Annotated in this window: 53 protein-coding genes and 1 other annotated feature (2 of these 54 only partly in view); of the genes, 27 read left to right on the forward strand and 26 right to left on the reverse strand. The window is 57.7% G+C overall.

The window, feature by feature from the left end; translation table 11 throughout:
- Both D5269_RS00555 and D5269_RS00560 read left to right on the forward strand, forming a co-directional pair.
- On the forward strand, positions 1 to 1333 hold the 3' portion of the coding sequence (locus D5269_RS00555) for a WG repeat-containing protein (RefSeq protein WP_120481578.1). It extends 392 nt beyond the left edge of the window; 1333 of the gene's 1725 nt are visible here — the last part of the coding sequence; its start codon lies off the left edge, out of view; it ends in the stop codon at positions 1331 to 1333.
- Between the two features lie 30 nt (positions 1334 to 1363).
- Positions 1364 to 1876, forward strand: coding sequence for a kinase (locus D5269_RS00560; RefSeq protein ID WP_120481581.1), 513 nt, complete (start codon positions 1364 to 1366; stop codon positions 1874 to 1876).
- A gap of 321 nt (positions 1877 to 2197) precedes the next feature.
- Here the strand turns inward: D5269_RS00560 and sdaAA are convergent, their stop codons facing one another.
- On the reverse strand, positions 2198 to 3076 hold the full coding sequence (sdaAA, locus tag D5269_RS00565; RefSeq protein ID WP_016316480.1) for an L-serine ammonia-lyase, iron-sulfur-dependent, subunit alpha: 879 nt from the start codon (positions 3074 to 3076) through the stop codon (positions 2198 to 2200).
- 15 nt (positions 3077 to 3091) lie between these two features.
- Positions 3092 to 3748 carry an L-serine ammonia-lyase, iron-sulfur-dependent subunit beta gene (gene sdaAB / locus D5269_RS00570; protein ID WP_016316479.1) on the reverse strand — a complete coding sequence of 219 codons (657 nt, stop codon included), beginning with the start codon at positions 3746 to 3748 and terminating at the stop codon, positions 3092 to 3094.
- Between the two features lie 304 nt (positions 3749 to 4052).
- Positions 4053 to 4293 (forward strand) — a binding site (T-box leader).
- Between the two features lie 61 nt (positions 4294 to 4354).
- Here sdaAB and D5269_RS00575 point away from each other — a divergent pair.
- The 3 genes from D5269_RS00575 to D5269_RS00585 all read left to right on the forward strand — a co-directional run bounded on the left by D5269_RS00575 (position 4355) and on the right by D5269_RS00585 (position 6727).
- A complete protein-coding gene (locus D5269_RS00575; RefSeq protein ID WP_016316478.1) occupies positions 4355 to 5104 on the forward strand; it encodes an ATP-binding cassette domain-containing protein in 750 nt (249 codons plus the stop codon).
- Positions 5097 to 5765, forward strand: a complete 669-nt coding sequence (locus D5269_RS00580; RefSeq protein ID WP_016316477.1) for a methionine ABC transporter permease — start codon at positions 5097 to 5099, stop codon at positions 5763 to 5765. The genes D5269_RS00575 and D5269_RS00580 overlap by 8 nt, the downstream gene beginning before the upstream one ends.
- A 68-nt stretch (positions 5766 to 5833) precedes the next feature.
- Positions 5834 to 6727 (forward strand): MetQ/NlpA family ABC transporter substrate-binding protein, encoded by an 894-nt coding sequence (locus D5269_RS00585; protein WP_120481583.1) that lies wholly within the window; start codon positions 5834 to 5836, stop codon positions 6725 to 6727.
- 123 nt (positions 6728 to 6850) lie between these two features.
- Here D5269_RS00585 and spoVAE read toward each other — a convergent pair whose 3' ends face one another.
- Genes spoVAE through spoVAC form a run of 3 tightly spaced genes read right to left on the reverse strand, consistent with a single transcriptional unit; the run spans position 6851 to position 8705 of the window.
- The gene (gene spoVAE / locus D5269_RS00590; protein WP_016316475.1) at positions 6851 to 7219 is read right to left on the reverse strand and encodes a stage V sporulation protein AE; all 369 of its coding nucleotides are present in this window, start codon (positions 7217 to 7219) and stop codon (positions 6851 to 6853) included.
- Between the two features lies 1 nt (position 7220).
- On the reverse strand, positions 7221 to 8249 hold the full coding sequence (spoVAD, locus tag D5269_RS00595; protein ID WP_016316474.1) for a stage V sporulation protein AD: 1029 nt from the start codon (positions 8247 to 8249) through the stop codon (positions 7221 to 7223).
- Positions 8250 to 8261: 12 nt separating this feature from the next.
- Entirely contained in the window at positions 8262 to 8705 is a 444-nt protein-coding gene (gene spoVAC / locus D5269_RS00600) for a stage V sporulation protein AC (RefSeq protein ID WP_120481585.1), read from the reverse strand.
- A gap of 208 nt (positions 8706 to 8913) precedes the next feature.
- Here spoVAC and D5269_RS00605 point away from each other — a divergent pair, with 208 nt between their 5' ends.
- Positions 8914 to 10188: an adenylosuccinate synthase gene (locus tag D5269_RS00605; protein WP_016316472.1), complete on the forward strand. Its 1275-nt coding sequence runs from the start codon at positions 8914 to 8916 to the stop codon at positions 10186 to 10188.
- Between the two features lie 165 nt (positions 10189 to 10353).
- Here D5269_RS00605 and D5269_RS00610 read toward each other — a convergent pair whose 3' ends face one another.
- Both D5269_RS00610 and D5269_RS00615 read right to left on the reverse strand, forming a co-directional pair.
- Positions 10354 to 11124, reverse strand: a complete 771-nt coding sequence (locus D5269_RS00610; RefSeq protein ID WP_120481587.1) for an SDR family oxidoreductase — start codon at positions 11122 to 11124, stop codon at positions 10354 to 10356.
- Positions 11125 to 11173: 49 nt separating this feature from the next.
- A complete protein-coding gene (locus tag D5269_RS00615; RefSeq protein ID WP_243126524.1) occupies positions 11174 to 12256 on the reverse strand; it encodes a mannonate dehydratase in 1083 nt (360 codons plus the stop codon).
- A 146-nt stretch (positions 12257 to 12402) separates the two neighbouring features.
- Here D5269_RS00615 and D5269_RS00620 point away from each other — a divergent pair, with 146 nt between their 5' ends.
- The 14 genes from D5269_RS00620 (at position 12403) to D5269_RS00685 (ending at position 26247) form a co-directional block, all read left to right on the forward strand.
- Positions 12403 to 13278: an AraC family transcriptional regulator gene (locus tag D5269_RS00620; protein ID WP_120481589.1), complete on the forward strand. Its 876-nt coding sequence runs from the start codon at positions 12403 to 12405 to the stop codon at positions 13276 to 13278.
- 123 nt (positions 13279 to 13401) lie between these two features.
- Positions 13402 to 14370, forward strand: coding sequence for an ABC transporter ATP-binding protein (locus D5269_RS00625; RefSeq protein WP_243126527.1), 969 nt, complete (start codon positions 13402 to 13404; stop codon positions 14368 to 14370).
- Positions 14367 to 15071, forward strand: coding sequence for a hypothetical protein (locus tag D5269_RS00630; protein ID WP_158604794.1), 705 nt, complete (start codon positions 14367 to 14369; stop codon positions 15069 to 15071). Before D5269_RS00625 ends, D5269_RS00630 begins: the two co-directional genes overlap by 4 nt.
- Positions 15072 to 15084: 13 nt before the next feature.
- Positions 15085 to 16458 carry a GldG family protein gene (locus D5269_RS00635; RefSeq protein WP_016316466.1) on the forward strand — a complete coding sequence of 458 codons (1374 nt, stop codon included), beginning with the start codon at positions 15085 to 15087 and terminating at the stop codon, positions 16456 to 16458.
- A gap of 19 nt (positions 16459 to 16477) precedes the next feature.
- Positions 16478 to 17818: a DUF4340 domain-containing protein gene (locus D5269_RS00640; RefSeq protein WP_158604795.1), complete on the forward strand. Its 1341-nt coding sequence runs from the start codon at positions 16478 to 16480 to the stop codon at positions 17816 to 17818.
- Between the two features lie 227 nt (positions 17819 to 18045).
- Positions 18046 to 18747, forward strand: coding sequence for a GntR family transcriptional regulator (locus D5269_RS00645; protein ID WP_016316464.1), 702 nt, complete (start codon positions 18046 to 18048; stop codon positions 18745 to 18747).
- Between the two features lie 193 nt (positions 18748 to 18940).
- Positions 18941 to 20005, forward strand: coding sequence for a C4-dicarboxylate TRAP transporter substrate-binding protein (locus D5269_RS00650; RefSeq protein WP_016316463.1), 1065 nt, complete (start codon positions 18941 to 18943; stop codon positions 20003 to 20005).
- Between the two features lie 129 nt (positions 20006 to 20134).
- The gene (locus D5269_RS00655) at positions 20135 to 20647 is read left to right on the forward strand and encodes a TRAP transporter small permease (protein WP_016316462.1); all 513 of its coding nucleotides are present in this window, start codon (positions 20135 to 20137) and stop codon (positions 20645 to 20647) included.
- A complete protein-coding gene (locus D5269_RS00660; RefSeq protein ID WP_016316461.1) occupies positions 20644 to 21939 on the forward strand; it encodes a TRAP transporter large permease in 1296 nt (431 codons plus the stop codon). The genes D5269_RS00655 and D5269_RS00660 overlap by 4 nt, the downstream gene beginning before the upstream one ends.
- 48 nt (positions 21940 to 21987) lie before the next feature.
- Positions 21988 to 22635, forward strand: coding sequence for an SGNH/GDSL hydrolase family protein (locus D5269_RS00665; protein WP_120481597.1), 648 nt, complete (start codon positions 21988 to 21990; stop codon positions 22633 to 22635).
- On the forward strand, positions 22632 to 24032 hold the full coding sequence (gene uxaC / locus D5269_RS00670; protein WP_120481599.1) for a glucuronate isomerase: 1401 nt from the start codon (positions 22632 to 22634) through the stop codon (positions 24030 to 24032). The genes D5269_RS00665 and uxaC overlap by 4 nt, the downstream gene beginning before the upstream one ends.
- 154 nt (positions 24033 to 24186) lie before the next feature.
- The gene (locus D5269_RS00675) at positions 24187 to 24852 is read left to right on the forward strand and encodes an RraA family protein (protein WP_016316458.1); all 666 of its coding nucleotides are present in this window, start codon (positions 24187 to 24189) and stop codon (positions 24850 to 24852) included.
- A 169-nt stretch (positions 24853 to 25021) separates the two neighbouring features.
- Positions 25022 to 25558: a GNAT family N-acetyltransferase gene (locus D5269_RS00680; RefSeq protein ID WP_207709083.1), complete on the forward strand. Its 537-nt coding sequence runs from the start codon at positions 25022 to 25024 to the stop codon at positions 25556 to 25558.
- Entirely contained in the window at positions 25555 to 26247 is a 693-nt protein-coding gene (locus D5269_RS00685; RefSeq protein ID WP_120481603.1) for a hypothetical protein, read from the forward strand. Before D5269_RS00680 ends, D5269_RS00685 begins: the two co-directional genes overlap by 4 nt.
- A 76-nt stretch (positions 26248 to 26323) precedes the next feature.
- Here D5269_RS00685 and D5269_RS00690 read toward each other — a convergent pair whose 3' ends face one another.
- Complete coding sequence (locus D5269_RS00690; RefSeq protein ID WP_016316455.1) at positions 26324 to 28300, reverse strand: fructose-bisphosphatase class III; 1977 nt, start codon at positions 28298 to 28300, stop codon at positions 26324 to 26326.
- A gap of 221 nt (positions 28301 to 28521) precedes the next feature.
- Between D5269_RS00690 and mscL the strand changes: the two genes are divergently transcribed.
- Complete coding sequence (mscL, locus tag D5269_RS00695; RefSeq protein WP_016316454.1) at positions 28522 to 28947, forward strand: large-conductance mechanosensitive channel protein MscL; 426 nt, start codon at positions 28522 to 28524, stop codon at positions 28945 to 28947.
- A 252-nt stretch (positions 28948 to 29199) separates the two neighbouring features.
- Here mscL and feoB read toward each other — a convergent pair whose 3' ends face one another.
- From feoB to mtaB, 5 genes are all read right to left on the reverse strand, one after another.
- Positions 29200 to 31203 (reverse strand): ferrous iron transport protein B, encoded by a 2004-nt coding sequence (gene feoB, locus D5269_RS00700; protein WP_120481605.1) that lies wholly within the window; start codon positions 31201 to 31203, stop codon positions 29200 to 29202.
- Entirely contained in the window at positions 31200 to 31439 is a 240-nt protein-coding gene (locus D5269_RS00705) for a FeoA family protein (RefSeq protein WP_016316452.1), read from the reverse strand. Before D5269_RS00705 ends, feoB begins: the two co-directional genes overlap by 4 nt.
- A gap of 106 nt (positions 31440 to 31545) precedes the next feature.
- Positions 31546 to 32241, reverse strand: coding sequence for a VTT domain-containing protein (locus D5269_RS00710; protein WP_016316451.1), 696 nt, complete (start codon positions 32239 to 32241; stop codon positions 31546 to 31548).
- Between the two features lie 443 nt (positions 32242 to 32684).
- A complete protein-coding gene (locus tag D5269_RS00715; protein ID WP_120481607.1) occupies positions 32685 to 36401 on the reverse strand; it encodes a phosphoribosylformylglycinamidine synthase in 3717 nt (1238 codons plus the stop codon).
- 243 nt (positions 36402 to 36644) lie between these two features.
- Positions 36645 to 37937 carry a tRNA (N(6)-L-threonylcarbamoyladenosine(37)-C(2))-methylthiotransferase MtaB gene (gene mtaB / locus D5269_RS00720; protein ID WP_120481610.1) on the reverse strand — a complete coding sequence of 431 codons (1293 nt, stop codon included), beginning with the start codon at positions 37935 to 37937 and terminating at the stop codon, positions 36645 to 36647.
- Positions 37938 to 38144: 207 nt separating this feature from the next.
- Here mtaB and D5269_RS00725 point away from each other — a divergent pair, with 207 nt between their 5' ends.
- The 3 genes from D5269_RS00725 to D5269_RS00735 all read left to right on the forward strand — a co-directional run bounded on the left by D5269_RS00725 (position 38145) and on the right by D5269_RS00735 (position 39175).
- Positions 38145 to 38378 carry an HPr family phosphocarrier protein gene (locus D5269_RS00725; protein WP_016316448.1) on the forward strand — a complete coding sequence of 78 codons (234 nt, stop codon included), beginning with the start codon at positions 38145 to 38147 and terminating at the stop codon, positions 38376 to 38378.
- A 225-nt stretch (positions 38379 to 38603) separates the two neighbouring features.
- Positions 38604 to 38849 carry a 30S ribosomal protein S20 gene (gene rpsT, locus D5269_RS00730; RefSeq protein ID WP_016316447.1) on the forward strand — a complete coding sequence of 82 codons (246 nt, stop codon included), beginning with the start codon at positions 38604 to 38606 and terminating at the stop codon, positions 38847 to 38849.
- A gap of 161 nt (positions 38850 to 39010) precedes the next feature.
- On the forward strand, positions 39011 to 39175 hold the full coding sequence (locus D5269_RS00735; protein ID WP_016316446.1) for a hypothetical protein: 165 nt from the start codon (positions 39011 to 39013) through the stop codon (positions 39173 to 39175).
- A 529-nt stretch (positions 39176 to 39704) separates the two neighbouring features.
- On the opposite strand, the gene D5269_RS00745 is transcribed toward D5269_RS00735, so the two are convergent.
- The 9 genes from D5269_RS00745 to D5269_RS00785 all read right to left on the reverse strand — a co-directional run bounded on the left by D5269_RS00745 (position 39705) and on the right by D5269_RS00785 (position 48722).
- Positions 39705 to 40397: a FadR/GntR family transcriptional regulator gene (locus D5269_RS00745; protein ID WP_120481612.1), complete on the reverse strand. Its 693-nt coding sequence runs from the start codon at positions 40395 to 40397 to the stop codon at positions 39705 to 39707.
- Between the two features lie 3 nt (positions 40398 to 40400).
- Positions 40401 to 41153 carry an FCD domain-containing protein gene (locus D5269_RS00750; RefSeq protein WP_016316443.1) on the reverse strand — a complete coding sequence of 251 codons (753 nt, stop codon included), beginning with the start codon at positions 41151 to 41153 and terminating at the stop codon, positions 40401 to 40403.
- 350 nt (positions 41154 to 41503) lie between these two features.
- On the reverse strand, positions 41504 to 41959 hold the full coding sequence (locus D5269_RS00755) for a YhcH/YjgK/YiaL family protein (RefSeq protein ID WP_031219797.1): 456 nt from the start codon (positions 41957 to 41959) through the stop codon (positions 41504 to 41506).
- Between the two features lie 358 nt (positions 41960 to 42317).
- Entirely contained in the window at positions 42318 to 43439 is a 1122-nt protein-coding gene (gene ugpC, locus D5269_RS00760; protein WP_120481614.1) for a sn-glycerol-3-phosphate ABC transporter ATP-binding protein UgpC, read from the reverse strand.
- Between the two features lie 197 nt (positions 43440 to 43636).
- Positions 43637 to 44377, reverse strand: a complete 741-nt coding sequence (gene nagB, locus D5269_RS00765; protein ID WP_016316440.1) for a glucosamine-6-phosphate deaminase — start codon at positions 44375 to 44377, stop codon at positions 43637 to 43639.
- 15 nt (positions 44378 to 44392) lie between these two features.
- A complete protein-coding gene (locus D5269_RS00770; protein WP_120481616.1) occupies positions 44393 to 45310 on the reverse strand; it encodes a dihydrodipicolinate synthase family protein in 918 nt (305 codons plus the stop codon).
- A 151-nt stretch (positions 45311 to 45461) separates the two neighbouring features.
- The gene (locus D5269_RS00775) at positions 45462 to 46283 is read right to left on the reverse strand and encodes a carbohydrate ABC transporter permease (protein ID WP_016316438.1); all 822 of its coding nucleotides are present in this window, start codon (positions 46281 to 46283) and stop codon (positions 45462 to 45464) included.
- 15 nt (positions 46284 to 46298) lie between these two features.
- A complete protein-coding gene (locus tag D5269_RS00780; protein ID WP_016316437.1) occupies positions 46299 to 47234 on the reverse strand; it encodes a sugar ABC transporter permease in 936 nt (311 codons plus the stop codon).
- Positions 47235 to 47339: 105 nt separating this feature from the next.
- Positions 47340 to 48722: an extracellular solute-binding protein gene (locus D5269_RS00785; RefSeq protein ID WP_120481618.1), complete on the reverse strand. Its 1383-nt coding sequence runs from the start codon at positions 48720 to 48722 to the stop codon at positions 47340 to 47342.
- Positions 48723 to 48944: 222 nt separating this feature from the next.
- Here D5269_RS00785 and D5269_RS00790 point away from each other — a divergent pair, with 222 nt between their 5' ends.
- Positions 48945 to 49601: a GDSL-type esterase/lipase family protein gene (locus D5269_RS00790; protein WP_120481620.1), complete on the forward strand. Its 657-nt coding sequence runs from the start codon at positions 48945 to 48947 to the stop codon at positions 49599 to 49601.
- Between the two features lie 643 nt (positions 49602 to 50244).
- Here D5269_RS00790 and D5269_RS00795 read toward each other — a convergent pair.
- From D5269_RS00795 to D5269_RS00810, 4 genes are all read right to left on the reverse strand, one after another.
- Entirely contained in the window at positions 50245 to 51063 is an 819-nt protein-coding gene (locus D5269_RS00795) for a purine-nucleoside phosphorylase (protein WP_120481622.1), read from the reverse strand.
- A complete protein-coding gene (locus D5269_RS00800; protein ID WP_120481624.1) occupies positions 51060 to 52370 on the reverse strand; it encodes an amidohydrolase in 1311 nt (436 codons plus the stop codon). Before D5269_RS00800 ends, D5269_RS00795 begins: the two co-directional genes overlap by 4 nt.
- 72 nt (positions 52371 to 52442) lie before the next feature.
- The gene (gene nagA, locus D5269_RS00805) at positions 52443 to 53555 is read right to left on the reverse strand and encodes an N-acetylglucosamine-6-phosphate deacetylase (protein ID WP_120481626.1); all 1113 of its coding nucleotides are present in this window, start codon (positions 53553 to 53555) and stop codon (positions 52443 to 52445) included.
- Positions 53556 to 53870: 315 nt separating this feature from the next.
- A complete protein-coding gene (locus D5269_RS00810; RefSeq protein ID WP_016316431.1) occupies positions 53871 to 55244 on the reverse strand; it encodes an ROK family protein in 1374 nt (457 codons plus the stop codon).
- A gap of 217 nt (positions 55245 to 55461) precedes the next feature.
- On the opposite strand from D5269_RS00810, the gene D5269_RS00815 reads away from it, so the two are divergent.
- Positions 55462 to 56682 carry an AGE family epimerase/isomerase gene (locus tag D5269_RS00815; protein ID WP_120481628.1) on the forward strand — a complete coding sequence of 407 codons (1221 nt, stop codon included), beginning with the start codon at positions 55462 to 55464 and terminating at the stop codon, positions 56680 to 56682.
- A gap of 84 nt (positions 56683 to 56766) precedes the next feature.
- On the forward strand, positions 56767 to 57001 hold the beginning of the coding sequence (locus D5269_RS00820) for a hypothetical protein (protein ID WP_120481630.1). Its footprint extends 347 nt past the window's final position; only the first 235 of its 582 coding nucleotides appear in the window; its start codon is at positions 56767 to 56769; its stop codon lies beyond the right edge, outside the window.

Below are 57001 nucleotides of genomic sequence, written 5' to 3' on the forward strand. Positions count from 1 at the left end.
CGGTGGGCCGCGCGGATTCTGGACCGGGGACTTTTTCCTCCTGCAACAGGGCGGAAAGTCGGCGGTTGCCAACGCCAACGGCGCGCTACTGACCGGCTTTGATCTGGACTACAACGACCCGCGCTGGCTCTCAAAGGATGGGATGGCTGAAATTTTCCGGAATGGGAAAGCGGGGATCATTGACGTCCGGGACGGCAGCATGGTGATCCCCTGTGCATATCAGGCGGTCCGGCCCCGCGGACACGGCCTGTTTGAAGCGACGGTCGATCCCGACCTGACGCTGCTGCTCGATCGGGAGGGAAACACCGTTTTTGAGATGGAGCGTTCGGATTCCTGCTATCTGATTCCGGGCGACAACATCCTCGCGCTCCAGCAGGAGGGGATGCTCCGCCTCTACCGGATGGATGATTACACACCGGTCAACAACTGTTCCTGTGAAAAACTCACCCTGCTGCGCGAAAGCCGCGAGGGCGAAAGAGCGCTGCTCGGCATCTATACCACCGGCGCCTGGGGCATCTGCGACAGCGAGGGAAACGAGATTGTCGAGCCGCTTTATGATGACATCGGCTATTTCCAGGGGGACTACGCCGACTTCACCCTCAACGGAAAGATGGGGGTGATCCGCTATGACGGTGAAGTTGTGGTCAAACCCGAGTGGGAGGACCTGATCGTCTACGAGGACTGCGCGAGCGTCTGTAAGCAGGGGCGTTGGGGGATGATTACCGATCTGGACAACAGCGAACTGGGCATCGAGCTGGCATATGATTTTGTGGGCGCATACGGCAAGGGGGATTACGCGGTATTCGAGCGCAACAACAAGTTCGGCCTGCTCGACCGCGCGGGAAACGAGATCATCCCACCGCATTACGACAATATGATCTATCAAAGCGACCGGCTCGCAACCGGCTATTATCTGGTACAGGGGAACCGGCCGTTCTCCTATGGGATCGTCCACGATGGAAAGGTCGTGCTGACCGACAACCACGACCTTGTCCTTTCGCCGCTGAACGGCGCCGCCGCAGAGGAGGAGCCATATCTGCTCGTCTGCAACCCGCGCGAACAGTGGGGCTACCTCGACAAGACCGGCAAATTCGTGATCGACACCCGGTTTGACCGGGCGGACGAATTCATCGCGGGCCGGGATGTGGCGTTCGTCAGCCTGGACGGGGAAATCTGCCTGATCGACCGGGACGGACATCTGGTGCTCGAGACGGTGTTCACCGACCTGATCTGCTACCACCCGGAAACGATGGTCGGGATGTTCGCTTATCCCAATCCGGCGGACCCGGAGGAACAGAAGGTTTGCCTTGCGCGGGTGATCTTCCCGGAATGAACCCGCCAGACAGAAAGGGAGATGATCGGGATGTCCAAGCTGATTCTGCTCCGGGGGAATTCGGGAAGCGGAAAAACGACGGTCGCCAGAGCGTTGCAGCGGAAATTTGGCCGCAACACCCTGCTGCTCTCACAGGATACAGTCCGTCGGGAGATGCTCTGGGCCGAGGACGGTCCGGATACCCAGGCACTGCCGCTGCTGCGGGAACTGCTTGTTTATGGAAAACAGCATTGCGAGACTGTGCTGCTGGAAGGAATCCTGCGGGCCGACTGGTACCGTCCGCTGTTCACCGCTGCGGTGCAGGCATTCGGAAGCCGGATTTTTGCCTATTACTACGATCTGCCGTTTGAGGAAACGGTCAGGCGGCATCAGACAAGGCCCCAGAAGGAGGCGTTTGGGGCGCAGGAGATGCGGCTTTGGTGGAACGAACAGGACTGGATCGGTTTTATCCCGGAAACCCGTCTGGACCAGACGCTGACCCCTGACCAGGCCGTGGAGCGGATTTTCCAGGAGGTTACATCGGCGGACAACGACGGTACCTAACGATTTCGCTGCCGCCGCACCGCTGCAAACATCCCGGAATGGATTCTGAAAGAAATACAAAACGCCCCCTCCCTTTTACGCAGAGTGGATTTCCAGCGTAACGGGGAGGGGGCGTTTCTGCTTAGAACCTGTATTCATAATCAGAGGATGCCGGATGGGCGAGGGATTTTGCTGCCCTGCAAGGCGAAAAAACGCAGACAATACTTTGTGTATTGCAAGATTTTTCAACGCGGCAGGCCGGCAAAAGACCCGCTCAGACGGTGTCGAATGGTTGTGAATACGGGTTCTTAGTTCGCGGCAGCCGTGAATGGCACTGCGCAGTCAGGTCCCGAATACCTGCTTGAACAGGCGGCGTCCGGTCGGGGTCATCGCCAGCCCCCCTTCGGCGGTTTCGCGCAGGGCGGCAGGCATCGTATCGCCCACCCGTTTCATCGTGAGGATCACCTCGTCCGCCGGGATGGCGCTCGTGATCCCGGCGAGTGCAAGCTCGGCCGCACAGAGCGCGTTCGCCACGCCCGACGCGTTCCGCTTGATACAGGGGATTTCGACCAGACCGGCTACCGGGTCGCAGACCAGCCCGAGGATATTTTTGATTGCGATTGCGACCGCATTCGCCACCATATCGGGGGCGCCGCCTGCCAGCTCCACCAGAGCGGCAGCGGCCATCGCAGACGCGGAACCGCACTCGGCCTGGCATCCCCCCTGCGCCCCCGCGAGGCAGGCGTTGTTGGCGATCACCATACCGACCGCCGAAGCGGTGAACAGCGACATCACGCATGTCCGTTCGTCCAGCCCGCGCGCGTCCCGGATGGTCAGCACCGCAGCCGGCAGGATGCCGCAGGAGCCCGCGGTGGGGGATGCGACGATCCGTCCCATTGAGGCGTTCAGCTCGCTGACTGCGAGCGCGCGGGTCAGTGCCCCACCGAACACCTCTCCACAAATGGTGCGGCCCTCCCGCACCGCCTGCTGCATCCGGTAAGCGGCGCCGCCGGTCAGCCCGCTGGTCGAGCGCAGATCCGGGTCGATCCCGGATGCGACCGACTCCTCCATCACCCGAAAGGTCCGGCGCATCTCCTCATAGAGATCACCCTCCGTACGTTCGGTCTGTTCGGCCTGCTGTGCCAATACCAGCTCGGAAATTGGTTTTCCCGCCTGTTCGGCCTGCTCCACCAGGCCCGCTATCGTGTTATAATTCAGCATCGTTGTTCCCCCTCGTCAGATCGGTTTGAGCATGGTCGAGCCAAGTACATTTTCCAGTGCGGCGACCTGCCGGTTCAGTTCTTTGCCCGCGTCCCCGTCAATTTCGATCGTCATAACCGCGGTTCCGCCCTTCTGTTCCCGCGCCAGACGGAAATTCGCGATATTGATGCCGTTGCTGCCGAGCAGCTCGGTCACATGTGCGATCGTACCCGGCGCATCCCGATGCAGGACAATCAGCGTTGTGAACTGCCCGCTGATCTCCACCGCCATCCCGTTGATCCGGTTGATCAGGATATTCCCGCCGCCCACCGATGCCCCCTGCACGCTTACCTGGCTGTCCTCGCCGTAAAGGGTGATCTGTGCGGTGTTGGGGTGCGCGTCCTCCAGATGACCTGTTGTGATCTCGAACGAAAGGCCGGCCTGCTCCGCCAGCTCGAAGCTGCTGCGCAGACGTGCATCGTCCGGCTTCATCCCCATAATCCCCGCAATCAGTGCCTTGTCGGTACCATGGCCCTTATAGGTTTTGGCGAACGAGCCATGCAGCAGGATTTCCGCCCGTTTGGCAGGCTGCCCGAGCAGCATGTATGCAATCCGCCCGATCCGCGCCGCCCCTGCCGTATGCGACGAAGACGGCCCGATCATCACCGGGCCGATGATGTCAAATACATTCATTGGCTAATCTCCTCTTTCCACAAGTTGTTCCGCCGCGCGCACGCGCGGTGGAGGGAGCTGCCCCCCGGCCCCGCCTCCTTTGGCTGCCGCGGCTCCCGGACCAGAGCAAAGGCGGACGAAGCTTTGGAAGCTGGGGCGTTTGGGAGCATCCTCTCAAAGTTATAGCATATTGCGGAAGGGTTTACAACAATCCGCACAGAATTTTACTGGGCATCCCGGCGGTTTCCCGTTATTTTGTCGGAATCGGCAGGGGCGGGAAAAATTGCACTTGACGGATTTTCAAACTGTGTTATAATGTAACAACAGAAAGGCAATGAAGAGAAGAGTAGGCTGCGGAACTTTCCACAGAGAGCCTTTGCGTGGTGGAAAAAGGCGAAGGGGAACCGGCTGAAGATGGTCTCGGAGCCGCGCGGGCGAAATCTTTTAGTTCGCGACGGGTTCACCCGTTACAGTGACAGGCATTTGAGCGCCAGATGCCGGTTGAGGCCCTTTTTACAGGGTGAAGCAAGGTGGTACCACGAAGCTGTTATGCTCTCGTCCTTGATGCGGTGTGCATCCGGACGGGGGTTTTTTGCATCCTACCCAAATGCAACAGGAGGTTATGACGTGATCGAAATCAGCCATCTGACCAAAAAATTCAATGACAAGTCGGGCGAAGTGACCGCGCTGCACGATGTCAACCTTTCCATCGGACGCGGGGATGTATTCGGCATCATCGGGATGAGCGGCGCCGGGAAATCGACGCTGCTGCGGTGCCTCTCAACCCTCGAAGCCCCGACTTCCGGGACGGTGACTCTCGATGGCGTCAACCTGCATACCCTCTCGGGCAGCGACCTGATCCGGATGCGCCGGCGTATGGGGGTGGTGTTCCAGGGATACAACCTTCTGATGCAGCGCACTGTGCGGCAGAACGTCGCCTTCCCGCTCTCCCTGGCAGGCGGGGACCCCGCCGAGACCGCCCGCAGGACCAGCGAACTGCTCGAGCTGGTCGGGCTTTCGGCTAAGGCGGACAGCTACCCCTCCCAGCTCTCGGGCGGGCAGAAGCAGAGGGTCGCGATCGCACGCGCGCTCTCGACCAGCCCGGAGGTGCTGCTCTGTGACGAGCCGACCTCGGCTCTCGACTCGCTCACCACAAAAAGCGTGCTGGAACTGCTCCGGGACATCAACCGGAAGCTGAATGTCACCATCGTGATTATTACCCACGAAATCGCGGTGGTCAAGGCGATCTGCAACAAGGTCGCGGTGATCGACGCCTCCGAGTTTGTCGAGTGGGGCGACACTCAGGAGATTTTCGCGGCCCCCAAAAGCCGCATGACCCGTCAGCTGCTTGGATACGAGGTGATGAACGATGATTGAGACGATTCAGAAATTTGCACCGCTCCTCTGGGAAAATACCCTGGTCACCCTCGGGATGGTCGGCGCTTCCACCCTGTTCGCCTACCTGCTTGGCCTGCCGATGGGGGTGCTGCTCCGGGTGACCGACCGGGGCGGGATCATGGAGAACCACGCGTTCAATTCCGTGTTTGGCTGGGTGGTCAATATCCTGCGTTCGCTGCCGTTCATCATCCTGATGATCTCGATCTCCCCGTTTACCCGGCTGCTGGTCGGCAAGGCGATCGGCCCGGTGGCAGCCTGTGTGCCGCTCGTGATCGGCGCTGCGCCGTTTGTGGCGCGGCTGGTCGAAACCTCGCTCGCCGAGATCGACACCGGGATGATCGAAGCCGCCAAATGTATGGGCGCGACCAACTGGCAGATCATCTCCAAGGTGATGGTGCGTGAGTCGGTCCCCTCCCTCATCCGTGGGCTTTCGATCTCGACCATCACCATCCTCGGCTATTCCGCCATGGCGGGCGCGATCGGCGGCGGCGGCCTGGGGGATGTGGCAATCCGCTACGGGCAGCACCGGTTTGAGCCCAAGGTCATGCTGCTCACGATCATCCTGCTGGTCATCATCGTCTGCGTCATCCAGATTGTGTTCGACCGTCTCTCGACCCGTCTGGACAAGCGCAACCGCTGACCGCTGGTCTCCGCCGGTTCCGGCGGCTTTCCATAGATGAAATCTTACTTAGAAAAGAGGTATTCCAAATGAAACATATCGCAAAACTGTTTGCCCCGGCACTCGCCCTGACCCTTTCGCTCTCGCTCGCGGCCTGCGGCGGTACTTCCCCCGCATCCTCCGCAGCACCTGCCTCCTCGGAAGCTCCGGCATCCTCTTCGGAGGCGGCATCGTCCGAAGCGCCCGCTGCACCCGAGGCGGTCACCCTGAAGGTCGGCGCATCCCCTGCCCCGCACGCCGAGATCCTCGAAAACATCAAACCCCTGCTCGAAAAGGATGGCATCACCCTCGAGATCGTCGAGTTTACCGATTATGTGATCCCAAACCAGGCGCTTGATGCGGGTGATATTGACGCCAACTATTTCCAGCATCTTCCCTACCTCGAAGATTTTAACGCCAAAAACGGCACCAACCTTTCTTCTGCCGGTGCGATACACTTTGAACCGCTCGGGCTTTATCCGGGAAAGACCGCTTCACTGGACGACCTTGAGGAAGGTGCAACGGTTGCGGTCCCGAACGACACCACCAATGAGGCACGCGCCCTGCTCCTGCTCCAGAAGCTCGAACTGATTACGCTGAAGGAAGGCGTCGGACTCGAAGCCACCCCGCTCGACATCGTTGACAACCCGAAGGACCTCAAGTTCAACGAGATGGAAGCCGCACTGCTGCCGAGTGTCCTGCCGGATGTCGATCTCGCGGTCATCAACGGCAACTATGCGGTTGGCGCCGGCATCGAGAACACCGTCCTCACCACCGAGGACAAGGAGTCGGAAGCGGCGAAGGAGTTCGCAAACGTTGTCGCAGTCCGCACCGGCGATGAGGGCAAAGCACCGATTCAGAAGCTGCTCGCCGCGCTCCAGAGCGAGGAAAACGCCAAGTTCATCGACGAAAAATATAACGGCACCGTTATCCCGGTATTCTAAGAATGGAAACAAAACCGGGCGTTCTACAACTGGTAAAATAGCCCTTCTGAGGGCAAGACAAATTGTAAATTACAAAGCGATTTGGGAGCTTCCCAAATCGCTTTGTTCTTGATACGGCAGAAATCAGCCCTTTTCTTTGGGTTTGAAGATCAGTGCGGCCAGCAGGGAGAAGAAGAGTGCCGCAGCGATGCCTGCTGCCGCTGCGGTGAACCCGCCGGTCAGCACGCCGATCAGGCCGTCGGTCTGGATCGCCTCCCGCACCCCCTTGGCCAGTGTGTTGCCGAAGCCAAGCAGCGGTACGCTCGCGCCCGCGCCCGCAAACTCAACCAGACGCGGGTAAAGCCCGATCCCGCCCAGCACCACGCCGAGCACCACGTAACAGGTGAGGATGCGCGCGGGGGTCAGCTTGGTATAGTCGATGAAGATTTGCCCGATCGCGCAGAGAGCCCCGCCGACCAGAAATGCCTTGAGCATCATCCAGAATGTTTCCATGTCAGAACACACCTCCTGATTTTTGAGTGGACAGGCAGACCAGATGGGCGATCGACGCAATACTCTCCCCCTGCTGTACCACAGTTGGGCTCATCAGGGCGCCGGTCGCGATAAACAGGATATTGTGCAGCTTCCCCTCCCGCATCTGTGGGAGCAGATGCCCGCAAAGCACCGAGGCGGAACAGCCGCAGCCGCTCCCGCCCGCGTGGACATCCTGCTTTTCGAGGTCGTAGAGCAGCAGCCCGCAGTCGGACTGCCGGTCCCCCAGGTCGATCCCATCCCGGCGGAGCAGGTCAGCGAGCAGAGAACTGCCCACCTTCCCGAGGTCACCGGTAATAATCAGGTCAAATTCCTCCGGCTTTTTGCCGGTGTCCTCAAAGAAATGCTTGATGGTCATGGCCGCGGCGGGCGCCATGGCGGCCCCCATGTTGTTGGCGTCGGTGACGCCGAGGTCCTCGATCGTCCCTACCGTGATCGCCCGCACAAACGGTGGGACATCGCCATTTTGAAGCACTGCCGCCCCGGATGCGGTCGCGGTCCATTGGGCAGTGGGGGTGCGCTGGCCACCATATTCGAGCGGGAAACGGAACTGCCGTTCCGCGGTGCAGAAGTGGGACGAAGTACAGGCGACCACCTTTTGCGCCACGCCCCCTTCGATAAAGGTGGAGGCCACACAAAGGCTCTCCGCCATGGTGGAGCAGGCGCCGAACAGCCCGACATAGGGGATTCCCAGCTCACGCAGGCCGTATGTCGAGCCGATGCACTGGTTGAGCAGGTCCCCCGCAAAGATGAAGTCGATGTCGGTGTTTTGCAGCCCGGCCTTTTCGAGCGCCTTGGAAACAGCGAGCGACTGCATCTGGCTTTCCGCCTTCTCCCAGCTTGCCTGCCCGAAATAACTGTCCTTGTTGATGATGTCGAACATCCCGCCCAGCGGCCCCTCCGACTCCTTTTTGCAGCCTACTGTGGCAGCGGCCCGGATACTGGGCGGGTTGTCCAGCACCACCGTATACCTTCCTCTTCTCTGTGCCATCTGCGATCCCCCTTAGTAAAGCCCGAACAGGTAGACGATCAGCCCGTAGATGATGCTTGCGCTCACCCCATAGACGATGACCGGCCCTGCGATAATGAACATTTTCGCACCAAGCCCAAGGATAAATCCTTCGCTTTTGAACTCGAGCGCTGGCGCGGCGACCGAGTTTGCAAAACCGGTGATCGGCACAAGCGTGCCCGCGCCCGCCACTTTGGCGATGTTGTCATAGGAGTTCAATCCAGTGAGCAGCACCGAGAGAAAGACCAGCGTAATGCTTGCCGCGCCGGCGGCAAGTTCGGAATCCATCCCCGCATTCTGATAGGCAAAGATCAGCACCTGCCCGACCGCGCAGATCAGCCCGCCGATCAGGAACGCCATCGTGATGTTCTTCACCGCCGGAGAGGGGGGCGAAGCCTTTTTTGTCATCTCGTTATATTCCTCTTGTGTGAGGTTCATCTTGATCCCACCTTTTTCTCAACATTCGTGAATCTTCACAGTTTCAGCTCTAGTTTTTGCGTCAAAATAAAAAATATACCACGGTTGCGCGTGGGCAAAAATTTTGATATACTGGTTGATGGTGTTTTGGGACCCGGTTCCCAGAATCCAAACCAGCATTTTTTACGGATTGTATTTTTTTGACCAAAATCGACAGGAGGTTTTTTACATGCCTGCTAAAGTAGTTGTCGGGGTTCAGTGGGGCGATGAGGGAAAAGGCAAGATCATTGATATCCTTGCCTCCCGCGCCGAGGTGGTTGTGCGTTCTCAAGGTGGGAACAATGCCGGCCACACGGTTGAAAGCAATGGTCAGGTCTATAAGCTCCAGCTCATCCCCTCGGGCATCCTCTATCCCAATACCCTCTGCCTGCTCGGAAGCGGGGTCGTCATCAATCCCGAAGGGATTCTCGGCGAGATCGACGGGTTGGAGTCCCGCGGGATTTCCTGCGATATGCTCCGGATCGACCCGCGCGCCCATGTCATTATGCCGTGGCACCTGGTGCTGGACGGCCTGAGCGAAAAGATGCGCGGCAAATCCGAGATCGGCACCACCAAAAAGGGGATCGGCCCCTGCTACATGGACAAGGCGGAGCGCTCGGGCCTTCGGATGTACGACTTGGTGCACCCGGAACTGTTCCGGGAGAAGGTGCTCACCTACGGCACGATCAAAAACCGCCTGCTGACCGATTTTTACCACGAGCCCGCGCTCGACCTCGAGGAGATCATCGAGCGGTACACCGCTTGCGGCAAGCGGCTGGAACGGTATCTCGCGGATGTTTCGGTGCTCGCCTATGACGCATTGAAAGCCGGGAAAGAGGTCCTGTTTGAGGGGGCGCAGGGCACCCTGTTAGATATCGACTACGGGACCTATCCGTTTGTAACCAGTTCCCATCCGGTTTCGGGGGGCGTCTGCATTGGCAGCGGCATCGGCCCGACGCTGATCGACGAGGTGATCGGTGCGGCAAAATCCTATACCACCCGTGTGGGCGCAGGCCCGTTCCCAACCGAGCTGTTCGACGAGACGGGCGACACGATCCGCAACCTCGGGCATGAATTCGGAACAGTGACCGGGCGTCCGCGCCGGTGCGGCTGGTTTGATTCGGTTATTATGCGGCATTCGGTGCGTGTCAACGGCCTGACTGCTCTCGCGATCAACAAGATTGATACGTTGAGCAACCTCGGGAAGCTGAAAATCTGCGTGGCCTATCAGAAGCCGGACGGCTCGGTGATCCGCGATTTCCCGCCGACGATCGAGGAGCTGGCCGAGTGCCAGCCGGTTTATGAGGAGGTCGAAGGGTTCGAGGGGGATCTGAGCGGCTGCCGGTCGTATGAGGAACTGCCCGAATCCTGCAAACGGTACATCGAGAAGCTGGAAGAGGTCTGCGGCTGTCCGATCAAGATGGTCGGCGTCGGCCCCTCCCGCGACCAGAACCTCGAACGGTAAAACATTTCTGAAAAAGCGAATCCATGCGTCCGGGCAGGACGCATGGATTTTTTGATTTATGGTGCGAAAAATCCGCACTGCCCGCAGGATGCGCAGCAGTACGGAATGCACCGGACGCCCCCATCCGGATCAATAACAGGGATGACCCCAGTACGACCGCCGCGCTCAGAACCCAATCGCGCAGCCACCGTCCACAGTCAGGGACGTGCCGTTGACAAAGCTGGCCGCATTGGAACAAAGGTAGACCGCGGCCCAGCCAATATCCTCCGGCCTGCCGTAACTTCCCATCGGGGTGTGCCCCAGAATCTTCTGCTGGCGGGGAAGGTCGGAATCCACCGCCTGATGGAACATGGGGGTATCAATAAATCCGGGGATAATCGCGTTGACCCGGATGCCGTCAGCGGAAACATCTCCGGCCATGCAGCGGGTCAAGCCCATCAGTGCGGATTTCGCAGACCCGTAAACACAGACCCGGGTCATCCCGAGCAGCGCGGACATCGACGAAATGAAGAGGATGCTGCCGCGCTTCTTGGCGCGCATGTAGGGAATCACCGCCTGCGACAAAGCAAACGAGCCATACAGGTGGACATCCATCACATCCCGGAAATCCTGCATCGTGATCTCCTCCACCGGCTTTTTGCAGTGGCGTCCCGCATTGTTGACCAGAATATCACAGCCGCCCTGCTCATCCACTACCCGCGCGATGAACGTGGGCGCCGCGTCGGTATCGGTGACATCATGGACATAATAACAAACACGGTCGCCCAGCTCCTGGCACGCCTTTGCCAGAACCTCCTCCCGGCGGCCGGTGATGACCACCTTTGCACCGGCCGCAGCCAGACATTTGGCGGTGGCGTAGCCAAGCCCGCTTCCACCGCCTGTCACAAGGGCAACCTGCCCGGAAAGATCAAATGCCTGCTCAAAAAAAGCATCCATCGTTTTCAACTCCTTTGTCTGTTGCTGTTTAAAAGATTTTTTCAGGGGTTCACAGCATTCCCCGCTCGATCATCTGGAAAGCGGCGCGCATATACCCCAATGCGAACGCCATACCCGCATGCCAGGATGCCGCACAGGTCATCATCGGGGTGTGGTCGGGGATCAAAACACCGCTGAATCCGCTGTCCTTGAGCTGCCTAAGCACCCGAAACATGTCGATATCCCCTTCATCCACAAAGACCTCGTCGTAACAGGGCACCTTGCCTCTCACATTCCGGAAATGCACATAGCTGACCTTGCCCTGCCGCAGATACTGATCCAGATAGTCATAGATGGGCTTTTCAGCCTGCATCTCCTGCAAGCTGCCCAGGCACAGCTCCAGTTTGTTCGACCTGCTGGGCACCAGGTCGATCAGCTTCTGATAAAGCTCGGGCCGGTAGACCATACGCGGGGTGCCGCGCAGCTCCGGCATGGGCGGGTCGTCCGGATGCAGCGCCAGTTCCACGCCCGCCTCTTCCGCCACCGGGAGCATCTGTTCCAGAAAGGATTGCAGACGCCCCCATAGTTCCTCCGAAGTCACAGCAGGCATAAAACCGCCATCACCGGGAGCATAGGTCATATTCCACACCTGCCCGTTTGGAATGGGGGCGTTCAGGTCGAGCAGGGAGGCGTCAAAACAGGTGCTTTCTGCGCCGCCCCGCGCAGCATGTTTTTTCTGGTGCCCCCACACGCCCGCCAGGCTGAAATTATAACCAAATGCCGGGATGCCCGCTTTTCCCACACGGGTGATAACCTGTTTGAGCCTTTCTATCTGCTCCTGCCGCTTCGGGCCATCCAGCAGGACGTCATACCAATCCGCAGGATTGAAATTTTCGATCCCGTAGAGTTCCAGACCATATTCCCCGGCCTGCTGTTTGATCCTGAGCAGGCTGTCCAGCTCCCATATGGGATCCCCTGCCTGGGAATATCCATAATTGATCTTGTCATCCGTAGCAGTCACAACGTTGGTATCGCTGGTGTAGTAGTTTGCCAGATGGATGATCAGGTGGGTGCAGCCACACTGCCTGGCAAACTGGTAATACTCGGGTTTCAACATATGGCGGTATAAACCAATACCGAGCTTCATTCCCATAGACAAACCTCCTTTGTTTTGCCCCATTGGGGGACGCTGTTTTGTTTGTTCCCACTATATCCGAAAGTCTGGACAAATACTTCTTGCTTTTTTCAAAAAAGTGCTGTATATTGATCTCTGATCAAAAAAAGAGGGGAGGGCTGGCCATGCTGCACAGGATCAATGCCGAGGGGACGATTGACCCGGACAGTGAGATGCACTACCGCTTTCACCATAAAATCGACCCCGCTATCTATCCACAGGTGCACGATTTCTATGAGCTGACACTGGTCACCAGCGGATGCATGTGCATCACCGTGAACGGGCAGCCGCAGGAGCTTTCCGCAGGTACGCTGATGCTGATCCGGCCCGGTGACGTCCACGCCAGACAGGCGATGGGCGAATGCCACCACATCAATGTGGCCTTTCCTGCCCGGGTGGTCACAGGCATGTTTCAGTATCTGGAGGAACCCGGGATGCTGGCGCGGATTCTGGAGGGGGACCGTCCGCCCACACTGCTCCTGACCGCCGGGAACCGCCTGCTTCTCCAGACACAGCTGGAAACGCTGAACCTGCTGCCTGTCAGCCAGCCGCGCGCAGTCTGCACAGCGCTGCGCAGACTGATGCTGGATGTGATGCTGGAATACATCCTCCCGACCCTTTCCGGGCCGCAGGCAATGGCCTGCCCCGACTGGTTCCGACTCCTGCTGGAACAGCTCGATTCCCCCGAATGCTTTTCCTGGAACCTGTCCGATCTGGAGCGGTTCAGCGGGCGCACCCGGGAGCATCTCTGCCGCAGCTTTCAAAAATACCTGGGCGTCTCCCCCATCGCCTGCCTGAGCGCAAAACGGCTCAACTACGCGGCAAACCTGCTGCTGCATTCGGACCAGAAGGTCATTGATGTGGCCTATGCCGCTGGGTTCCAGAGTTTGAGCCGGTTTTATCATCTGTTCAAGCGGGAGTTCGGCGTCTCCCCCATGCAGTACAGACGCGGCGAAAAGCCCGTTCAGCCGGCATCCAACAGCCGTAAATACAGGCCCTAAGCGAAGCCGGTTTCCCCTTTCCGTTCCAGCGCGGGGAACTTTCCCTTGCACCATCCCCGGTGATATGCTAGAATAGGGTCGGAACAATTTATCCGGAAATGGAGGAAAGACAGGTTGCTCGAGGTGAAGGGGATCAGCAGATTTTACGGGGATCAGGCCGCAATCGAGGGGATCAGCTTCTGCGCCGAACCCGGTCAGGTGGTCGGGCTGGTGGGGCACAACGGGTCCGGAAAGACCACCACAATGAATATTATCACCAACTGTCTGGCTCCTTCAAGCGGGGAAGTTTCCATCGAAGGGATTTCGGTCCAGGGCAATCCCCTTGCCGCCAGAAAACGGATCGGCTATCTGCCGGAGATCCCCCCTGTTTACCCGGATATGACGGTGGAGGAGCAGCTGACCTTTGCCTGCGGCCTGCGCGGCCTGTCCCGACGGGAATATAAGGCCCAGATTGCCGGCGTTTGTGACAGCCTGAACCTTTCGGGGGTGCGCAAACGGCTGATCCGGAACCTTTCCAAAGGCTACTGCCAGCGGGTTGGGTTTGCCCAGGCCCTGATCGGGCATCCCCGGCTTCTGGTTTTGGACGAGCCTACAGTGGGGCTTGACCCGCAGCAGATCATCGAGCTGCGGGAACTGATCGGCCGGCTCAAACAGGATCACACCATCCTGCTCAGCTCCCATATCCTTTCGGAGATCGCCGCGACCTGTGACCGCATTGTCGTGTTGAGCAACGGGCGGCTTGCAGCGGATGACACGCTGGACGGGCTGCTTTTGCGTGCCCGGGCACAGGAGGGCCTGCTGCTTCAGGCGGATGGCCCGGAAGCGCAGATTTCCGCGATCATCCGCTCGCTTGACGCGGTAGCCGATTGTACGATGCAGCCCAGCGGTGCGGACGGGCATCCAACCTGGCATATCCGCACCCATGGTTCTGCGGACATCCACCGGGAACTGTTTTCCGCACTGGCTGCGGCGGGCTGTCCAATCCGTATGCTGCGGCCGGTGCAGGTCGGGCTGGAGGATGTGTTCTTACAGCTTACACAGGACCGGCGCTATGCGCAGCACAGTTCGCAGGAGGTGCAGCCACAGGGATGAAAGCAGTTTTTCAAAAAGAGCTGGGCCAGCTCTTCCATTCGGTCATCGGTTATATCTATCTGGCGGTCTTCCTGCTGATCGGCGGCTGTTATTTTCTGGTCTATAACCTGCTTCAGGCCAACGGGGACATCCGGAATTTCTTTTCCCCTATGATGTCCACAGTGATTTTTTTGCTGCCTGTGCTCACCATGCGTTCCTATGCGGAGGAACGCAGAATGCACACCGACCGCCTCCTTTTGAGCGCACCGGTCAGTTCCCTTTCGGTGGCACTGGGGAAGTTTTTCGCGATTCTCACCATCTTTTCAATCGGTCTGGCCTTTACGCTGTTCTACCTGCTGGTACTCGCTGTCCTGGGCCGGTTTGACCCGCTGGTCGCGCTGGGCTGCTATGTGGGGATGCTGGCCGCGGCTGCGGCTTTCATCTCGATCGGGCTGCTGATCAGCGCCCTGACCGAAAACCAGATCATCGCCTGCATCGTCACCTATGCGGTACTGCTCGGGCTCTGGCTGGTCGGGTTTGCCCGGAGCTATCTGCCGGGAGAGCTGCTCCGGACGCTGGCGGGGTACCTTTCGGCAGCCGACCGGTTCGCGGAGTTTTCCATGGGGATTTTCGATCTTTCTACCGTTGTGTACTATCTGGGGATTTCCGCATTTTTCCTGTTTGCCGTCACGCTGGTTTCCGAAGGGCGCAGACAGGCATAGGAGAAAGGGAGCTATGAAGTTTATGAAGAAAAAAACAGGTTCCCGGCCGGGCATCTGCCTGCTGCTTGCAATGGGCGCTGTCCTGCTGGTCTGTGTGAATATCTGTGCCTCCCGGCTGACCAGCCTGCTTGGCCTGCGTCTGGATATGACCGGGAACCGGCTGTACGACCTTTCCGCCGAATCGGTACAGATTCTGGAGGAACTGGCGTCCCCTGTGGAAATCCGGGTATTTTCCACACAGGAGGACTTTCTCCCTCTGGTAGCGGAGGTGCTGAAACGGTATGAGCGCGCCGGACAAGGCCGGGTGGCGCTCCAATACGTCGATCCCTACGCCAACCCCACGTTGGTAGACACCTACCTGCAACGGGGATTTCAGGTCCAGCTCAACAGCATTGTGGTGGAGGGCGCCCACTATGCGCGGGCGCTTCAGCTCGAAGAGATGTTCGAACTGGATCAAAGCGGAAACGCGGTGGAACAGCTCAACTGCGAACAGAAACTGACCAGTGCGATCCTCTACGCCGCAGGCACTGAAAGCCCGTCGGTGCAGTTTACGGCAGGCCACAACGAGCATGTTTCCGACAGCCTGATGCGGCTGTTTGAGCAGAGCAACTACCAGACCGGCCGCGTGACCCTCTCGCTGTCCGCCCTCCCGGACGGGACCGACCTCGTGGTAATCGCTTCCCCTACCAGCGATTTTTCCCGGGAGGAGATTGCCAGCCTGGACCGCTTCATGGCCCAAGGCGGGCGCATGGCGGTGTTCGTCGAGCCTTCCTCCGCCGCGCTGCCCAACCTTCAGGAGTTCCTGCGCGAATGGGGGGTCGGCCTGACCGATACGGTGGTCGCCGAACCGCTGCAATATACCGATGCCAACCCGTTGAGCATCGTCCCGCTCTACTCTGCCCACCCCATCAACCAGTATTTTTCGGGCAACCAGCTCTATCTGGTGATGCCTTCCACGCGGGCGCTGGAGCAGCTCTTTGTCTCTCAGGCTGGGATTCGAACCCAAAAGCTACTCTATTCAACCGATCGCGCCTATGACTTTACCGATGTAAATGGAGAAAAAGGGTTGTTTACATTGGCAATGACTGCGGAAAAGGCGTCGGATGCCGGCACCGCAAGGCTGGTCGCCATCGGTAGCCGGGGGCTTTACAGCGATCAGCTTTTGCAGTCTGAAACCTGCGGCAACGCGAAGTTTCTGACGCAGGTCATGAACTGGTGCACCGAGACCGACAGCGCGGTCAGCATCCCGCCCAAAAACCTGAGCGGAACGCCGCTTCCGGTCACAGTCGGCCAGGTTCTTTGCCTGGCAGCAGTACTGGTGGTTCTGTTGCCTCTTGGGGTACTGATCGTCGGTCTCCGGGTCTACCGGCGCCGCAGGCATAGTTGAGATGGGGAGCACAACTGGTATGAAACAGGCCAGACAGATTCGAATATTGGCCGCGCTGACAGCAGCTGCGGCAGCCTGTGCGGTTTTCCTTTCCCTTTTTCCGAAAACTGCCTCCGCCGAGGGCGCCGCGCCCAGCCGGAAGATCACCGATATGAGTGCTGCGGAAGTTCAGGCTGTGGTGCTGCACAACCAGAGCGGGACCATCGGTCTGCTCAACCTGCCTTCCGGGGTCGCGGTCGAGGGGGGAGACAGCAGTATCTATTCGCAGGAAAAGCTGGTCTCCCTGATCTACCGTCTGGCGCATCTGGATTCGAGCGGGGCCGTCGAACAGGGCGCCGATGGGCTGGCGGCATTCGGGCTGGAGACGCCCGCCGCCCAGGCCAGCCTCCTGACACAGGACGAAACGGTACGGCTGTATCTGGGGAGGAGATGCCCGGTATCCCAGGAATACTACCTGCTGCGGGAGGGCGATACAGAAATCCATCTGGTGGAGGAGGAAACCGCCCAGATGCTGCTGCAAGGGGTGTCCGATCTGCGTCAGCTCGAGCTGTTCCCCGCCCTGACAGGGGAGTCGGTCCGCGCGCTGCGCCGGATCGTGATTGAAAACAGCCGCGGGCGGGTCGTGCTCGACCAGCTCCAGACCGACACGATCAGCAGCTTTTTCGGGATGACCGCCCCGGTCGCGGCACCCCTGAACTGGAAAGACGTGGATGACCTTGTTCTGGTCCCGCTCAGGGCGCTTTCCCCCGAACGGTTCGTCAGCAGCGATGTCCCATTGTCCCAGTACGGCCTGGACCAGCCGGAGTACACGCTGGAGCTCACCCTGGACGGAAAGGAATACCGCTGCGGCTTTGTCCGGAAAGACCCGGACACCTACTACTGCGCCGCGCTGGACGGTATGCTGGTCAGCGAGATTCCCGCAGAAAAAGTACAGTTTCTGGGAGTCGGCTTCATGGACCTGATCGGGAGCAGCATTTACACCCGAAGTGTCGCTGACCTCTCCCGCCTGAGTGCGAAATATGAAGGGCATCTGGTTTCGCTCGAGGTATCCGGGGAATCCACCGCCCTGACCGCCACGGTGGAGGGGCGCCAGATGGATTATCTGGAAACCCTCGCCTTCTACAACCGGATTGATACAATCCCGGCCGCTGCGGCTCTGACCGGCGAAGAATCGATTCAATCTCAGCCTGCCCTGACGCTGGTTTTTACCCTGCGTTCCGGACAGGAGGACATCCTGGAATTTTACGCGGTTTCCGACCGCCAGTATGCGGTGTTTCTAAATGGCTCCGCAGAATTTACAACCTATGCGACAGTTGTGACAGATTTGATAAACGCATTTCACTCGCTTTCGGGCGGCTGACAGCCTGTTTCCGATACAGGGGGCTTTTTACAAGAGAAAAAGCCCCCTTGCCGCCACTTGGCTGGCACCTCCAAAGCGCTTCACAGGAGAAAGCGTTTTGCACGATCCCACACGGCGGACCGGCGATTGTGCCCAAAACGCTGCTTTTGTTAGAAAAGAACAGTGATTTCGATTTTTCATACAGCCCCTTGGATCGGAAAACGGGGGTGGAGAGAGGATGAATTGGCATGGCGGAGATACTCAGGCAGTATATGGTGAAAGTGGATAGTGCACAGGAAAAGGTCTACCGCACCCTGCGGGATGAGATTCTCAGTATGGTGCTGAAGCCCGGCACCATCATTTCTACGCAGGAGATCGCCGGCCTTCTCGGGGTAAGCCGCACCCCTGTGCGGGAGGCATTCATCCGGCTTCAGGGGGAAAACCTGCTGGATGTGGCGCCCCAAAAGGGGACCGCAGTCGCCCTGATTGATCTGGACCGGGTCTATCAGGAGCGGTTTATCCGGGAAGCGTTGGAGGTGGAAAACCTGCGCAGGTTTGTCCCCGCCGCTTCTGAGCAGACGATTGCGGATATGCGGAATAATATCCTGCTTCAGAAAGACGCCATGCAGAACGGCCGTTGCCTGGAATACAAGGAGTTGGACGACCAGTTCCACCAGCTGGCATTCGAGACCACACATGAGGAGCTGAGCGCAGACATCGTGCGCCAGGTCAACGGACATTACGACCGGATCCGGCTGATTACCGCCTGGGAAGGGAACATTGCCTTTAACGCGATCGAGGAACATTCCCGGCTGGTGGACTGTGTGGAACAGCGGGATGTAGAGCGCGCCCAGCAGCTTCTGCGCAGCCATCTCCAGCAGCTGTGGGTACAGGAGCGGTCGCTTATGGAGCTTTACCCGGATTACTTCAAACAGAAGCTGTCCGACTGAAATATTGGTTGAAATCCCCAAAGCACTTCATCCGAAAAGAGCGGATGAAGTGCTTTTTTTACAAATTAACGTGTATACTTTTGTCAAAATAGGAGAAAATAATTTGGTGTATTCCAACTGACATACTAACATGTTATAATGGCCTCAGCGGCCCGTTGATTTGTACGAAACAAAATGAAGGAGGAGAATATCCATGAAAAAAGTATTCGCATTCGGACTTGCCCTTGCTATGACTGCATCCCTGACTGCATGCGGCGGCTCGAGCAGCACCAGCAGCACCCCCGCGTCCAGTGCTGCACCCAGTGCAGGAAGCCAGAGCTCCGCAGCGGCGCCTTCCGCAGAAAAGGTTTCCGTCCGCTTCGGAAATACCCAGAGCGAAACCGATCTCCAGTCGCAGTCCCTGATTGCCGTATCTGAAAAGCTGGCCGCTGCTACAGATGGCAACTTCACTGCCGAACTGTTCTTCAGTTCCTCCCTGGGCGATACCGACGACATGATCGAGCAGGCGCTCCAGGGGGCGGCGGTCCTGACTGTCACCGACCCCAGCCGCCTGGCCAGCTATATCCCGGATTTCGGCATCCTGGGCATGCCCTACCTGATGGACGACTACACCGGCCTGAATAAGATCATGCAGACCAGCCAGTATGAAGAGTGGGCGAAGGAGTTCGCTGACGAGCATGGAGTCTGGCTGGTTACCTCCAACTGGTATTCCGGCGCCCGCAACTTCTGCCTGAACAAGACGGTCAACCAGCCGGCGGACCTCTCCGGGCAGCGGATCCGCACCATCGGCAATGAGATCTGCACCACCTCGATCAACGACCTGGGCGCAGTTGCCACCCCGATGAGCTGGTCCGAGGTCTACACCTCGATCCAGCAGGGCGCACTGGACGGCGCGGAGGTTCAGACCTCTTCGTTCTACGCCACCCGCCTGTGGGAGGTTGTGAACACGATCAACCGCACCGAGCATTTCCAGCTGATCGGCTGCGCCGCAACCGGCACCGGTTTCCGGGACAGCCTCTCCGCAGACTATCAGAAGCTGTTCGAGGATACCTTCTATGAGGTTGGCGTCGAGTTCCAGGAGAAAACCAACCAGATCTGCGCCGACTGGGAGAAGGAAATGACCGAAAAATACGGCCTGACCGTAAATGAGGATGTGGATATAGACGCATTCAAAGCCGCGGCTGAGAAAGCCTACACCGACCTGAACATGGTTGACCTGCGCGACCGCATCCAGTCCGAGATGGCATCTGTTGCCTGACTCGGCAGATAACATGTCCTCCTAAAAATGGACGGAAGCCGTAGGCTCCTGGGTGTACGGCTTCCGTCCAATCAATGGTACAGGACTTTTTCACACTGCCCGAAACTTTTCTGAGAGGTGGTAAGACAGATGAAAAAACTCTACCACGGTTTCTGCTGGATAGAGGAGACCCTCTGCAACATCGGCTTCGGCGCGATGATCGCACTGGTCTTTATTTCGGCGATCGCCCGCAATCTGGGGCGTCCTCTGGCATGGAGCATCGACGTTGCACAGCTCATGCTCTGCTGGACCACGCTGATCGGCGCGGACGTGGCGTTCCGCCACGGCAAATTCCTGGGGCTGGACCTTGTGACCCGGCGGCTCCCGATTAAGGTACAGCGGGCCCTCGCGCTGGTGATCGACTTCCTGATCCTTGGCGCGCTGATCATCTTCATCATCTATGGGTTCCGCTTGAGCGCCGAAAGCTGGAAGCGTTCGTTCCAGACCCTCAAAATCAGCTATTCCTGGGTTACGCTGGCACTCCCCGTGATGTCCATTTTTATGAGCGTTTCGGATGTGCTCGACATCATCTCCAAGATCAAACAATTCAATGCACCGGTTGAGGAAAAGGTTCAGCCGCTGGAGGGAGGGGAAACCGCATGACCTTATTGGTTCTTGCCTTTGTGATTCTGTTAATCATCGGTATGCCGGTGGCATTTGTCGTCGGGCTCGCCGGGGTGGCCTTTTTCGCCTCTACAGCCGACCTGCCGTTCAGCATCGTGGTACAGCGTATCGTTGCCCAGACCCAGTCCTATTCGTTCCTTGCGGTCCCGTTCTTTATTTTCGCGGGCACGCTGATGAACGAATCGGGCATCACCCAGCGCATCCTGCAATTCGCTTCCGCCCTGACCCGCCGTATGTGGGGCGGTGTCGCGCAGGTCTCGGTCATCATGAGCACGATGATGGGCGGCATCTCCGGTTCCGCCACCGCTGACGCCGCGATGGAAACCCGCCTGCTCGGCCCCGAGATGCAGAAACGTGGGTACAACAAGGGATACATTGTCGCCGTCAACAGCCTGACCTCCATGATTACCGCCACCATCCCGCCCTCGCTCGGGTTGATTATCTACGGTTTTGTCGGCGAGGTGTCGATCGGGCGCCTGTTTGCCGCCGGCATCATCCCCGGCGTCCTCATGATGATCTTTCTGATGGCGACCGTTACCATCACCTGCAAGCGCAACCAGTTTGATATTCCCAACAAGGAGCTGCCCCGCATCACCCTGTCCGAATTCCTGGTGAACCTGCGCAATTCGATCTGGGCGCTGATCTTCCCGGTGATCCTGATCGTGGGAATCCGGTTCGGCTTCTTCACCCCTTCCGAGGCAGGCGCATTCTGCATCGTCTACGCCATCCTGATCGGCGCTCTGGTCTATCGGGAGCTGACCTGGAAAAAATTCTGGAACGCGATGAAAACCGCGGTTATCGACACTGCGGCGGTCATGCTGCTGATTACCATGTCCGGCCCGTTCAGCTATGCGGTCACCTACTGCCGGCTGCCGCAGGCGCTCGCCAACCTGATCTTCGGCATCACCAGCCAGCCTCAGCTCCTGATGATTATTATTCTGATGTGGCTGTTTATTCTGGGCATGTTCCTCGACAGCAACGTCAACTTCCTGCTGCTGACCCCGATCTTCCTGCCCATGGTGCAGAAGGTGGGCTTCGACCCGGTGCATTTCGGCATCCTGATGGCGACCATCGTTACAATGGGGGTTTTCACGCCTCCGGTCGGTTCGGCCATTTACCCGGTCTGCGCAATCCTCGACTGCCCTGTGGACGAATACACCAAATCCGCGATGCCGTTTTTTATCGCGATCTTTCTGGAAATGCTCCTGCTGGTGTTTGTCCCCAATCTGGTCATGTTCCTGCCGAACCTGTTCTATGGCGCCGTCGGGTAAGCCAGCCGGCGATGCTTACAGGCTCCGAAAGAAAGAGGTATCAATCTTATGATCAACATTTTATGCTTTGGAGACTCTAATACCTTTGGTTCCAACCCTGCGGGTGGGCGGTGGCCGCTGCACAAGAGATGGACCAGCGTGCTCCAGGACCTGCTTGGGGAGGAATTCCATGTGATCGAAGAGGGCTGCGGAGGCCGCACCACCGTGATGGAGGATTTCCTGGAACCGGACAAAAACGGACGGTCCCAGCTCCCGGTTGCGCTCCGGACCCACCGCCCGCTTGATCTCGTTATCATCATGCTGGGAACCAACGACATGAAGCAGCGGTTCAACCTGCTGCCGGTTGACATTGCACAGGGGGCGGCGGCGCTGGGACGCCTGGCCGAAATTTATGATTACGGCCCCGAGTACCCCACGCCCAGAGTTCTGCTGGTCAGCCCCATCCACCTCAAAGAGGGGATTGAAAACAGCATCTTTACCGGCTTCGCGCCATCTGCGGTCGGGGTGTCCAAGCAGCTCGCCCCCTATTTTGAAGCGCAGGCCAAAGCCCACGGATGGCTGTATCTGGACGCTGCGACGGTCGCAGGCCCCAGCGACAAGGACAAGCTGCATATGGAGCTTGAGGACCAGTTCGCGCTGGCAAAAGCCCTGGAAAAGATCATCCGTGAAGCGTTTGAAGGAGGTGCGCCCGCGTGAAACCGTTTATGGATCAGGATTTCATGCTGCAAAGCGAAACAGCGAAGGCTCTGTACCACCAGTACGCCGAGAATCAGCCGATCATCGACTACCATTGCCACCTGAGCGCAAAAGAGATCTGCGAGAACCGTCCGGCGGAGAATCTGACGCAGCTCTGGCTGCTGGGCGACCACTACAAGTGGCGCGCGATGCGGGGCAACGGGATCGACGAGCTGTATATCACCGGGGATGCCAGTGATTACGACAAATTCATGGCCTACGCCCAGACGCTGCCCTACGCCATCGGGAATCCGGTCTACCACTGGACCCATCTGGAGCTGCAGCGGTATTTCGGGATCAACCAGCCGCTGAACCCCAAAACGGCGCCGCAGGTCTGGGAAGAGGCCTGCCGGATCCTTTCGGATGGGAAGCATACGCCCCAACATTTTATCCGGCAGTCCAATGTGTACGCCCTGTGCACCACCGAGGACCCTGCGGATACGCTGGCGTACCATGCGCAGATCGCGCAGGAAAAGGGTCTTGACACCAAAATCCTGCCCGCCTACCGTCCGGACAACGCGCTCGGCATCGAGAAGCCCGGCTGGACGGAGTATCTGAACCGCCTGGGAGCGTCCGCCGGCGTGGATATTTCCGACTGGGACAGCCTGACAAAGGCGCTCCGCATCCGGATGGACGCATTTGCCGAGGCAGGCTGTGTGGCCAGCGACCACGGCGTGCAGGGAATGCCATTTTTGCCAGTGGGGCCGGAACGGGCTGCGGACAGCTTCCGGAAAGCGCTGTCCGGCGCTGCCCTGTCGGCAGCAGAGGTCGAGGGCTATCAGACCGAACTGCTCCTCTGGCTGGGCCGCGAGTACGCCAGGCGGGGCTGGGCAATGGAAATTCATCTGAACGCGCTGCGCAACTGCAATACCAAAGCCGTGAAGGCGTTGGGCGAATCCACCGGGTTCGATTCGGTGGGCGACTTCCCGGTCGCGTCCAAGCTGTGCGGGCTCCTGAACAGCCTGGAGTTTTCCGGCCAGCTTCCCAAGACCATCCTGTTTTCGCTGAACGATGCGGATAATATGGTGATCGCCACCATGCTGGGGAACTTCCAGGATTCCAGTGCCGCATCCAAAATCCAAATGGGCTCCGCCTGGTGGTTCCAGGACCACGCGGACGGAATGGAAGCCCAGATGCGGATATTGGCAAACGAGGGGATTCTGGGGCGGTTTATCGGTATGCTGACCGACAGCCGCAGCTTCCTGTCCTACCCCAGACATGAATATTTCCGCCGCATTCTCTGCAACCTGATCGGGTCCTGGGTGGAAAACGGGCAGTACCCCGACGACAGAGAGACTCTCGGTATGCTGGTTGAGCGCATCTGCTGGCTGAACGCAAAGGAATATTTCGGGCTTTAGCCCAAAAGGTTTGCCTGCCTTTTCCCAGGCAGTGGGACACGCCCTCCCGTAAAGAGAGCTACTGTCTGGAGGATGGCAGGCAGGGGTTTTTTCACCGCAAAAAGCCTTCCGTAAAAGAGATAGAACAGATTCTAAAAAAGGGGGGAACCAGCCGATGGCTGTCTGGAAAAATGAGGACGAGATGTTTGCCCTGATGCGTGAACGGTTATATACCCCTGTGGTGGGGGATATTCTGGATCAGATGGGATACGTACATCAGTTCCTGCCGCAGGAGATCCGGCCGATGCGCGACGATATGAAGCTCGCCGGCAAGGCGATGACCGTCCTGATGACCGATGTCTACGAGGCGCAGGAGAAGCCGTTTGGCTACCTGACCGAGGCGCTGGACCAGTTGGAAAAAAACGAAATCTACATTGCTGCCGGAGGAACCAGGCGGTGCGCCTACTGGGGAGAACTGCTGACCGCAACCGCGAGAGTGCGGGGGGCGGTGGGCGCTGTCGTGAACGGCTGGCATCGGGACACCCCGCAGATCCTTGAACAGAACTGGCCTGTGTTCAGCTGCGGCTGCTATGCACAGGATTCGAGCGTTCGCACCCAGGTCGTGCAGTATCGCTGCACCATCGAGGTCGGGCAGGTCACCATCCGAAATGGGGATGTCCTCTTCGGAGATGTTGACGGGGTCCTGTGCATCCCCGCAGGGATCTCTGAAAAGGTCATTATGCTCTCTCTGGAGAAAGCCGCGGGGGAAAAGACCGTCCGCAAGGCGATTGAGGATGGGATGTCAGCTACCGCCGCTTTTGCCAAATACGGCATCCTCTAGCCGTTGTGGGAGCGTCTGCGTGTGGAAAGCCCCAGCCTTGCAATTCTCGGGATCGTTTGTTATAATAGAAGCGCTTGGAAGCAGCTGGTTGTTTTCAGGTGCTTCCATTCTATATCGAATGCTTTCCAATAGATTAACAGCAGCTTCTAAAGGGAGGGGTATGAACCGAATGCAAAAGCAGGGTTTCTCCTTTGAGCCGGCACAGCCGGAGGATATGGAAGCCGTCTTTGGGTTGATTGATGCCCGCATCCAGTGGATGGAAGAGCGCGGAATCGACCAGTGGGACAGGCAAATTTACTGGGAGGTTTTCCCCAGACAGTATTATGAGGAAGCCCGAAAACAACACCGGCTTTTCGTTTTAAGGCAAAGCCACGACTGTGCTGTGGCTGGGGCTGTCGTATTGACCGATTCGGACCCGCGCTGGGAAGAGAACCAGCCTGCACGCTATCTTCACAATCTGGTCGCCGCACCCACTGCAAAGGGTGCGGGCAGCGAGATTCTCCGATGCTGTGAAGCGCTTGCACGCAGGCAGAACTGCTGTTGTCTGCGGCTGGACTGTGTAAGGTCGAACGAAAAGCTGAACCGGTACTACGAAGCGCATGGATTTGTCTGGGTAGAATCGTTTGACGACGGTGGCTATCTGGGGAATAAACGTGAAAAAAGTTGGGAACCACCGACCGCAAGTAATGGGGGTGTTTGTACGTGAACCGTTGGAACAGAACTGCGATCACAGCTCTGCTGTTGGTGTTTTCCCTGTCCGGATGCGCAGTGTCTCAGGGTTCAGTGACCGGCACCCTGCCGGGTACGGCAGCCCCTGTCTCCGCAGCCAGCGGGGAATCTGTGTCCGAAGCAGCCCTGATGGAGACCCTGTTCAGCTCCTACTATGAGGGGCAGGACTCCCACGCATTCGAGATGCTGCACAAAAAGATTTTCTCCCGGCTCATTCGCCATTGGACCGATGCCGCCGGGTTTTCGGCTGCCAGCCCCGCCTGGGCATTCGACAGCTTCACCCGATACGACATTCTTGACCCGGAACTGCGGTCAATCGCCACCCACCAGGAGATCTACTGTTGTGGCTTTTCCAGCCCGGACGGCGGGTCCGGTTATTTCGTACTCTCGTATGACGGGAACAGCCTGTGCAACCTCAAAGCGGCAGAGACGCCGTATCCTTACGATCTCAATGCCAATCTGAAAGCGATCATTGCCGGGCTGGAAGGGACCTCCCTCGACCTGTCCTCGATTTCTGCAAACCGTGTCCGGCTGGATGATCCTGAGACCGGCCGCTCAATGGAGGCAATCCGCTTCACCGACAGCGCGGGACGCACCTGCTTTGGCCTGTTCGAAGAAGATGGCGTCGTCTTTTCCGGGCAGGCCCCGTTTTCCATGGAGGCATAACCACCACATTAAAAAAGGATTGGCGCAGCCGCGCCAATCCTTTTTTCATTTCTGCGGACATTGTCTCTAAAAACCTTCAATGCTCTTCTTTAATCTCACCGGTCTTGTAGGCGAGAAGCAACCATTTCAGATCATCAATGCGCTGTTGAAGCAGAGCGCCATTATCGGTCTCATTGATCCGGATGCGGGATTCCATCCGGTCGAAGATCACTGAAGTGGAGAAAATATCCTTGTTGTTGCGGATCGCATTCTGCACCCCGCTGAACGGCTCATGCGCCGAAATCCGGATTCCCCACGAATTGTAGATCAGGGTATACCCCGCGATGCCGGTGGTCGGCTGGTAGGCGCGGCAGAAGCCGCCGTCAATCACGATCAGCCGTCCATGCGCCTTGACCGGGTTTTCTCCATCCTTTGATTTCACCGGGACATGCCCATTGATGATGTGGCAGTGCGGCCCTTCCAGCCCGAACTCTTTGAGGATCTGCTCGCAGACCTCTTCATCGTTGTAGTAGGAGTAGTAGGGGTTCTTCGGCTCCGCCCAGGTCGACTCATCCGCCACCAGCCGCCGTTCGAGGGTAGCGATATGGTCCCGTCCAAAAAGCGGCGAGTTGCGTCCGCACCAGAGGAACCAGAGGAAGTCCTTCCCGAACTGCTTCTCCGGGGTGCCGGGTTTGGCGTAATACCCCTGCCGCGCGACCGACTCGGCATGGTCGAGAAACGCCCGGCCGGAAAGCTCCTTGCATCCGATGCTGAATTTGAGGAAATTCCCTTCCGAATCCATCGGGATACACCCATGGAAGAGCAGGTTGCCGTTGTAGCACTTATAGAGGCCGCCCTTGGAATAGAGGAATTTGATATGCCGCTGGAGCTTCTCGCTGCGCAGGAACGAGTATTTGAGCTGATCCATCAGCTCGGCTTCCTCTTTGGAAAGCTCATACGGCGCCGAGGGAAGGATGGTTGGGAAATCCCGGTCGAGCAGCGGATATTCGGTGTCCCCGAGACGGATCGTCCCCTTTTCAAAGTCGATCTTGTCGAGCAGCAGCCGGTCCTGCATCCGGAAGGAGGGGTTGCGCAGGATCGTCTGCCCCTCAAGTTTGAACAGGATTACCGCAATCGCCTTGTGCATTCGTGCACCCAGGCCGTTCTCTTTGTCGCTGTAGCTCCCGCCGCCGATGTGTTTGGTCTTGAAGCAGGAGGTGTCGCAGTCTGCGTAAATCTCATTGGCGAAAAGCGCCAGAGGCCGCAGGCTGATCCCGTACCCGGTTTCGATCACCTCAAGGTTGTTATAGGTGATCGAGTTGTTCAGGACCGTTGCAATACAGGTCCGGCTTCCGGTGGCCGCGCCCATCCAGAGCACATCGTGGTTGCCCCACTGGATGTCAACCGAGTGGTGCCCGATCAGCGAATCCATGATAATGTCCGCGCGCGGGCCGCGGTCGAAGATGTCCCCCACGATGTGCAGATGGTCCACCACCAGCTTTTTGATGACCCTGCACATGTTGATGATAAAATTTTCGGCCTGGTCGGTGGCAATGATCGTCGAGATGATGTTTTCGTAATATTCTTTTTTGTTATGTACCTCGTAGTTAGTGTTGAGCAGCTCGTCGATGATGTAGGCATATTCCTTCGGCAGCGCTTTGCGCACCTTGGACCGGGTATATTTGGAGGAGGCCAGCCGGCAGATCTCGATCAGCCGGTTGAGCGTGATCTTGTGCCACTCGTTGATGTCCTCCACCTGAGACGCAATCTCTTCCAGCTTTTCCTCCGGATAATAGATCAGCGTAGCGAGCTGGGCGCGCTCCTCACTGGTCACCATGTTTTGGAACAGGATGTCTACCTTTTCCCGCACCGCGCCGGATGCATTGTTCATGATGTGCAGGAATGCCTCATATTCCCCATGCAGGTCGGACATGAAATGCTCGGTTCCCTTGGGAAGGTTCAGGATCGCCTGTAAATTGATGATCTCGCTGCTCGCTGCCTGTACATTGGGATACTGGCGCGAAAGCAGCTGCAGATAGCGCAGGTCTTTTTGCTGGCCGGTTTGTTCGTTCATCGGACCGCCCCCTGACTGTTATAAATTCTGCCGTCTTCGGTTTACCATGTGTCCATCAAGCACGCAAAATGCGTCTGATGGCTTTTTTGCCTCCACTGAAAAACAGGGATTGGTTTTTCAGTATGCTGTCTCTATTATCCCACGAAATCTCCCCTGTTGCAATGGACTTTTGTCTAAAATCTGCTATACTGGAAAAAAACAACCTATAAAGGAGCAGAAAAATGGAACAGAAAACAAAAACATTGATTGCAGAATTCAAAGAATTTATCTCGCGCGGCAACGTCGTGGACATGGCAGTCGGTGTCATCATCGGTACCGCCTTCACCAGCATTGTCAATTCCCTGGTGAAGGAGATTGTGACCCCATTCCTCGGCTGGCTGATCGGCGGGCTGGACTTTTCCGGCTATAAACTGGTGCTTTCAGCGGCCTCCGGGGAAAATCCCGAAGTGGCGGTTCTCTATGGGAGCTTTTTGCAGCAGGTGGTCAACTTCCTGCTGATCTCGCTGGTGGTATTTACGATGGTCAAGCTGCTCAACCGGTTCCGCCGGAAAAAGGAGGAACAGCCAAAAGCACCCGCCGCACCTCCGGCGGATATTGTCCTGCTCACCGAGATCCGCGACCTGCTCAAGGAACAGAACGCCGAATAACCGCTGTTCCGGAAGTCTGTTTTGTATCCTTCATAGGGGGGGCTTTTTCACTTGCAAAAAGCCCCCCCTCTTGCCGCTTCGCGGCAATTCACCCGAAAAATGCGCTTCACAGGATAAAGCGTTCCGCGCTCATCTCGCGCTAAGAGCGGCGCGCATAGGCCAACTGGCACAAAGCGCCAGCTGTTAGGCCGGAGCAAAAAATCGCGTAAAACTTTAAACTCTGGATGTAGGATAGGCGCTGAAACTGGGTTCTTACCGGAATAGCAGGCTTCCGAACTGGTAAACCATGCATCCGGCGAGCCATGCAACCCCACACTGGTATCCCGCTACAATCGCGGCATGTTTGCCGCCCAGCTCCCGCCGCACCGCTGCGATCGCCGCAACACAGGGGGAATAGAGCAGGGTGAATGTCAAAAATGCGCAGGCCGCCAACGGGCTGAACATCTGGGAAAGGGTAGCAGGCAGGGTGGCGGTGTTGCCGCCGGTCAGTACCGCAAGGGTACTGACAACCGCTTCCTTCGCGGAAAATCCGGTAATCAGCGCAGTGGACGCGCGCCAGTCGTTGAAGCCGAGCGGGGTAAACACTGGCGCGATAAACCGTCCGATTCCCGCTAACATGCTCTGCCCGCTGTCCGCCACCACATTGAACCGGGTATCGAACGTCTGGAGGAACCAGATCACGATGGTGGCCAGGAAGATGACGGTGAATGCCCGGGTCAAAAAATCGCGCGCCTTGTCCCAAAGCAGGAGGCAGACGTTTTTCGCCCCCGGCAGGCGGTAGTTGGGCAGCTCCATCACGAACGGGACCGGCTTGCCATGGAACGCAGTGTTCTTGAGCAGAAGCCCGCTCAACACGCCGACCAGCATCCCGCCCGCATAGAGCAGGATCATGACCAGCGCCGGATGATCGGGGAAAAATGCGAGGGTAAACATCGAATAGATCGGCAGCTTGGCGCTGCACGACATAAACGGGGTAAGCAGGATGGTCATACGGCGGTCCCGCTCGGAGGAGAGGGTCCGGGTCGCCATGATCGCGGGCACCGAACAGCCGAACCCGATCAGCATCGGCACAAACGAGCGGCCGGAAAGCCCGATTTTGCGCAGGAGTTTATCCATCACGAACGCGACCCGCGCCATGTAGCCGCTGTCCTCGAGCATCGAGAGGAAGAAGAACAGCACAACGATGGTGGGCAGGAACGAGAGCACCGAGCCAACCCCGGCAAATACACCGTCGATCAGCAGCGAATGCACCACCGGATTTAGCCCGTAGGCGGTGAGTGCGCGGTCTACGGCGCCGGTCACCCAGTCGATATCATAGGCGAGCAGGTCGCTCAGAAAACTGCCGATCAGGCCAAAGGTGAGGTAGAAGATCAACAGCATAATCAGCAGAAAGATCGGGATGGCCAGATATTTATGGGTCAGCAGGCTGTCCATCCGGACGCTGCGCAGATGCTCTTTGCTCTCGCGCGGCTTGACCACCGTATCCGCGCACAGCCGTTCGATAAAGGTATACCGCATATCCGCCATAGCGGCTTCCCGGTCGGTGCCCAGCTCCCCTTCCATCTCGGTGACGCTGTGCTCCACCATATCCTGTTCGTTTTCCGAGAGCGCGAGCAGTTCGAGCATCGGCGCATCCCCCTCGACCAGTTTGGTGGCGGCGAACCTGGCTGGTACATGAATCCGCTCGGCATGGTCCTCGACCAGATGCGCAATCGCGTGGATCGCCCTATGTACCGCACCGATGCAGAAATCCTGCCGTTTGGGCGCGGTGCGGGACTGCGCAATCGAGATAGCCCGTTCCACCATCTCGTCGATCCCCTCGTTTTTGACCGCAGAGATCGGGAAGACCGGCACTCCCAGCTCCCGCTCCATCGCTTTGATTTTGATGGTCCCGCCGTTGCTGCGGACCTCGTCCATCATATTGAGCGCAATCACCATCGGAATCCCCAGCTCGATGAGCTGCATACTGAGGTAGAGGTTGCGCTCGATATTGGTCGCATCAAGGATATTGATGACCCCGTCCGGATGGCTGCTCAACAGGAAGTCGCGGGTGACGATCTCCTCGTTGGTGTAGGGGGAAAGCGAGTAGATGCCCGGCAGGTCAACCACCGTCACATCTCTATGGCCCCGGAGCTGCCCATCCTTGCGCTCAACCGTCACGCCGGGGAAGTTCCCCACATGCTGGTTCGACCCGGTGAGCTGGTTGAACAGGGTGGTCTTCCCGCAGTTCTGATTGCCCGCCAATGCAAAAATCATCTGGCTGCCTCCTTGATCTCTTCAATTTCAATCTCCTTTGCATCCTCAAGACGCAGGGTCAGCTCATATCCCCGAAGGTGCAGCTCGATCGGGTCGCCCATCGGCGCGACCTTGCGCACCATGACCCTGGTTTTCGGGGTTAATCCCATGTCGAGCAGATGCCGCCGCAATGCGCCGCTTCCGCCCACCTGCAGGATAATACCGCTCTGCCCAATCTTCAAACGGTCCAATGTCATCGCTCTGTTCCACCTCTCGATATGTTAGCCCAGGCTAACTTTTTCGCAAAAAATTTTTTCAATCTGTTAGCTGACGCTTACATAATAGACCTTTTCCGGTCGTTTGTCAATTCCTGCTTTTCTGCATCCAAGCTATCATCCGTTTTCTGGACAGCATACAAACCAGCCCCAGCGTACCAGTGATGCAGAACGCGATTACCGAGCTGAGATAATTTCCCTCAAGCAGCTCACTGCTGGCAAAGGTGTTCGCCAACATGGTGGGGATGCGCGCAGTCACTGTCAGCAGCAGGAACCGCGGCAGCTCGAGCGGGGTGAGCGCGGCAAGATAGGTCAGCAGGTCTTTGGGCATGGCCGGGATCAGATAGATGATAAAAACGAGGATTTGGAGACGGTCGCTGTCCTGCAAAAAGGCGAGACGCCGCTGTTTTTCCGGAGGAAACATCCGGTCAACCACCGGCTGCCCGAACCGTTTGACGAGTATAAAAACAAGCGCACTCCCCAAAAACACCCCACTGGCGCAGATCGCCAAACCGCCCAGTGCACCATAGGTGACCCCGGCGGCGATCTGAACCGGCAGTGCCGGGATCAGGCCCGAGATGACCTGTAAAACCTGCACCCCGATCAGGAGGAGTATCCCCATCAAGCCGAAAGATTGCAGGCGCTCCCGGAAAGCGTCCATCTTTTCCGGCTCCATCAGCCCTTGAACCACCGGATACCAGCGCCAGACCAGCCATCCAGCCACACCGAGTATTGTTGCCGCAAGCAGCGCCAAAAGAACCTGCCCGGACTTTGTTCTCCTCATAAAAAACCCCTTTCTTTTATGTCTTCCGGCCTTGGCACATAAGCCTTTTTCCGAGGCGAGGGGGGCTTTTTGCAAGTGAAAAAGCCCCCTCTTGCCGCTTCGCTGCGGCTCGCAGTGCGGAGCGCGTCGGGGGCTCTGCCCCTCGACCCTGCAATTTTTTGAAAAAAATTGAGTAAAACTTTAAATTGAGAAAATAAGAAATTCGCCGAGCTTGCCGGGGTGGGGCCTGCGGGGAGGGGTCGCTGACCCCTAACCCGCAAGACAGCCCGCAGGGGCGTCGCGGCGTATGCCGCGCTTCGGGCTGAAAGCCCGAGAAGCCCCGAGGAAGGCGCTTTGCGCCTGGAAGTCTGGTCTGGAACCAGACTTCCGCTGTCCCACTGCCCCTCGACCCTGCAATTTTTTGAAAAAAATTGAGTAAAACTTTCGTTTTTCAAACCCGCTGATTACCGGTAGTACCGGACTGCGTTCCCGAAAATATCCTGGAACTTTTCGCCCGGCACATTCTGGAACGTACCGTTGGCATACCGCTCGGAATGCGCCATCTTGCCGAATACCCGCCCATCCGGGCTGGTGATCCCCTCAACCGCGTCAAACGAATGGTTGGGGTTATACCGGATATCCAGGCTCGGCCTGCCTTCGAGATCGACATACTGGGTCGCGATCTGCCCGTTCGAGGCGAGCTGGTCGATCAGCCCCTGCGGTGCGACAAACCGTCCCTCCCCATGCGAGATTGCGACCGTATGGATATCCCCCACCTGCATCCCCGCTAACCAGGGCGATTTGTTCGATGCTACGCGGGTGCGCACCAGCCCCGACTGGTGGCGGCCGATCGTGTTAAACGTCAGGGTCGCGCAGCTCTCGTCCATGTCGCGGATCTCACCATACGGGACCAGCCCGAGTTTAATCAGCGCCTGGAATCCGTTGCAGATGCCGCACATCAGGCCGTCGCGGTTTTTGAGCAGATCGTGCACTGCATCTTTAATCCGGGGATTGCGCAGGAATGCAGTGATGAACTTGCCAGAACCGTCCGGCTCGTCACCGCCCGAGAACCCGCCCGGGATCGCGATGATCTGGCTCTGCGCGATGCGCTGGGCAAACTGTGCGACGCTCTCCTCGATGTCAGCGGCAGTGAGGTTGCGCACAATGAAGATTTCCGCCTGTGCGCCCGCACGCTCGAATGCCCGCGCGGTGTCATACTCGCAGTTGTTGCCAGGGAACACCGGGATCAGCACCCGCGGCGCTGCGATTTTTGCCTTTGCCTGCATTCTATCCGAAACAGGGAAGGAATATTCCGGTACCGGTTTTTCGGGGGTTTTGAGCAGATAAGGAAATACTGATTGTAATTTTTTCTCCCAAATTTCCTGAATGTCGTTCAAGTCGATCCGGTCAAATCCATAGTGGATCAGGTATTCGGGGCTGACTGTACCGATACAGGGCAGGTTGGGCAGGTCCTCCGCCGATTCCAGGATGAACCCGCCGCAGAGAGGCTCGAAGAGTGCCGCGTCATCAAAGGTGGCCGAGAAATCGAACCCGAGCCGGTTTCCCAGACACATCTTCGTGATGCCCTCGCAGACGCCGCCATACCCGATCGTCCAAGCCGACGCGACCTTCCCTTCCGCGATCAGTTTTTCGACTGTCCCGAACACTTCGCGCACACTGTCGAACTGCGGGACCTTATTTTCGTCGAAACAAGGAGTAATAATATACACTTTATTTCCTGCATGTTTAAATTCTGTCGAAACAACCCGGTCGGTGCGGGTGGTAGAAACCGCGAACGAGACAAGGGTCGGCGGGACATCCAGATTTTCAAAGCTGCCGGACATCGAATCTTTGCCGCCAATCGAACCGATCCCCAGCCCAAGCTGCGCCTCCAACGCGCCGAGCAGAGCCGAAAGCGGCTTGCCCCAGCGTTTCGGGTCGCCCTTGGTGCGCTCGAAATACTCCTGGAAGGTCAGCCAGCAGTGGGTATGGCTGCCGCCTGCCGCGACCACCTTTGCAACCGACTCGACCACCGCGTTGATCGCGCCGTGATACGGGCTGGCCGCTGAAAGGTCGGGGTTGAATCCCCAGCCCATGACCGAACAGGTGGTGGTTTCCCCGCCGAGCACCGGGAGCTTTGCAACCATCGCCTGTGCAGGGGAAAGCTGGGTCTTGCCGCCGAACGGCATCAGCACGCTGCCTGCCCCGATCGTCGAATCGAACCGTTCGACCAACCCCTTCTGGGAACAGACGTTGAGGTTTTCCATCATCTCGCGCCATTTCTGTACGAGCGGGGCGTTCGAGCGGGGACGCGCCCAGCTTTTTGGGGCCTCGATTTCGATGTCGGTGTGTTTGGGCGCACCATTGGAGTTGAGGAATGCGCGGGAAAGGTCTACAATCCGGCTGCCGTTCCAGTGCATGACCAGGCGCGGCAGGGCAGTGACCTTCGCGACAACGGTCGCTTCGAGGTTTTCTTCGTGGGCGAACTGGATAAACCGGTCAACGTTGCCGGGCGCGACCACAACTGCCATCCGCTCCTGCGACTCGGAGATCGCCAGCTCGGTGCCGTCCAGGCCGTCATACTTTTTGGGGACCGCATCGAGGTTGATCTCCAACCCGTCGGCCAGCTCGCCGATCGCGACCGAGACGCCGCCCGCACCGAAATCGTTGCACCGCCGGATCAGACGGGTGGCTTCCCCGTTGCGGAACAGGCGCTGGAGCTTGCGCTCGATCGGCGCGTTGCCCTTCTGCACCTCGGCGCCGCAGCTCTCGAGGGAATCCATCGTGTGGCTCTTGGAAGAACCTGTCGCGCCGCCGCAGCCGTCCCGACCGGTGCGCCCGCCGAGCAGGATCACCACGTCATCCGGATCGGGGCACTCCCGGACCACATTCTTTGCCGGTGCTGCGCCGAGCACCGCACCGATCTCCATCCGCTTGGCCGCATAGCCCGGGTGGTAAACCTCGGCAACATGCCCGGTGGCAAGGCCGATCTGGTTGCCGTAGGAGGAATAACCAGCCGCAGCGGTGGTGACGATCTTGCGCTGCGGCAGCTTGCCCGACATCGTTTGGGAGAGCGGGACGGTCGGGTCTGCCGCACCGGTCACCCGCATCGCCTGATAGACATAGCTCCGTCCCGAAAGCGGGTCACGGATCGCGCCGCCCAGACAGGTGGCCGCGCCGCCAAACGGCTCGATCTCGGTGGGATGGTTATGGGTCTCGTTTTTGAAGAGCAGCAGCCAGTCCTCGTCCTTCCCGTCCACATCCACCGTGATTTTGACCGTACAGGCATTGATTTCGTCGCTTTCGTCGAGGTCGTTCAGCAGACCGTCCGCCTTGAGCGCCTTCGCGCCGATCACCGCAAGGTCCATCAGGCTCATCGGCTTGTCCTTGCCCTGTTTGACATACAGCCGGTCCCGCAGCTCCAGATACTTTTCAAAGCTCTTGCGGATATAGGGGGTGTCGATCTGCACCTTTCCGATATTGGTCAGGAAGGTAGTGTGGCGGCAGTGGTCCGACCAATAGGTGTCGATCATCCGAATTTCGGTGATAGTCGGGTCGCGGTGCTCCTCGTCCCGGAAGTAGGACTGGCAGAACGCGATGTCATCGGTGTCCATCGCAAGGCCGTAACGGGTCACGAACGCAGCCAGGCCTGCCGTATCAAGGCTGGTGAATCCGTCCAGCGTCTCGACCACAGTGGGAATCTCGTAGCTGGTTTCAAGGGTGTCCGGCTTTTCCAGCGAAGCCAGACGGCTTTCCACCGGGTTGACCAGATAGTGCTTGACCTGCTCAAGCGCCTGGTCCGGGATGCTGCCCGAAAGGATGTAGATACGGGCGGTGCGCACAACCGGCTGTTCCTTGGCGGTCGAAAGGGAGATACACTGGGCGCACGAATCGGCGCGCTGGTCAAACTGCCCGGGCAGGTACTCAACCGCAAACATCCGCTCGGTTTCGGCAATCGGGGGCAGTTCGTCATATACGCAGTCAACCTGCGGCTCGGAGAAGATGGTAAAACGGGCATTGTCAAAGTCGGCCTTGTCAATCCGCTCGACATCATAGCGGTTGACTACCCGCACACCGGTGACACAGTCAAGCATCAGGGCGGTTTGCAGGTCGCTGAGGACGCCGGCGGCTTCGACAGCAAATTCCGGTTTCTTTTCGACATAGATACGGTAAACGCTCAATCTCAAAACCTCTTTCCATATAGAATCGTGTATAATCTCATACTGTTTTGGAACAACACAAATAGCCAAGGGATTTTTTCTCCCGCAAACAGCCGCCTTCTGGTTACTGGCCAGGCATCAACCCCGAAAGGTACTCTCAAGGCTGGAATTCCGCCGCTGCGGCAGGCGCAGGGCAACCGGTACAGTATGCCGGCTCCCGGGCTGGAGAGAAGGCGGCTGAAACACTGCTTTCGAAGAAGGATTCTAACCGCAAAGCGCGCCCAGGCACCAACCGTCCAGCGCAGCCTCGATACGGACACGGCGGATCTGTCCGCACAGGTTGTCCGGCCAGCCGACCCGCACCGGCGTATAGTTTTCGGCATACCCTTCATACATCCCGTCGGGCGTCCGGCTTTCAAACAGCACCGAAACCACCTGCCCGATCTGCCCTTGCAGGAAAGCGGCGCGTGTACGGCTGGTGAGCGCGATCATCTGCCGGGAGCGCTCCTCCTTGACCGCTTTGGGAATCTGTCCGGGCATATCCGCTGCCCGGGTGCCCGGCCTGCGGGAGTAGGCGAAGACATGTGCTTTGGCGAAACCGACCGCTTCGGCGAATGCGAGAGACTCCCCAAACTCCACATCGGTCTCGCCGGGGAAGCCGACCATAATGTCGGTGGTGATCGCACAGTTGGCAAAGTGGCGGCGCAGGTCAGCGGCGATCCGCGCATACTCGGCGGTATCATAATGCCGGTTCATCCGGCACAGGGTTGCATCGCAGCCGCTTTGCAGCGAAAGGTGGAACTGCGGGCAGACCTTCGGCAATGCCGCCATCCGGGAGATGTCCTCGCCGGTGAGCAGTTCCGGCTCCAGGGAGCCGAGCCGGACCCGTTCGATCCCATCCACAGCCGCTGCGGTTTCGACCGCGTCGATCAGCCGCAGCCCCAGCTCCTTGCCATAGCTGGAAAGGTTGATCCCGACCAGCACAGCCTCCCGGTAACCGGCAGCAGCAAGCGTTTGCAGCTCGTCCCGCAGGTCTTCAGGCGGCTTGGACCGCACCGGCCCGCGCGCAGTTGGAATGATGCAGTAGGCACAGTACCGCTCGCATCCGTCCTCAATCTTGACAAACGCCCGGGTCCGTTCGGCGAAGCTGCCCGCCTGCATCCGTTCAAACCCTTCCCCGCGCTCGTGCGGCTGAATTTCGACGATCCGTTCCCCGGTCGCCAGCGCGCGTGCAACCAGTTCGACCAGCCTGCCCCGCCCGCGTGCGCCTGTGATCACGTCCGCTTCGGGGAGACGCTCGGCGGCATCGGGGAACGCCTGCGGGAAACAGCCCGAAAGCACCACCTTGGCGGCGGGGTTGCGGGCCTTGAACTGGCGAAGCATCTGCCGGGTTTTCCGGTCGCCGGTGGCGGTGACTGTGCAGGAATTGACCACGTAGACATCCGCCAGGTCGGTATGGGATACCACATCATAGCCATCCGCAGCAAAAATCTGGGTCAAAATCTGTGTTTCATACTGGTTGACCTTGCAGCCCAAGGTGTAGAAAGCAATCCTCATTTATACACTCCGTCTAAATTCGACTGTTTTTTATTGTGCAACTATTACAAATTCATCTTTGGCAAACTTGGAATCCTACGCCCATTATAATGAATTTTATGAAGAATTACAATTAGCAGTTGACGAAAATAAATCTCGCTGATATAGTGTAATTGTGGTAAAAACAGAAAGAAACAACAACTCTCGTCACGTAAGGAGGACAACAAGATGAAAACGCTCGTAATTAAACTTGACACAATCAATGACGTGAAAAATTTTGTAAACATCGTATCCAAATATGATTTTGACATGGACCTGATGTCCGGCCGGTATGCGGTCGACGCAAAATCCATCATGGGGATCTTCTCGCTCGATCTGGCAAAGCCGATCAAGATGGAGATCTATTCGGATGACTGCCCCGACCTGATGTCGGAAATCCAGCCGTTCGTTTCCGAGGCTTAATCCGTTTTCGAACGCCAGCGCGGCGCAGCCATTTTGGCCGCGCCGTTCTTCCTGTCCGGAAAGATTCCCAATCCTTTCCCGCAGAGAGCGTAAAATAATTCCGCCAAGGGCTTGATTTTTTTGAAAAAAGATGGTATCATAACTTGTACTGTCTAAAGTGATGCGACATAATCGGTTGCGGCTTTCTGCCCCAACCGTGATTCCGAGATCAAGGAGGTGTAACCTATGCCGAACATTAAATCTGCGAAAAAGAGAGTTCTTGTCAACCAGAAGAAAGCGCTTCAGAACAAAGCAGTCAAGACCAATCTCAAGACTGTTATGAAGAAAGCCGCTTCCGAGGGCACTGCGGATGCGATCCGCCTCGCGATCAAAAAGGTCGATCAGGCTGCCGCGAAGAAGATTCTGCACAAGAATACGGCTGCGCACAGAAAATCCGCGCTGATGAAGAAGCTCGCCACTGTTTCCCAGTAAGCAGACGGCTGGGCCAACACCGTATCTGGTAACACTGTCACCTGTTTGGTGGCGGTGTTATTTCATTTTGTGCGGGTTGACGAATCTCCTCTTTTGGGCTATAATAACAGTAGGATAAAATGGCATCTCTACAAAAACAATCCTTTTGAGGGGGCTTTTTGATGAACCGTCCGGAAAAATCCTTTTCGCTGTTTGCCCTGCTTCTTCCGTTTGCGGTTTCAATTCTGGTGCTTTGCATCACTGCCGGCTATCTGATCTATCGGATCGCCGATGAACGCGCCTATCGCGAACGGTGGAAAGACTACCACGACTGCGGGCTGGGCTGACGCCCATATGAAGATCGTTTCCGCCTGTCCAAACAGCAGAATGCCGGACAGGCAGGAAAAAACCAGAACAAACGCTATGCACAGGAAGCCCTGATGCATGGCGTTTTTTCAAAGCCGCAAAACAGGCAAAAGCCATCCGTCCCAACCGGCTTTTATACCGACAGGCCATAACGCAGCCTGTATGGCATCTGACTGGTGACGCACTGTAAAACCGATCAACCGGCAAAATCCTGGCTTAGGAGGATTTTATGATGAGAGGGTTTGAACGAAAAAATCAGCTGTTTTCCCTTTGCGGATTGAATTGTGGATTATGCCCCATGCTTTTAGGGAACCATTGCGGGGGATGCGGCACTGGGACCCAATCCTGTAAGGACGCTCTGCATTGTCAGCAAAAGAGCAATGTTCCTTTGTTGCAGGGTTGTTTCAAACGGTTGCCGCACAAAAAGAGATCGAACTAAAACTCCGAAAGAAAAAGTAGTAGCTCTCGTCCGGGTCTATGGGGAGGTTCCGCAGCGGACAAACCTCTTTTTCAGACCGTACTGTCCCGCTCGTAAAGGTTCTGGGTATAATCGAGATGCACCCGCATAAGCTGCTCGCATTCGGCGGCGTCCCCCCGCTCCAGTGCTTTGAGCAGCTCCAAATGCTCATGGTAGGAGCGGAGCACTTCTCCCAGCGTCCTCATATTGTTTTTCTGGTAATCGTACATGACATAGCGCATCGCTTCAAAAATCTCCGCGAGAATGCTGTTGTGGGTGGCCCGCGCAATCGAAATATGAAACTCTGTGCTGCTGTTCGCATACTGCTCGATGTCATCCAGGGAAGTATGCATCTTATCACACAAACCCCGCAGCTTTTCCAGGTCATCCTCCGACCGGTTTTGGGCCGCCAGCACGATTGTCTCGACCTCCATAAAATTTCGGATTTCCACCAGCTCCGCATAATTGGTGATCCCGACCGCAAAATCCAGCGCAACCGCATCCCGGATAATGGCTTCCTCCTGGATGTGGACATAGGTCCCATCCACCTTTTTCTCGATGACGCCCATCATCTCCAAAATGCGCAGGGCCTCCCGAAGCGTACTGCGCCCGACCCCCATCAGTTCGCAGAGGGTTCTTTCAGCCGGCAGGCGTTCTTTGTTTTTCAGTTCGTTGGAAGAGATCGAATCCAGAAAGTAGTTGACGATCTGCACCGGGACGGACGCTTTTTCGATTGTTTTAAACATGGCTCACGCTTCCTCATCCGCAAGATTATAGGCTTGTTTCACCGTATCCAGATAGGCTTCCATTGCTGAAACCGTCCGCACGTAATCCCGGTTTTCAATGCCTTTGACAATGCCCTGCGCTTTCCGGTGGAGGTCCCCGAACAGCTCCAACGTGTACTCGTTCGATTCCACCTCGGGGAACATGATGTCTTTAAACCTGTCAAAAATGCGGATCAGAAGGGCATTCTGCGTAGCCCCCGCCAGAGAACTGTGGAAATTGGTAAACGCCTCGGTGAGATAAGCGCCATAAATTTGTCCCTTCTCTGCACCGCCCTCGCTATCCGCGCTTTTTTCCAGGCGTTCCCCGATCGAGGCCAATGTCTGGCGCATAAACTTCAGGTCATTGGTGGTCGCACGCTGGGCGGCAAGCAGGGCAAACTGCCGTTCCAGCAGGCACCGCACCTGAAAAACATCTGCCTGATGCTTCCGGTTGATCCGGTAGTGATACAACATCTTCTTTTTGTAGAAGGACTGCACATCCTCATTGATATAGTATCTTCCGTTTCGGGCGACAATGACATCCAGATATTCCAAGCCGGCCAATGCCTCCCGCACCGAAGACCTGCTGACGCCAAACTGCGCTGCAAAATCATTCTCAGGCGGCAGCAGGTCACCTGGTTTCATCCCCCCATCCTTGATCGCGTCTACGATCTGGTCGCAGATCAAATCCGGATAGGATGCCTTTTTGATTTTGTTTTCTTCAAAATTCAGGAACATGACTCCTCCATATTGTTTCGAGTGGAAAAACCTGCTTTAGCCTGTCGAAGGGCTGTTTCAGAAATCAAAGCCACTGTCTTTTACTACAAAAAAGTGGCGCCCGCTGCATCAAAAACGCACAGAATACAGCAAACATTTCCGCTTTCAAACAATCCCCCGCTCCCATAACCAAACGTTTCGCCAGCCTTTTCAAAGGCTGCGGATTCCAAAGGCAGGGCCTTTGGCCGCGGCTTCGCAAAGCGCGGAACCTTTTGCGCTTTTGGAGAGTGAATCGCTGTCCGAAGGGCGGCAAGAGGGGGCTTTTTCCTTGCAAAAAGCCCCCTAGCAGCGGTCAGACCGTAAGCAAAACCTTACTCCTCCACCGCGACCTTTGCCACTAGCTTGATGATTGGCGCGGGAGCATCCTGCGCGATTGCGACTTTATGCGCATCTTCAGGCCAACAGACCATAAATTCGCCAGAATGCAGGAAGGTCAGCGAATGGTGCTCCCCCTGGTAGAACCCGATGTCCTTTTCCTGGCTGAACGGCTCGAGCGGCGTAAGTGCACCGACCGACGCGACACCGATCCCCTCCACCCCGCTGACAATATAGTGAATGTCGATATACCGCCTGTGCGCCTCAAAGACACAGCTTTCAAACGGCTTGGAGGTGAGCCGGACGGTATTCGCGAAAATCCGGTCTCCGTCGATCTCCACCCGGGATTCGGGCAGTGCTGCGGGGTCGAGCGTTTGCAGGTATTGCAGCGCGCGGTAGATCGCAGGCAGATTCTGATAGGTCCCGGCATTTTTCAGCAGATCAAAAATCATACGCAAAGCCCCTTTTTCATCTGCATTCGCAAAGCGCTTTTCAGCCAAGAGCGCGCCCATCTGCCCCGCAAGCCATGCATAGCCAACCGATACCAAACGCTGACTTTCAAACCGGAGCAGAGGCGGACGAATCTTTTTTAAAGCAAGCCGGTGCCCGAGCCTGTCCCCAAGCGGACTGGGGCCAGCGGATGGCATTGCGATAGGCCCGTTGCGGCGGCATCCAACCATTGCGAATGCGGATATTTACTTTTATTTGAATGTTTTCTGCTTTTTACCAGAAAAGGGTCAACGCACCCCGCGCAACAGGGTGCGTCCTTTTGCTGTGGGGTGGGATTTATCCACCCCACAGCCCTTGTTGTCAGAGCAGCAGACTCTTTTCGGTCTGCGGGTCAAAGAGGTGCAGCAGATCGCTGCGGAAGGTGAAATGGATTTCGGTACCGTAGCTGAACCCGCCGCGCTGTTCTTCGGTCAGCTCGGTGGTGGGGATGCGCAGAACCGCATCCTTGCCGGCAGCGGTCACATGCAGATAAACCTCGCTGCCCATCATCTCCGAAACATCTACGGTTGCTGAGATGGTGTAGGAACTCTTTTCAGACTTCAGCAGGACATGTTCCGGCCGCACGCCGAGGATAATGTCCCTCTCACCGACCTGTTTTTCGGTGAGCCGCGCCTGAACCCGATCCGACAGGGCGATGGTCGCGCCCGCGCAGGAAACCTGATACCCTTCCCCAATTTTTTCGAGGCGGGCGTTAAACAGGTTCATCTGCGGGGAGCCGATGAATCCCGCAACAAAGATGTTGGCCGGACGGTCAAAAACCTCCTGCGGGGTGCCGATCTGCATGATGTAGCCGTCCCGCATAATCACAATCCGGTCTCCGAGCGTCATCGCTTCGGTCTGGTCGTGGGTGACATAGATAAAGGTCGTGTCAATCCGCTGGCGCAGCTTGATGATCTCCGCACGCATCTGGTTGCGCAGCTTGGCATCCAGGTTGGAAAGCGGCTCATCCATCAGGAAAACCTGCGGTTCGCGGACGATCGCCCGTCCGATTGCGACACGCTGACGCTGACCGCCCGAAAGCGCTTTCGGTTTGCGCTCGAGATACTCGGTAATGCCGAGGATTGCAGCCGCATCCCGTACCTTTTTGTCAATCTCGTCCTTGGAAACATGGCGCAGCTTGAGAGAAAACGCCATGTTTTCATAGACAGTCATATGAGGATAGAGCGCATAGCTCTGGAATACCATCGCAATATCGCGGTCTTTCGGCTCCACATCGTTGACCCGTTTACCGCCGATCAGCAGATCTCCTTCCGAGATGTCCTCCAGCCCGGCGATCATACGCAGGGTGGTGGATTTCCCGCATCCGGAGGGGCCTACCAGAACGATGAACTCCTTGTCTGCGATCTCGAGATTGAACTCGTGGACCGCAGTGACATTTTTGTCATAAATTTTCTTGATGTTTCTCAAACTTAAATCTGCCATTGAGCACAAGCCGTAAGGACACCGCCCCCGCGAACATCCTTTCATGCATGGAGAGCAAAACACCACACACCTTGCGACAGGTCTCCACACTGCCGCACCGTCGGCCAAACGGAAATATTCCTCCTTTTTTACGGCCCATCCCGCCTATGGAAATGGAGTAGCCGGCCGGGGCCTGAATGGGGGGACAGTTCTGAAGATCAGCCGGTCACCTGCATGAGCCTGCTGAGTGCAGCGCGGTCACCTACCAACGTGAAATCCGGATGGAGCTGGAGAATCGAAGCAGGTACCTCGGGAGTCACCGGGCCGCTGAATGCGCGGCAGACGATCTCGGCCTTATCCTCCCCGCTTGCAACCACCAGCACTTTACGCGCCTGCATGATGCAGCGGATTCCCATGGTCAGCGCCTGACGGGGCACCTCGTCCGCGCTCGCGAAAAACCGCGCGTTCGCGTCGATCGTGCTTTTGGTCAGATCGACCACGTGGGTTGCCCTCGGGAATTCTGCACACGGCTCGTTAAAACCGATGTGTCCGTTGTGCCCGATGCCAAGCAGCTGAAGGTCGATGCCGCCCAGCGAATCGATCAGCGCTTCATACCGGCAGCATTCGGCCTGCGCATCCTCCGCAAGGCCGTCGGGCACATTGGTGTGCTCCGGATTGATGTTTACATGGTCGAACAGGTTGGCCTGCATGAAATAGCGGTAACTTTGATCGTGTGTCGGAGCCAGCCCTCTGTACTCATCGAGATTGACCGAATGGATTTCGCTGAAATCCAGATCCCCTCTCTGGTACCATTCGATCAGCTGTTTGTAGGTCCCGACCGGGGTCGATCCGGTGGCAAGACCCAGCACCGATGCAGGTTTGGACAGCATCTGTGCAGAAATCAGGTTTGCCGCTTTGCGGCTCATCCCCTCATAATCTTCAGCTTGATAGATTCTCATGGAACAGGCATCCTCCTAGCAGTATTTTTTGATCGCCTGGTCGATCTGTGCAGCGCAGGCAGAGACAATCTCCTGATCCTCCGGAACGAGGTTTGCGAGCGGAGCGCGCACGCCGCCGACTTCGACCCCCTCCCGCTGTTTGAGGACCGCTTTGATCGCCGCATACATGTTGCCGCGGGTCGAGCAAAGCCGATAGATAACCCGGCAGACCTCGTTCTGGATTTCACGGGCTTCCTCCAGCTTCCCGGCGAGGAACAGCTCGCGCGCCTTGAGGAACAGCTCAGGCATTGCGCCATAGGTGCCGCCGATGCCGCCGATCGCGCCCGCCGCAAGCCCCGAAACGAACTGCTCGTCGGGGCCGTTAAAGACGATCAGATCACCGGCGCCCTCGTCGCGGAACATCTGGATGTCCTGCACAGGCATCGACGAATTCTTGACGCCGATCACCCGCGGATTTTTCTTCATCTCGCGCAGCAGCGGCAGGGTCAGCGCCACACCGGCGAGCTGCGGGATGTTGTAGATCACAAAATCAGTTTCGGGCGCAGCTGCAGAGATGTCGTTCCAGTATTTTGCGATTGCGTGGTCGGGCAGCTTGAAATAGATCGGCGGGATCGAGGCGATCGCGTCAACCCCCTGCTCCTGCGCATGGGCTGCGAGTGTCTGGCTGTCTTTGGTGTTGTTGCAGGCAACATGCGCGATGATCGTCAGTTTACCGCGCGCCTCCGCCATCACATTTTCGAGAACAACTTTCCGCTCTTCCACACTCTGGTAGATACACTCGCCGGAGGAACCGCCCACATAAAGGCCCTGTACGCCCTTCCCGATGAAATACCGGGTCAGCGCGCGGACGCGTTCAGGGCTGATCTCCCCATTGTCATCATAGCAGGCATAGAATGCAGGAATAACGCCCTGGTATTTTGAAAAATCTCTCATTGGTAATACACGCTCCTTTTCGGATGGGGGCAATGCCCCGGCAGGTGAGGTCTGTTTTTATAAAAGAATTTCACCGTATGCAAGCGGCAGCGGGGTCTCTGCCCCTCGGTTTCGTCCCCTTGGAGAGGCGGACGGCTTGTGCGATTGGGAATCAGCCTTTGACTGCGCCCATCGTGATACCCTGTGTAAAATATTTCTGGAAACAGATAAAGATGGTGACAATCGGGATTGCGGCGAGTGCGGCACCCGCGATCAGCGGCCCATATTCAATGACATCCGCCGACTGCAGCCGCGCGATACCGAGCGCGATTGTCAGATTCTCGGTGCTGGTAAGCATGACCAGCTGGAGGAAGTAATCGTTCCAGGTGTTGATGAAGGTGAAGATCGACAGCGCTCCAACGCCCGGTTTTACCACTGGGAATACAACGCTCCAGAAGGTGCGCAGCTCACCCGCACCGTCAATACGCGCGGCCTCGAGCATCTCGGTGGGGATCGTCTCGGAAAACTGCTTCATCAGGAACACGCCAAACGGCCAGCCGACCGTAGGCAGAATAACCGCCCACACATTGTCATAGATGCCAAAGGTGGACATAATCCGCACCAGCGGGACAAGCACGACCTGCTTGGGCAGCGCCATAGCGCAGATGAACAGGGTAAAGACAATCTTCTGCCCAAAGAACCGTTTTTTTGCCAGCGCATAACCCGCGAGCGATGCGGTTCCGCAGACAAGGATCATCGAGACCAGCGCGATGAAAACACTGTTATACAGCCATTTCCAGGCGGGCTGCTTGAACAGGCGGACAAAGTTCTGCATGGTAAGTTTGGAGGGGAACAGCTCCGCCTTCCAGACATTGGTGGGATCGTTGAACGCGCCGGTCATAATCCGGTAGAACGGGAAGATGAACACCAGCGCCACAAGCACCAGCAGGATCATCGAGATCACCGCATATGGCGTTATTTTCTTTTTTCCCATAAACTTCCCCCTCCCTTAATACTCAACGCCGGTGTTCATTGTCTTGAACTGGAGGGCGCTGAAGATCGCAATGATGATCGCCAGAACGACACCCATCGCATTGGCGTAACCATAGCGGTAGAGCGAGAAGGCGTTCCGGTAGAGGTAGTACATGACCGTCGAGGTCGAGTTGCTCGGTCCACCCGAGGTCAGCAGCTGGATCAACGCGAAACACTGGAACGAGTTGATCGTCGTGATGACCAGCACATAGAGGGTGGTTGGCTTGATCGCCGGCCATTTGATCTGCCAGAAGGTCTGGAGCTTGGTCGCGCCGTCCACCTGGGCGGCCTCGACCTGGGACTGGTCAACGTTGCCAAGCGCGGCAACATAGAGGACGATCGGCTGCCCGACCGAGGTGGTGAACAGGATCAGCAGGATGCACCAGATTGCGACCCTCTGGTCACCCAGCCAGTTGATGTTCTTTTCAATCAGGCCGGAGGATTTGAGCGCCCAGTTGAAGATACCGCGCTGGAAATCGAACATCCATTTCCAGACGACGACAACCGTTACGCTTCCCGTGACCACCGGCAGATAGAACACACCGCGGAAGAACGAGCGGACCCAGCCTGTCTTCTGATAGATCGCCGACCCGACCCAGAGCGAGAAAAAGGTGACTGCCGGGACGGATACCACCACAATGACCACTGTATTCCACATCGAACGCAGAAATACCTTGTCTTGGAACAGCTCGATATAGTTGCCGAGGCCGACAAAACTTTCGGCCGAAACCGGACTTTTCATCGTGTAGTTAAACAGGCTGGTCACAACGCCCATGACCATGGGCACGATGACGAATGCAGCAAAAAAGAGCAGCGCCGGGAGCAGAAACAGATAGGCCACAGTGGTTTCTCTGCGCTGCAAAACATGGCTCAGATTCTTTTGAGGCGCAGCAGCCGGATTGGACTGGCCCATACGTCTTTACCTCCTTTTGGATCGGAATACCTGTCCGCCCCCACACCGGAAAGGGGCGCAGGGGCGGTCAGGGGCAGGATTCTCAGGTCATTAGAGCTTTGCTTGTTATGCAGCAGTCATGCCTGCGTTGGAAGCTGCGGCATAAGCGTCCAGAGCCTCTTTCGGATCGGTTCCGTTGGAGATGACATTCTGGAGCATGTTCCACCACTCGGTGCGCATGTTTGCGAACCCATCCATGGTGTTGTAGTACGGAGCATAGTATTTGGTGAAGTTCTCGAGGACCGCATACTCCTCATTTCCGGCATACAGATCCTTCTCGGCGAACGACTGACGGACCGGGAATGCGCCGGTGCGGACAACATTCTTCGGACCCCACTCGGGATCGTCGCAGATAAACTGGATGAGCTTCTTGGCAGCGTCAGCGCGGGCGGCATCGCCGTTGTCAAAGACGCAGAATCCATTGACCAGATACTCCAGCTCGGGAACGCCGTCATCAGACGGGAACGGCAGGGAGATCGGGGTTACGCCCGCAGCCTCCATGTTGGGGGCCTGTGCAAGCGCGGTGCTGGTGCCCCAGCAGAATGCGAAGGACGAGAAGCCAGTTGCAAACAGCTCGATGTCATTTGCGGCGGTGTTGGAAACGCCGTCGCCCAGCCAGCCTTTGTCGATCCACTCTTTCATCTTGGTCAGCGCCTGAACGCCGGCATCGCTGTTGGCGGTGTACTCGGTCATCTCAGGATTCGCGATGGTCGCGCCGTACAGGTTGGTGATGAAAGCACGTGTGCCCTGGTCGCCGCCCTGGCCGTTGCAGAATACGGTGCCCGGGTTCATGCCGGCAGCCGCGAGTTTCTCAATCGCTTTCTCCCAGTCAGCAGTGCTCCAGGTGCGGTCGCCTTCGAGGTTTACAAACTCCATCGCGCCCGCATCTTCCCACATCTGCTTGTTGATCGCCATATAGAACGGCGAAGAGCTGATCGGGTACATATACGGGGTGCCCTTGCCCTTGCAGGCTTCGACCAGCGCATCGTTGTTGACGTCCGCGATGAAGTCAGCGGTGAACAGGTCATCCAGCGGAACCAGCTTGCCGTTGTTGCCGTACTCAATGATCCGTCCGGGGGCATCGAACAGAACGTCCGGTGCATTGCCGCCCTCGATCGCCGAAACGATCTTCTCCGGTCCGTTGGTAAAGTCGATCGTGTCGAGCTTCACCTTGATGCCGGGGTTCGCGTCCTGGAACGCATCAATAATCTTCTGCTCGTAGGTACCTACCGGGTCGTCCGCGTTCTCCTGACCAAAGGTCGGGAACGCCCACCATGTAATTTCGATCTCAGAGCCGGCAGGCTCTGCTGCGGATGGCGCGCTGCTCTCCGCAGGTGCCGCAGAACTGACCGGCGCCTGCGAAGAAGCGGACGAGCTGCCGCCGCACGCGGTCATCGAAACCGTCATCATGGCCGACAGCAGGAATGCGAGCGTCTTTTTCAGTTTCATTGGAAGTTTCCTCCTACATTTCTGTTTTTGGCATAGTGTGTATGTGCTTAGGTAAATTATATAATTTCCGGGTGATAAAATCAATAGAATTAGGAAATTTTATATTAAAGTTTTCCATTCATTTTGGAAATGGCTGTTTTAACCGGCATCCAGCGCGGTTTTGTTTGCATTCCTCTGCGCGCTATGGTATGCTAAATAAAACCTTTTTCTGGAGGGATTTCTGTGAAAAAACATATTGTCTGCTTGGGGGACTCCAATACCCATGGCTATAGCGCCAGCCCGGACGACTGTGCGGATGGACCACTGCTTCGCTTTAATGAAGAGGAACGATGGACCTGCCTGCTCGGAAAACAGCTTGGGGAGGACTACCTGGTGCTTGAGGAAGGGCTGTCTGGGCGGACAACCGTCTTTTCCGATCCGCTTTGCGAAGGGCTTTCCGCGCTCGGCTACCTGTTTCCCTGCCTCACAAGCCACGAGCCGGTGAGCCTGCTGGTAGTAATGCTGGGAACCAACGATACAAAGGAACGGTTCCATGTCTCGGCCGAATGCATCTCGCTCGGGATGGAGCGTCTGGTGCGCGCTGCCCGCAACATTGAATGCTGGGGCGGCAAACAGCCGAATATCCTGATTGTTGCGCCCCCACCGATTGGCGAAGGGGTCTATCAGTCTGCTGTCTCGGAAACCATGGGACGCGGCTGTGTGGAAAAATCCCGGGAGCTTGCGCGGTATTACGCGCAGGTCGCCGAGCGTCAACACGCACACTTCCTGGACGCCGCCCCCTACGCTGAATTTAATACGATCGACTGTATGCATCTGACCCGCAAAGGCCATCGGATGCTGGCGGAGAAACTCGCGGAGGTCGTACGGGGGCTTGCATAGCCGCAGACAGTTACAATACTGCATAAAATCAGGGTGCTTTTTCACTTGCAAAAAGCACCCTCTTGCCGTTTTGCGGCAATTCACCCGAAAAAAGCGCTTCACAGGAGAAAGCGTTCCGCGCTCATCTCGCGCTAAGAGCCCGCCTTCGGCGGGTTGCGCTCGAAACGCTTCGCTGCGGCTCGCAGTGCGGAGCGCGTCGGGGGCACTGCCCCTCGACCCCGCAATTTTTTGAAAAAAATTGAGTAAAACTTTAAATTGAGAAAAGAAGAAATTCGCCGAGCTTGTCGGGGTGGGGCCTGCGGGGAGGGGCCGCTGACCCCTCGCCCGCAAGGCAAACTGAGGGGGCGTCGCGGCGTATGCCGCGCTTCGGACCGTAGGTCCGAGAAGACCCCCGAAGAAGGGCGCTTGCGTCCCGGAAGTTTGGTCTGGAACCCAAACTTCCGTTGCCCCACTGCCCCTCGACCCCGCAATTTTTTGAAAAAAATTGAGTAAAACTTTAAATTGAGAAAATAAGAAATTCGCCGAGCTTGTCGGGATGGGGCCTGCGGGGAGGGGCCGCTGACCCCTCGCCCGCAAGGCGCATCCTGCCCGAGCGTCGCGCGTAAGCGCGCTTCGGGCTGAAAGCCCGAGAAGCGATAGGCGTTCAAAGCCGTTCCACCACCTGTGCGAGCAGGCGCTCGAGGTCTTTGCCCCGCCGCTCACCCGTTTCAAGTACCTCTTCTTCGGTCAGCGGCTGGTCGAGTACCCCGGCTGCCATATTGGTAATCAGCGAGAACGCCAGCAAACGCATCCCACAATGGGAAGCCGCGATCGCCTCGGGCACAGTGGACATCCCCACCGCATCCGCTCCAAGCATCCGGAACGCCCGGATTTCGGCCGGAGTTTCATAACTTGGGCCGGAACACCCGAGATAGACCCCTTCCCGCAGCGGAATCCCCAGCTCATCCGCAACGGATTTCGCCAGCTCCCGCAATGCAGGGGTGTAGGTATAGCTCATATCGCAGAAGCGCGGACCAAATTCCGGTTCATTCGGCCCGGCCAACGGATTTTTTCCCATCAGGTTGATGTGGTCCGAGATCAGCATGAGGTCGCCTGCGGCATACTCCAGATTGACCCCGCCCGCAGCATTGGTGACGATCAATGTCCCGACCCCGAGCCGGCGCATCACCCGCACCGGGAACACCACATCGGTCAGTGGGTGTCCCTCGTAGAAATGCAGACGTCCCTGCATACAGATCACCCGTTTGCCCGACCATTCCCCCGCTACAAACTGCCCTTTATGTCCGGGCGCGGTCGAACGGGCGAAATGCGGCAGCTCCCCATAGGGAATCTCCCGTCTTTCCGCGATCTGGCCGGCGATCCCCCCCAGACCCGATCCCAAAATAATCCCGATTTCCGGCTGCATCCCCAGCCGCTCCTGGAGGGCAGCGGCGGCTTCTCCAGCTTTTTGATACTGCGTCATCTCGAATGCTCCTTTCCCAGCTCTCCCGCGATCCGATAAGCGGACCGCTCCGCTTCCCGGACCACCTTTTCCAGATCAATCGTCGGGAAGTTCCCGTCCCGATAGAGAACCTTCCCGTCCACCATGGTCAGGCAGACGTCGGCCCCCTGCCCTGCATAAATCAGATTGCCCGCCATATCATGACAGGGATGGTAATACGGCCGGCCGCGCAGATCGAATACTGCCAGATCGGCGCGTGCTCCTTCCCGCAGGATGCCGCAGTCCTCCCGGCCCTGTGAAAGCGCGCCTGCGCGGGTCGCGGCGTAAACCGCCTGTGCAGGGGATACCGCGGTAGGGTCGCCGCTGGCGGCCTTGTAAAGGGTCGCGAACAGCCGCGCCTCCTCCAGCAGATTGAGATTGTTGTTGCTGGCGGCCCCGTCGGTGCCGAGCGCGACGTTGACCCCGGCATCCAGCAGCCGCGGGACCGGGCAGAACCCGCTCGCCAGCTTGAGGTTGCTCACCGGGTTGCAGGCGGCAGTGACCCCGCGCGCCTTGAAAATCTCGATGTCGCAGTCCTCCACCCAGACACAGTGCGCAGCGGTCGTTGGCGCGTCGAACACCCCGAGGCTGTCAAAATACTGCGCCGGGGTTTTCCCGTTGTGACGCGCTTTGCACGCCTCATGCTCCGATCTGGTTTCCGAAAGGTGCAGATGCATCCGCAGACCGGTTTCTCTCGCCCAATCCGCCATCTGTGCCACTGTTTTCGGAGTCGATGTGTATTCCGCATGGATCGCCAGATCAATCCGGATCCGCCCATCGTCCGCGTTATGGAACTCCCGGATCAGCGGGAGCGTCTCCCTGTAAGCGGGCAGATTTTTCAGGTCACTTTCATCAAAACAGGTGATCGACGAACTGAAATTGATCTTGATGCCGCTTTCGAGCGCAGCGCGGCAGACCGCGTCCTCGCCGAAATACATGTCGGTCACCGACGTGACCCCAAACCGGAGCAGCTCGGCGATCGCCAGCATCGAGCCATTGTAGATATCCTCCGGGGCGAGCCGGGCCTCAAACGGGAACACCCGGGTGTTCAGCCAGTCATCCAGCGCAAGATTCTCCGCGTAGCCGCGCAGCAGGGTCATTGCGGCGTGGCTGTGGGCGTTGACCAGCCCCGGCATCAGCAGTTTGCCCTGGCCGTCGTACCGCTCGCCGTAGTCCTCCTTGGGAGGCTCCGCCCCGATATATTCGATTTTTTTGCCGCGCACCCCCAAAAACTGGTTTTCACGATATTGGCCCCGCTCATCCAGCAGGCCAATCCCGGCAAAGAGCATGGTCGTCCCTCCTTCTGATAGAAATCCCCGGTTTTTGGCGTGCAAAAACCGGGGGCCGCAGACGGGTGCAGGCTACTGGATTTCCTGCCCGTCAATAAATGTTTTCACGAGGTTCAGTTCCGGATCGAGCAGCAGCAGGTCGGCGCTTCTGCCCACGGCGAGCGAACCAATCTCCTGCTCCATGCGGATGACCTTTGCCGGGCGCAGGGTCGCGGCTGTGACCGCTGCCTCGAGCGGCAGTCCGAACCGCACGACATTGCGCAGCGCGTCGAGCATGCTGATCGACGACCCGGCGAGGGTGCCATCCAGCAGGGTGGCGCGGCCTCCCTTGACCACAATCGGCTGTCCGCCCAGCTCGTAATCCCCATCCGGCATCCCGGCGCAGCGCAGCGAATCGCTGATCAGGGTGAGCCGGTCTCCAAACATCTTATGCACCGCGAGGATCACTGCGGGATGGATGTGCAGGCCGTCGCAGATCAGCTCGACGCTTGCATCCGAGACGAGCGCCGCGCCGATGATCCCCGGCTCCCGGTGGAGCAGGGCGGGCATCCCGTTGAACAGGTGGGTCGCATGGCTCGCGCCGTTCTCATAGGCTTCGCAGGCGGTCTTGAAATCGGCGGTCGAATGCCCGAGCGAAACGGTGCACACCTTCGAGACCTCCCGGATAAATGCCATTGCGTTCGGCTCCTCGGGCGCAACGGTAACCAGCCGGACGATCCCGCCGGACGCCTCGTTCAGCCGGTGGAACATCTCCACATCCGGCTCATGCAGGTTGTCCGCCGCCTGCGCGCCCCGCTTGGCGTACGAAAGGAACGGCCCTTCGAGATGGATGCCCGCAGCCTTTGCACCGTCCGCCGGACGCTGGAACCCGCGGATCGACTCGACCGCTGTTTTGAGCACCGGTTCCTTGAGGGTCATGGTGGTCGGACAGAACGAGGTCACGCCATGCTGCGCGTAATAACGGGAAAGTTTTGGCAGGTTTTCTGCGATCCCGTCGCTCGCATCGCAGCCCACTGCGCCGTGGGTATGCACATCGATCAGGCCAGGGATCACGTAGCCGCCCTGTGCGTCGACCTCCGCTTCTCCGCTGCACTGCCCAATCCCGGTGATCTTCTGATCGAACGCGATACTTCCCTCTTCAAACCTTCCCTCCGGGGTGAAAATTTTGGCATTTTTAATGATCATTACAGGTTACCTCCAGATCGCTTTGTTTGAGAGCCTATTTTTACAGTTCAGATTGAGGGGCTTTTGGCAAGAGAAAAAGCCCCCGCTTGCCGCCTTGCGGCGGCAAGCCACCCAGAAATGCGCTTCACAGGATCAGGCGTTCCGCTCATCGCGATTTTTTGACTGCCGCCGCAGCGTGCATAGGCCAGCCGGCGTGAAGCGCCGGCCCTTAGGCCGGAGCAAAAACCGAGTAAAGCTTTTCGTTTCCTTCAAACTTTAAAAACCAAAAGTTTCGTCCACCTTTTCAAAGGTGGCGGGGTTGAGGGGCAGAGCCCCTCACATCTCCGGCAGGCTTGCTGCGGCTACCGACTGCCCTACCCGGCGTGCCTTCTCATCCGGCAGCGCGGCTTTGATCTCCTTGGCAGCTTCGGGGTATTCGTCCGCGAGCACCCGGTTGGCGGTCTCCAGGATGATATCCCCGCCCCGCCCGGACATGACCCGCCCGAGCAGCAGCACATGCTTGCAGCCGTACAGATGATGGTAGTATGCCAGCGAATGGCCGAGGTATACGCCGATCGAGCGATAGATGCCTTCGGCAGGGCTGCCCTCTTCCGCCATGAGCGCCTGCACCTTTTTGAGCTTTTCTGCGGGTGAGAGGCTCTCGTCGAGCTGGATACCCGCGGCGGGAGCAAGTTTGATCACCGCATCCTGGGAGAAATATTTGACGCCGCAGCCGATGTCGCCCGACCACTCGTCCTCCATAGCCTTGGGGCTGGCGTCGACCGGCATGAACGCCAGTTCGTTGAGCCATCCGGTGATATTGCCATCCTGGTCGACATAGCCGACCGCCTCACTCGTACCCATCGCGATGCCGAGCACATTGTTTTCGTTCAGGCTCATAGCGCCCGCCAGCGCGGTGACGTCGCCATCGTTGCAGACAGTCACCGGCACGTCGCCGATCTCCTTGGCTGCGCGGATATAGATGTCCTTGACCTTGGCATCAAACAGGTCCTTGGGCACCTTGAGGAAAAGGGATGCGTTCATTGTGCGGTTGTCGATATAGATGCCCGCCGACGAGACACCGATCGCATCCACCCGCGGCATATGCTCCGCTGCGGCCTTCATCGCCGAGACGATCCCCTCGAAATGGTAGTCGGGGTCCGAATTGGTCTTGGGGAACCAGACGACTTCCTCGCTGAATACCGGCTCTCCGTCGATGACCGCCGAAACCTTGCGGTCGCTGCCGCCCGCGTCAAACCCGATCCGGCAGCCCTCCAGATGCCGTCCGACCGGCTTGGATTCGCTCTTCTCCTCAGGCGCCTGACCGCAGGCCACCACCTCAAACGGGCGTTCATAGACGTTCGCCATGAAATCCGCATCAAATGCGCGGCTGCCGCCGGGCGCATACGCCTGCTTCATCTGCTCGCAGATGCCGTCGTCCCCACTGATGTAGATTTTGAAGCCGCCCTTCATCCACAAGACAGTCTTAATCAGCCGGTCGATATAGTAGCGGTCGGCTTCGGCCATCTCCGGGGTCCCGTGGATAAATGTGTGATAGGTTGCCATCTGCCCGCCCGCGCGTTCCACCGCTACGCTCACCGGCTTTTTCGCCGTTTTCAAAAAAGCGGTATTAAATTTGTAGAGCGGCAGGAATTCCTGGTCCAGCTCCGGCAGGTTTCTGACGTCAATTTCGATTCCAAGATGTTTCATAAGCAGCCTCCTTCATCAATCTGGGCGCGTGGTTGTTCTTACCTTATAGGCTACCCAGTTTTAAAAAATCTGTCAAGCAGTTTGGCAAAATTTTTACTGGTTTTTGTAAATTTTGCACTGTTTTTCTGGTTGTCCTCTTGACGAGACCCCGGTTGGGCGGGTATGATAGAGAGGACAAGATTTCACCCGTAACATTAGGAAAGTGGGGTAGATTCAAATGGACAGTGCAAAACTCAAAGGGTATCAGGAGTGGATCAGGGCCGAGCTCGACCGCTGTGTGGATTTCTGGCTGAAAAACGGCCTCGACAAGGTGAATGGCGGCGTTTACACCTGCCTCGACCGGACCGGTCAGGTTTTTTCGACCGACAAAAGCGTCTGGATGCAGGGCCGCTGCGCATGGACGTTCGCCTATCTTTGCCATGTCTATGGGGCGCGCCCCGAATGGCTTGCAGCGAGCAAAAGCTGTCTGGATTTCCTGGAGGAACACTGCATCAACCGTGAGGCGGGCAACCGGCTTTACTTCACCGTCACCGCGGACGGCAAGCCGCTGCGCCAGCGCCGCTACTGTTTCTCTGAGGGATTCTACTGCATCGGCAATGCCGAGTATTACGGCGTAACCGGTGACGAAACCTGCCTGAAGCGTGCCCGCGACGCCTATGAGCTGATCTATCAACTGAACAACGGCCTGATTAAGGACCCCACCGGGCTGGGCCCCAAGACGATCCCTGAAACCCGCTCGGGACGTGCACTCGCCGACCCGATGATCTATCTGAACATCACCTCGGTCATGCGGCGGGTCGACCCTGCGAATGCCGAGCTGTATGACAAACGCAGCGCCAAGTGCGTGCAGACGATCTTCGGCTACCACTTCAAGCCGGAACTGAAATGTACCCTTGAATCAGTGGGCGTAAACGGCGAATTCATGGACAGCATCACCGCAGGCCGGGTGGTCAACCCAGGACATGATATCGAGTGCAGCTGGTTCCTGATGGAGGAAGCCAACCACAAGAAGGATGAGCAGCTGCGCAAAAACGCGATGCAGGTGTTTGATTTTGCGATTGAGGCTGGCTGGGATAAGGAATACGGCGGGCTTCTCTACTTTATCGACTGCCTTGGAAAGCCGCCCGAGTCGTACGAGCACGATATGAAGCTCTGGTGGCCGCATGACGAAATCCTGATCGCGAGCCTGATGATCTACCGCGACACCGGGGATGAAAAATACCTTTCGTGGTTTGACAAGACGCTCGCATACTGCAAGCAGGTCTTTTCTGACCCCGAGTACGGCGAGTGGTATGGCTATCTGCGCCGCGATGGCAAACCGACCGCCCCGCCCTGCAAGGGCAGCACCTTCAAAGGCCCGTTCCATCTGCCGCGTATGCTGGTGATGTGCGACACCATGCTCACCGAGCTGCTCGCACGCGAAGGGGACAAAGCGTAAAAGCGGCCCGCGCCGAAACCAAGGGGAGCCTTTTTGCCTGTGTAAAAAGGCTCCCTCCCATCGCCCTGACAGGAGATGTCTTCTATGCGCTTCCATCACGCAGGCCCGTTAAACAATGCGATAAACCCCGGGGAAACCGGCGCAAAAAAACAGCGTCCCGCCCTCCCCTTTTCCCTGCTGCTCCTAATCGGGATGCTGGTATCTATGGTCTGTGATCTGTCTATCTCCGGAAAGCTTACCTGGTCCCTGTTCCCCGCCCTCTCGATCCTGTTTGTCTGGCTGGTCTTTTTCCCGATTGTCCTACACGGGAAGGAGGGTA

It is taken from the genome of Anaerotruncus sp. 1XD42-93, assembly GCF_009917605.1.
Classification (GTDB): domain Bacteria; phylum Bacillota; class Clostridia; order Oscillospirales; family Ruminococcaceae; genus Anaerotruncus.

Excerpts from the sequence above, each read along its gene's own strand:
- nagA (WP_120481626.1), bottom strand. The coding sequence starts at position 53,555 with ATGATCATTAAAAATGCCAAAATTTTCACCCCGGAGGGAAGGTTTGAA.
- nagB (WP_016316440.1), bottom strand. The coding sequence starts at position 44,377 with ATGAGAATCTATCAAGCTGAAGATTATGAGGGGATGAGCCGCAAAGCG.
- D5269_RS00690 (WP_016316455.1), bottom strand. The coding sequence starts at position 28,300 with ATGAACGAACAAACCGGCCAGCAAAAAGACCTGCGCTATCTGCAGCTG.
- D5269_RS00755 (WP_031219797.1), bottom strand. The coding sequence starts at position 41,959 with ATGATTTTTGATCTGCTGAAAAATGCCGGGACCTATCAGAATCTGCCT.
- D5269_RS00815 (WP_120481628.1), top strand. The coding sequence starts at position 55,462 with ATGGACAGTGCAAAACTCAAAGGGTATCAGGAGTGGATCAGGGCCGAG.
- D5269_RS00610 (WP_120481587.1), bottom strand. The coding sequence starts at position 11,124 with ATGGATGCTTTTTTTGAGCAGGCATTTGATCTTTCCGGGCAGGTTGCC.
- D5269_RS00785 (WP_120481618.1), bottom strand. The coding sequence starts at position 48,722 with ATGAAACTGAAAAAGACGCTCGCATTCCTGCTGTCGGCCATGATGACG.
- D5269_RS00635 (WP_016316466.1), top strand. The coding sequence starts at position 15,085 with ATGAAGTTTATGAAGAAAAAAACAGGTTCCCGGCCGGGCATCTGCCTG.
- D5269_RS00770 (WP_120481616.1), bottom strand. The coding sequence starts at position 45,310 with ATGAGAGATTTTTCAAAATACCAGGGCGTTATTCCTGCATTCTATGCC.
- D5269_RS00795 (WP_120481622.1), bottom strand. The coding sequence starts at position 51,063 with ATGACGCAGTATCAAAAAGCTGGAGAAGCCGCCGCTGCCCTCCAGGAG.
- D5269_RS00775 (WP_016316438.1), bottom strand. The coding sequence starts at position 46,283 with ATGGGAAAAAAGAAAATAACGCCATATGCGGTGATCTCGATGATCCTG.
- D5269_RS00615 (WP_243126524.1), bottom strand. The coding sequence starts at position 12,256 with ATGGGAATGAAGCTCGGTATTGGTTTATACCGCCATATGTTGAAACCC.
- sdaAB (WP_016316479.1), bottom strand. The coding sequence starts at position 3,748 with ATGAATGTATTTGACATCATCGGCCCGGTGATGATCGGGCCGTCTTCG.
- D5269_RS00665 (WP_120481597.1), top strand. The coding sequence starts at position 21,988 with ATGATCAACATTTTATGCTTTGGAGACTCTAATACCTTTGGTTCCAAC.
- D5269_RS00710 (WP_016316451.1), bottom strand. The coding sequence starts at position 32,241 with ATGAGGAGAACAAAGTCCGGGCAGGTTCTTTTGGCGCTGCTTGCGGCA.
- D5269_RS00655 (WP_016316462.1), top strand. The coding sequence starts at position 20,135 with ATGAAAAAACTCTACCACGGTTTCTGCTGGATAGAGGAGACCCTCTGC.
- D5269_RS00660 (WP_016316461.1), top strand. The coding sequence starts at position 20,644 with ATGACCTTATTGGTTCTTGCCTTTGTGATTCTGTTAATCATCGGTATG.
- D5269_RS00680 (WP_207709083.1), top strand. The coding sequence starts at position 25,022 with ATGCAAAAGCAGGGTTTCTCCTTTGAGCCGGCACAGCCGGAGGATATG.
- D5269_RS00750 (WP_016316443.1), bottom strand. The coding sequence starts at position 41,153 with ATGTTCCTGAATTTTGAAGAAAACAAAATCAAAAAGGCATCCTATCCG.
- feoB (WP_120481605.1), bottom strand. The coding sequence starts at position 31,203 with ATGATTTTTGCATTGGCGGGCAATCAGAACTGCGGGAAGACCACCCTG.
- D5269_RS00675 (WP_016316458.1), top strand. The coding sequence starts at position 24,187 with ATGGCTGTCTGGAAAAATGAGGACGAGATGTTTGCCCTGATGCGTGAA.
- D5269_RS00560 (WP_120481581.1), top strand. The coding sequence starts at position 1,364 with ATGTCCAAGCTGATTCTGCTCCGGGGGAATTCGGGAAGCGGAAAAACG.
- ugpC (WP_120481614.1), bottom strand. The coding sequence starts at position 43,439 with ATGGCAGATTTAAGTTTGAGAAACATCAAGAAAATTTATGACAAAAAT.
- D5269_RS00725 (WP_016316448.1), top strand. The coding sequence starts at position 38,145 with ATGAAAACGCTCGTAATTAAACTTGACACAATCAATGACGTGAAAAAT.
- sdaAA (WP_016316480.1), bottom strand. The coding sequence starts at position 3,076 with ATGCTGAATTATAACACGATAGCGGGCCTGGTGGAGCAGGCCGAACAG.
- D5269_RS00605 (WP_016316472.1), top strand. The coding sequence starts at position 8,914 with ATGCCTGCTAAAGTAGTTGTCGGGGTTCAGTGGGGCGATGAGGGAAAA.
- D5269_RS00780 (WP_016316437.1), bottom strand. The coding sequence starts at position 47,234 with ATGGGCCAGTCCAATCCGGCTGCTGCGCCTCAAAAGAATCTGAGCCAT.
- D5269_RS00800 (WP_120481624.1), bottom strand. The coding sequence starts at position 52,370 with ATGCTCTTTGCCGGGATTGGCCTGCTGGATGAGCGGGGCCAATATCGT.
- D5269_RS00650 (WP_016316463.1), top strand. The coding sequence starts at position 18,941 with ATGAAAAAAGTATTCGCATTCGGACTTGCCCTTGCTATGACTGCATCC.
- spoVAC (WP_120481585.1), bottom strand. The coding sequence starts at position 8,705 with ATGAACCTCACACAAGAGGAATATAACGAGATGACAAAAAAGGCTTCG.
- D5269_RS00810 (WP_016316431.1), bottom strand. The coding sequence starts at position 55,244 with ATGAAACATCTTGGAATCGAAATTGACGTCAGAAACCTGCCGGAGCTG.
- D5269_RS00640 (WP_158604795.1), top strand. The coding sequence starts at position 16,478 with ATGAAACAGGCCAGACAGATTCGAATATTGGCCGCGCTGACAGCAGCT.
- D5269_RS00735 (WP_016316446.1), top strand. The coding sequence starts at position 39,011 with ATGAACCGTCCGGAAAAATCCTTTTCGCTGTTTGCCCTGCTTCTTCCG.
- D5269_RS00630 (WP_158604794.1), top strand. The coding sequence starts at position 14,367 with ATGAAAGCAGTTTTTCAAAAAGAGCTGGGCCAGCTCTTCCATTCGGTC.
- D5269_RS00585 (WP_120481583.1), top strand. The coding sequence starts at position 5,834 with ATGAAACATATCGCAAAACTGTTTGCCCCGGCACTCGCCCTGACCCTT.
- rpsT (WP_016316447.1), top strand. The coding sequence starts at position 38,604 with ATGCCGAACATTAAATCTGCGAAAAAGAGAGTTCTTGTCAACCAGAAG.
- D5269_RS00580 (WP_016316477.1), top strand. The coding sequence starts at position 5,097 with ATGATTGAGACGATTCAGAAATTTGCACCGCTCCTCTGGGAAAATACC.
- mtaB (WP_120481610.1), bottom strand. The coding sequence starts at position 37,937 with ATGAGGATTGCTTTCTACACCTTGGGCTGCAAGGTCAACCAGTATGAA.
- D5269_RS00620 (WP_120481589.1), top strand. The coding sequence starts at position 12,403 with ATGCTGCACAGGATCAATGCCGAGGGGACGATTGACCCGGACAGTGAG.
- D5269_RS00705 (WP_016316452.1), bottom strand. The coding sequence starts at position 31,439 with ATGACATTGGACCGTTTGAAGATTGGGCAGAGCGGTATTATCCTGCAG.
- spoVAD (WP_016316474.1), bottom strand. The coding sequence starts at position 8,249 with ATGGCACAGAGAAGAGGAAGGTATACGGTGGTGCTGGACAACCCGCCC.
- mscL (WP_016316454.1), top strand. The coding sequence starts at position 28,522 with ATGGAACAGAAAACAAAAACATTGATTGCAGAATTCAAAGAATTTATC.
- spoVAE (WP_016316475.1), bottom strand. The coding sequence starts at position 7,219 with ATGGAAACATTCTGGATGATGCTCAAGGCATTTCTGGTCGGCGGGGCT.
- D5269_RS00745 (WP_120481612.1), bottom strand. The coding sequence starts at position 40,397 with ATGTTTAAAACAATCGAAAAAGCGTCCGTCCCGGTGCAGATCGTCAAC.
- D5269_RS00645 (WP_016316464.1), top strand. The coding sequence starts at position 18,046 with ATGGCGGAGATACTCAGGCAGTATATGGTGAAAGTGGATAGTGCACAG.